The sequence below is a fragment of the Asticcacaulis sp. AC402 genome, from assembly GCF_000495835.1.
GTDB lineage: Bacteria > Pseudomonadota > Alphaproteobacteria > Caulobacterales > Caulobacteraceae > Asticcacaulis.
Window position 1 is genome coordinate 1 of the sequence record NZ_AWGC01000004.1, and the last position, 55,789, is coordinate 55,789.

The 55,789-nt window shown below is 60.0% G+C and carries 55 protein-coding genes and 1 pseudogene; 23 read left to right on the top strand and 33 right to left on the bottom strand.

From position 1 onward, the window contains the following. Window positions 1–86: 86 nt before the first annotated feature. Both ABAC402_RS22455 and ABAC402_RS22460 read right to left on the bottom strand, forming a co-directional pair. Window positions 87–575: a hypothetical protein gene (locus ABAC402_RS22455; RefSeq protein ID WP_031235053.1), complete on the bottom strand. Its 489-nt coding sequence runs from the start codon at window positions 573–575 to the stop codon at window positions 87–89. A gap of 383 nt (window positions 576–958) precedes the next feature. Next, on the bottom strand, window positions 959–1,132 hold the full coding sequence (locus ABAC402_RS22460) for a hypothetical protein (RefSeq protein WP_155847274.1): 174 nt from the start codon (window positions 1,130–1,132) through the stop codon (window positions 959–961). Window positions 1,133–1,346: 214 nt separating this feature from the next. On the opposite strand from ABAC402_RS22460, the gene hisS reads away from it, so the two are divergent. From hisS to ABAC402_RS22475, 3 genes are all read left to right on the top strand, one after another. Continuing rightward, window positions 1,347–2,819, top strand: a complete 1,473-nt coding sequence (gene hisS / locus ABAC402_RS22465; protein WP_023447880.1) for a histidine--tRNA ligase — start codon at window positions 1,347–1,349, stop codon at window positions 2,817–2,819. Between the two features lie 438 nt (window positions 2,820–3,257). Then, the gene (locus ABAC402_RS22470; RefSeq protein WP_023447882.1) at window positions 3,258–5,375 is read left to right on the top strand and encodes a M13 family metallopeptidase; all 2,118 of its coding nucleotides are present in this window, start codon (window positions 3,258–3,260) and stop codon (window positions 5,373–5,375) included. Window positions 5,376–5,441: 66 nt separating this feature from the next. Further along, the gene (locus ABAC402_RS22475; RefSeq protein WP_023447883.1) at window positions 5,442–5,669 is read left to right on the top strand and encodes a hypothetical protein; all 228 of its coding nucleotides are present in this window, start codon (window positions 5,442–5,444) and stop codon (window positions 5,667–5,669) included. Between the two features lie 223 nt (window positions 5,670–5,892). Here ABAC402_RS22475 and ABAC402_RS22480 read toward each other — a convergent pair whose 3' ends face one another. Next, window positions 5,893–6,096, bottom strand: a complete 204-nt coding sequence (locus ABAC402_RS22480; protein ID WP_023447884.1) for a hypothetical protein — start codon at window positions 6,094–6,096, stop codon at window positions 5,893–5,895. A gap of 234 nt (window positions 6,097–6,330) precedes the next feature. On the opposite strand from ABAC402_RS22480, the gene ABAC402_RS22485 reads away from it, so the two are divergent. After that, a complete protein-coding gene (locus ABAC402_RS22485; RefSeq protein ID WP_235079895.1) occupies window positions 6,331–6,969 on the top strand; it encodes a TetR/AcrR family transcriptional regulator in 639 nt (212 codons plus the stop codon). Next, window positions 6,966–7,196 (top strand): hypothetical protein, encoded by a 231-nt coding sequence (locus ABAC402_RS22490; protein WP_155847275.1) that lies wholly within the window; start codon window positions 6,966–6,968, stop codon window positions 7,194–7,196. The genes ABAC402_RS22485 and ABAC402_RS22490 overlap by 4 nt, the downstream gene beginning before the upstream one ends. A gap of 71 nt (window positions 7,197–7,267) precedes the next feature. Here the strand turns inward: ABAC402_RS22490 and ABAC402_RS22495 are convergent, their stop codons facing one another. Further along, window positions 7,268–9,382 carry a M13 family metallopeptidase gene (locus ABAC402_RS22495; protein WP_023447887.1) on the bottom strand — a complete coding sequence of 705 codons (2,115 nt, stop codon included), beginning with the start codon at window positions 9,380–9,382 and terminating at the stop codon, window positions 7,268–7,270. Between the two features lie 210 nt (window positions 9,383–9,592). Between ABAC402_RS22495 and ABAC402_RS22500 the strand changes: the two genes are divergently transcribed. After that, the gene (locus tag ABAC402_RS22500; RefSeq protein WP_235079896.1) at window positions 9,593–11,533 is read left to right on the top strand and encodes a cation:proton antiporter; all 1,941 of its coding nucleotides are present in this window, start codon (window positions 9,593–9,595) and stop codon (window positions 11,531–11,533) included. A 4-nt stretch (window positions 11,534–11,537) separates the two neighbouring features. On the opposite strand, the gene ABAC402_RS22505 is transcribed toward ABAC402_RS22500, so the two are convergent. From ABAC402_RS22505 to ABAC402_RS22520, 4 genes are all read right to left on the bottom strand, one after another. Further along, window positions 11,538–11,909: a hypothetical protein gene (locus ABAC402_RS22505; protein WP_023447889.1), complete on the bottom strand. Its 372-nt coding sequence runs from the start codon at window positions 11,907–11,909 to the stop codon at window positions 11,538–11,540. Window positions 11,910–12,023: 114 nt separating this feature from the next. Further along, the gene (locus ABAC402_RS22510) at window positions 12,024–12,788 is read right to left on the bottom strand and encodes a prephenate dehydrogenase/arogenate dehydrogenase family protein (protein ID WP_023447890.1); all 765 of its coding nucleotides are present in this window, start codon (window positions 12,786–12,788) and stop codon (window positions 12,024–12,026) included. A 180-nt stretch (window positions 12,789–12,968) separates the two neighbouring features. After that, a complete protein-coding gene (locus ABAC402_RS22515; RefSeq protein ID WP_023447891.1) occupies window positions 12,969–13,715 on the bottom strand; it encodes a hypothetical protein in 747 nt (248 codons plus the stop codon). 221 nt (window positions 13,716–13,936) lie between these two features. After that, window positions 13,937–14,140: a hypothetical protein gene (locus ABAC402_RS22520; RefSeq protein ID WP_023447892.1), complete on the bottom strand. Its 204-nt coding sequence runs from the start codon at window positions 14,138–14,140 to the stop codon at window positions 13,937–13,939. Window positions 14,141–14,359: 219 nt separating this feature from the next. Between ABAC402_RS22520 and ABAC402_RS22525 the strand changes: the two genes are divergently transcribed. Together ABAC402_RS22525 and ABAC402_RS22530 are read left to right on the top strand one after the other, a co-directional pair. Then, window positions 14,360–14,995: a hypothetical protein gene (locus tag ABAC402_RS22525; protein WP_031235056.1), complete on the top strand. Its 636-nt coding sequence runs from the start codon at window positions 14,360–14,362 to the stop codon at window positions 14,993–14,995. Window positions 14,996–14,998: 3 nt separating this feature from the next. Then, the gene (locus ABAC402_RS22530) at window positions 14,999–15,808 is read left to right on the top strand and encodes a LytTR family DNA-binding domain-containing protein (protein WP_023447894.1); all 810 of its coding nucleotides are present in this window, start codon (window positions 14,999–15,001) and stop codon (window positions 15,806–15,808) included. Here the strand turns inward: ABAC402_RS22530 and ABAC402_RS22535 are convergent, their stop codons facing one another. Continuing rightward, a complete protein-coding gene (locus ABAC402_RS22535; RefSeq protein WP_023447895.1) occupies window positions 15,809–17,113 on the bottom strand; it encodes a GAF domain-containing protein in 1,305 nt (434 codons plus the stop codon). It lies immediately after the preceding gene. Beyond that, entirely contained in the window at window positions 17,110–17,577 is a 468-nt protein-coding gene (locus tag ABAC402_RS22540; protein WP_023447896.1) for a hypothetical protein, read from the bottom strand. Before ABAC402_RS22540 ends, ABAC402_RS22535 begins: the two co-directional genes overlap by 4 nt. Window positions 17,578–17,711: 134 nt before the next feature. Between ABAC402_RS22540 and ABAC402_RS22545 the strand changes: the two genes are divergently transcribed. From ABAC402_RS22545 to ABAC402_RS22555, 3 genes are read left to right on the top strand one after another with little or no spacing between them, the layout of a single operon-like run. After that, entirely contained in the window at window positions 17,712–18,296 is a 585-nt protein-coding gene (locus ABAC402_RS22545; RefSeq protein WP_023447897.1) for a hypothetical protein, read from the top strand. Between the two features lie 13 nt (window positions 18,297–18,309). Continuing rightward, entirely contained in the window at window positions 18,310–19,932 is a 1,623-nt protein-coding gene (locus tag ABAC402_RS39065; protein WP_023447898.1) for an Ig-like domain-containing protein, read from the top strand. Between the two features lie 7 nt (window positions 19,933–19,939). After that, complete coding sequence (locus tag ABAC402_RS22555; protein WP_235079897.1) at window positions 19,940–20,473, top strand: hypothetical protein; 534 nt, start codon at window positions 19,940–19,942, stop codon at window positions 20,471–20,473. A 372-nt stretch (window positions 20,474–20,845) separates the two neighbouring features. Here the strand turns inward: ABAC402_RS22555 and ABAC402_RS22560 are convergent, their stop codons facing one another. Both ABAC402_RS22560 and ABAC402_RS22565 read right to left on the bottom strand, forming a co-directional pair. Continuing rightward, window positions 20,846–21,502 carry a response regulator transcription factor gene (locus tag ABAC402_RS22560; protein WP_023447900.1) on the bottom strand — a complete coding sequence of 219 codons (657 nt, stop codon included), beginning with the start codon at window positions 21,500–21,502 and terminating at the stop codon, window positions 20,846–20,848. Then, window positions 21,499–23,376 carry an ATP-binding protein gene (locus tag ABAC402_RS22565; protein ID WP_023447901.1) on the bottom strand — a complete coding sequence of 626 codons (1,878 nt, stop codon included), beginning with the start codon at window positions 23,374–23,376 and terminating at the stop codon, window positions 21,499–21,501. Before ABAC402_RS22565 ends, ABAC402_RS22560 begins: the two co-directional genes overlap by 4 nt. A gap of 227 nt (window positions 23,377–23,603) precedes the next feature. On the opposite strand from ABAC402_RS22565, the gene ABAC402_RS22570 reads away from it, so the two are divergent. Continuing rightward, a complete protein-coding gene (locus tag ABAC402_RS22570; protein ID WP_023447903.1) occupies window positions 23,604–24,266 on the top strand; it encodes a hypothetical protein in 663 nt (220 codons plus the stop codon). Window positions 24,267–24,412: 146 nt separating this feature from the next. Here the strand turns inward: ABAC402_RS22570 and ABAC402_RS22575 are convergent, their stop codons facing one another. The 6 genes from ABAC402_RS22575 to ABAC402_RS22595 form a co-directional block, all read right to left on the bottom strand. Further along, entirely contained in the window at window positions 24,413–24,817 is a 405-nt protein-coding gene (locus ABAC402_RS22575) for a helix-turn-helix domain-containing protein (RefSeq protein WP_023447904.1), read from the bottom strand. Between the two features lie 45 nt (window positions 24,818–24,862). Then, window positions 24,863–25,654, bottom strand: coding sequence for a response regulator (locus ABAC402_RS22580; RefSeq protein ID WP_023447905.1), 792 nt, complete (start codon window positions 25,652–25,654; stop codon window positions 24,863–24,865). A gap of 25 nt (window positions 25,655–25,679) precedes the next feature. Next, a complete protein-coding gene (locus ABAC402_RS22585) occupies window positions 25,680–26,111 on the bottom strand; it encodes a response regulator transcription factor (RefSeq protein WP_023447906.1) in 432 nt (143 codons plus the stop codon). Next, entirely contained in the window at window positions 26,108–28,579 is a 2,472-nt protein-coding gene (locus ABAC402_RS39070; RefSeq protein ID WP_023447907.1) for an ATP-binding protein, read from the bottom strand. Before ABAC402_RS39070 ends, ABAC402_RS22585 begins: the two co-directional genes overlap by 4 nt. A gap of 114 nt (window positions 28,580–28,693) precedes the next feature. Then, window positions 28,694–29,209 (bottom strand): response regulator, encoded by a 516-nt coding sequence (locus ABAC402_RS22590; RefSeq protein ID WP_023447908.1) that lies wholly within the window; start codon window positions 29,207–29,209, stop codon window positions 28,694–28,696. Window positions 29,210–29,221: 12 nt separating this feature from the next. Further along, window positions 29,222–31,123, bottom strand: coding sequence for a methyl-accepting chemotaxis protein (locus tag ABAC402_RS22595; protein ID WP_023447909.1), 1,902 nt, complete (start codon window positions 31,121–31,123; stop codon window positions 29,222–29,224). Between the two features lie 173 nt (window positions 31,124–31,296). Between ABAC402_RS22595 and ABAC402_RS22600 the strand changes: the two genes are divergently transcribed. Next, entirely contained in the window at window positions 31,297–32,034 is a 738-nt protein-coding gene (locus tag ABAC402_RS22600) for a response regulator (protein ID WP_023447910.1), read from the top strand. Between the two features lie 276 nt (window positions 32,035–32,310). On the opposite strand, the gene ABAC402_RS22605 is transcribed toward ABAC402_RS22600, so the two are convergent. Beyond that, entirely contained in the window at window positions 32,311–33,285 is a 975-nt protein-coding gene (locus ABAC402_RS22605) for an alpha/beta hydrolase (RefSeq protein WP_162148496.1), read from the bottom strand. Between the two features lie 24 nt (window positions 33,286–33,309). Further along, the gene (locus ABAC402_RS22610; RefSeq protein WP_023447912.1) at window positions 33,310–35,559 is read right to left on the bottom strand and encodes a GH92 family glycosyl hydrolase; all 2,250 of its coding nucleotides are present in this window, start codon (window positions 35,557–35,559) and stop codon (window positions 33,310–33,312) included. A gap of 180 nt (window positions 35,560–35,739) precedes the next feature. On the opposite strand from ABAC402_RS22610, the gene ABAC402_RS22615 reads away from it, so the two are divergent. From ABAC402_RS22615 to pyrC, 4 genes are all read left to right on the top strand, one after another. Next, window positions 35,740–36,546 carry an IclR family transcriptional regulator gene (locus ABAC402_RS22615; protein WP_023447913.1) on the top strand — a complete coding sequence of 269 codons (807 nt, stop codon included), beginning with the start codon at window positions 35,740–35,742 and terminating at the stop codon, window positions 36,544–36,546. A 567-nt stretch (window positions 36,547–37,113) separates the two neighbouring features. Beyond that, a complete protein-coding gene (locus ABAC402_RS22620) occupies window positions 37,114–37,326 on the top strand; it encodes a helix-turn-helix domain-containing protein (RefSeq protein WP_023447915.1) in 213 nt (70 codons plus the stop codon). Beyond that, on the top strand, window positions 37,319–39,082 hold the full coding sequence (gene ilvD / locus ABAC402_RS22625; protein WP_052025244.1) for a dihydroxy-acid dehydratase: 1,764 nt from the start codon (window positions 37,319–37,321) through the stop codon (window positions 39,080–39,082). The genes ABAC402_RS22620 and ilvD overlap by 8 nt, the downstream gene beginning before the upstream one ends. Continuing rightward, the gene (gene pyrC / locus ABAC402_RS22630; protein WP_200862119.1) at window positions 39,069–40,169 is read left to right on the top strand and encodes a dihydroorotase; all 1,101 of its coding nucleotides are present in this window, start codon (window positions 39,069–39,071) and stop codon (window positions 40,167–40,169) included. The genes ilvD and pyrC overlap by 14 nt, the downstream gene beginning before the upstream one ends. Window positions 40,170–40,279: 110 nt before the next feature. On the opposite strand, the gene ABAC402_RS22635 is transcribed toward pyrC, so the two are convergent. Further along, the gene (locus ABAC402_RS22635) at window positions 40,280–41,158 is read right to left on the bottom strand and encodes a LysR family transcriptional regulator (protein ID WP_023447918.1); all 879 of its coding nucleotides are present in this window, start codon (window positions 41,156–41,158) and stop codon (window positions 40,280–40,282) included. 106 nt (window positions 41,159–41,264) lie between these two features. Between ABAC402_RS22635 and ABAC402_RS22640 the strand changes: the two genes are divergently transcribed. The 3 genes and pseudogenes from ABAC402_RS22640 to ABAC402_RS40785 form a co-directional block, all read left to right on the top strand. Continuing rightward, window positions 41,265–42,824 carry a proton-conducting transporter membrane subunit gene (locus tag ABAC402_RS22640; RefSeq protein ID WP_023447919.1) on the top strand — a complete coding sequence of 520 codons (1,560 nt, stop codon included), beginning with the start codon at window positions 41,265–41,267 and terminating at the stop codon, window positions 42,822–42,824. Continuing rightward, on the top strand, window positions 42,766–45,321 hold the full coding sequence (locus ABAC402_RS22645) for a YbcC family protein (protein WP_200862120.1): 2,556 nt from the start codon (window positions 42,766–42,768) through the stop codon (window positions 45,319–45,321). The genes ABAC402_RS22640 and ABAC402_RS22645 overlap by 59 nt, the downstream gene beginning before the upstream one ends. Then, window positions 45,318–45,455: pseudogene (locus ABAC402_RS40785) on the top strand (sulfate adenylyltransferase small subunit); the annotation flags it as partial. The gene ABAC402_RS22645 and the pseudogene ABAC402_RS40785, both read left to right, overlap by 4 nt. A 272-nt stretch (window positions 45,456–45,727) precedes the next feature. Here ABAC402_RS40785 and groL read toward each other — a convergent pair. Next, window positions 45,728–47,377, bottom strand: a complete 1,650-nt coding sequence (gene groL / locus ABAC402_RS22650; RefSeq protein WP_023447922.1) for a chaperonin GroEL — start codon at window positions 47,375–47,377, stop codon at window positions 45,728–45,730. Between the two features lie 33 nt (window positions 47,378–47,410). Then, window positions 47,411–47,701 (bottom strand): co-chaperone GroES, encoded by a 291-nt coding sequence (gene groES / locus ABAC402_RS22655; RefSeq protein WP_023447923.1) that lies wholly within the window; start codon window positions 47,699–47,701, stop codon window positions 47,411–47,413. Window positions 47,702–47,938: 237 nt separating this feature from the next. Between groES and ABAC402_RS22660 the strand changes: the two genes are divergently transcribed. Continuing rightward, window positions 47,939–48,241: a DUF883 C-terminal domain-containing protein gene (locus ABAC402_RS22660; protein WP_023447924.1), complete on the top strand. Its 303-nt coding sequence runs from the start codon at window positions 47,939–47,941 to the stop codon at window positions 48,239–48,241. Here the strand turns inward: ABAC402_RS22660 and ABAC402_RS22665 are convergent. The 4 genes from ABAC402_RS22665 to ABAC402_RS22680 form a co-directional block, all read right to left on the bottom strand. Then, a complete protein-coding gene (locus tag ABAC402_RS22665) occupies window positions 48,238–48,720 on the bottom strand; it encodes a DUF1178 family protein (RefSeq protein WP_023447925.1) in 483 nt (160 codons plus the stop codon). The two genes, ABAC402_RS22660 and ABAC402_RS22665, sit on opposite strands and share 4 nt — an antisense overlap. Then, window positions 48,717–49,523, bottom strand: coding sequence for a carbon-nitrogen hydrolase family protein (locus ABAC402_RS22670; RefSeq protein WP_031235070.1), 807 nt, complete (start codon window positions 49,521–49,523; stop codon window positions 48,717–48,719). The genes ABAC402_RS22665 and ABAC402_RS22670 overlap by 4 nt, the downstream gene beginning before the upstream one ends. Before the next feature lie 18 nt (window positions 49,524–49,541). Further along, window positions 49,542–49,796: a glutaredoxin 3 gene (grxC, locus tag ABAC402_RS22675; RefSeq protein WP_023447927.1), complete on the bottom strand. Its 255-nt coding sequence runs from the start codon at window positions 49,794–49,796 to the stop codon at window positions 49,542–49,544. A 104-nt stretch (window positions 49,797–49,900) separates the two neighbouring features. Continuing rightward, entirely contained in the window at window positions 49,901–50,722 is an 822-nt protein-coding gene (locus ABAC402_RS22680) for a ComF family protein (RefSeq protein ID WP_023447928.1), read from the bottom strand. Between the two features lie 27 nt (window positions 50,723–50,749). Here ABAC402_RS22680 and ABAC402_RS22685 point away from each other — a divergent pair, with 27 nt between their 5' ends. Continuing rightward, complete coding sequence (locus ABAC402_RS22685) at window positions 50,750–51,652, top strand: methyltransferase domain-containing protein (protein WP_023447929.1); 903 nt, start codon at window positions 50,750–50,752, stop codon at window positions 51,650–51,652. On the opposite strand, the gene ABAC402_RS22690 is transcribed toward ABAC402_RS22685, so the two are convergent. The 3 genes from ABAC402_RS22690 to mutT form a co-directional block, all read right to left on the bottom strand. After that, window positions 51,649–51,972, bottom strand: coding sequence for a hypothetical protein (locus ABAC402_RS22690; protein WP_023447930.1), 324 nt, complete (start codon window positions 51,970–51,972; stop codon window positions 51,649–51,651). The genes ABAC402_RS22685 and ABAC402_RS22690 overlap by 4 nt on opposite strands. A gap of 92 nt (window positions 51,973–52,064) precedes the next feature. Beyond that, window positions 52,065–52,538: a hypothetical protein gene (locus tag ABAC402_RS22695; RefSeq protein WP_155847276.1), complete on the bottom strand. Its 474-nt coding sequence runs from the start codon at window positions 52,536–52,538 to the stop codon at window positions 52,065–52,067. After that, window positions 52,517–52,915 carry an 8-oxo-dGTP diphosphatase MutT gene (gene mutT / locus ABAC402_RS22700; RefSeq protein ID WP_023447932.1) on the bottom strand — a complete coding sequence of 133 codons (399 nt, stop codon included), beginning with the start codon at window positions 52,913–52,915 and terminating at the stop codon, window positions 52,517–52,519. Before mutT ends, ABAC402_RS22695 begins: the two co-directional genes overlap by 22 nt. Window positions 52,916–53,014: 99 nt before the next feature. Here mutT and ABAC402_RS22705 point away from each other — a divergent pair, with 99 nt between their 5' ends. Beyond that, a complete protein-coding gene (locus ABAC402_RS22705) occupies window positions 53,015–53,551 on the top strand; it encodes a hypothetical protein (protein ID WP_023447933.1) in 537 nt (178 codons plus the stop codon). Between the two features lie 120 nt (window positions 53,552–53,671). Here ABAC402_RS22705 and ABAC402_RS22710 read toward each other — a convergent pair whose 3' ends face one another. Genes ABAC402_RS22710 through argJ form a run of 3 tightly spaced genes read right to left on the bottom strand, consistent with a single transcriptional unit; the run spans window position 53,672 to window position 55,784 of the window. Next, window positions 53,672–54,055, bottom strand: a complete 384-nt coding sequence (locus ABAC402_RS22710; protein WP_023447934.1) for a type II toxin-antitoxin system VapC family toxin — start codon at window positions 54,053–54,055, stop codon at window positions 53,672–53,674. Continuing rightward, window positions 54,052–54,309: a type II toxin-antitoxin system Phd/YefM family antitoxin gene (locus tag ABAC402_RS22715; RefSeq protein ID WP_023447935.1), complete on the bottom strand. Its 258-nt coding sequence runs from the start codon at window positions 54,307–54,309 to the stop codon at window positions 54,052–54,054. Before ABAC402_RS22715 ends, ABAC402_RS22710 begins: the two co-directional genes overlap by 4 nt. Before the next feature lie 50 nt (window positions 54,310–54,359). After that, window positions 54,360–55,784, bottom strand: coding sequence for a bifunctional glutamate N-acetyltransferase/amino-acid acetyltransferase ArgJ (gene argJ / locus ABAC402_RS22720; RefSeq protein WP_031235073.1), 1,425 nt, complete (start codon window positions 55,782–55,784; stop codon window positions 54,360–54,362). Window positions 55,785–55,789: the final 5 nt, after the last annotated feature.

Consider the following 55,789-nt stretch of genomic DNA (forward strand, 5'->3'; position numbering starts at 1 on the left):
CCGCCATTTCTGGCAATGACGAATACTTCAGATGCGAAAATTATTCAGCCACTTCAATGCCCTGCGCGTTGTTCACGGACGACTAGTTACCCTGCGCCGAATTCGATGATGCAGTCCAAACCGGACTCCGCCGTCGCCGGGGTGACAATGACGTCGATATTGTCGCTCAGCAGCAGCGACATATCCTGATAAGCCGTCGCCAGTTCGGCTTCGTTTTTCGCCGCCAGGATGGCGTCCATCTTGATGTTGAGATCCAGTGACACCCCTTTGAGGATGCACTTCAGGTCGCTGTCGGTACCGCGCGCCTTCAAATCCAGGTGCGCCTTCATATCATCCTCGGCCAAGGCACGGATATCACGGACAAAGGCGTCGAAGCCCGGACGGGCACGAGCGTCCAGGGACGGCGCAAAGCCATCCATCTGCGCTTTCAGTTGCGCGGCGCGGGTGACAAGGCCGGCATAGAAGGGCTCACGCGATATCGCGCTGGTCGCGGGCGTTTCCGGCAAGCTGGCGCACGAAACACCTGCGACGGCGCTCATGCCGAGCAGCGCCGCCAGGAATATGGCGTGTTTCATTGTGCGCTCCTTCACCAGTTCAGAATGATTCTGAAGAGACGTATCATTCTGCTTGATGTTTTTGGGACGCCTCATGCCCAAAAGTGGCAATTCACTCTTGGGCATGAGGCTTGGGTTGGAACGCATAGTGCAAATTTCCGGCCAAGAAAGCGTTAACAAGAAAGCGTTAACACGCACCTGCTCTTCCCCCTGCGACAGGCACAGGGGTGAAAGAGGGGGATGCTGGCCGTCACCAGAGCGAAATGGGTTTTGATGGAATCAAAACATCGCTCCAGGTTTCTGTTTTGTCGCGCAATTTTTCCAAAAACGGGAGCGCCCGTGCGATGGCGTCCTTTTTATCGGATTGCGCTCCAGACGGCCACTGTCTGGCAGAAATCCGGTCGTCAGTACTGGACTTGTGTCCGCTCGGATTGTGTCCGGCACTCGATGCCGCCACTGCAGCCGCCGTTGTCGAAAGCCATGAATGCCCAGCCGACAGCACCGATCAGAGCCGTCGCACCTAACGCAGCAATCACAAAACGCGAGACACTTTCCATTGCATGGGAACGCTTGCTCATAGTTTTGCCCTCCTTTAAGGGAGCCTCATGTTTACCACCCTTTCGCCACATTTAACAGTGCGTTACCTGATTTTTTTGACATAGGTGTCAAAATACCGAACTATGATCATTTTCCCCATACAGGCGAACAATTTGCGAATAATCCCGATCATCCCCGGGCGTCGAAAAGCGGCCTTGCCTTGTCCTTTAAGGCTGCATGGGCTAAGGCGCAGACATGACAGATCAAGCTCCCCAATCCCGCCCCGAACCCCGCGCGCCGCGCGGATTCACCGATAAACGTGCCGGCCAGATTGCGCTCGAACGCCGACTGGTCGAGACCGTCACCAAGGTCTACGAAGACTTTGGTTTCGAAGCCCTGCAGACCCCGGCTTTTGAATATGCCGATGCGCTCGGCAAGTTCCTGCCCGATTCCGACCGGCCCAATGTCGGCGTCTTCGCACTTCAGGACGATGACGATCAATGGATGGCACTGCGCTACGACCTGACCGCGCCCCTGGCCCGATTCGCCGCCCAGAACTGGGACAGCCTGCCCAAGCCGTTCCGCCGCTATGCTTTCGGTCCGGTGTACCGCAACGAAAAGCCCGGTCCCGGCCGTCTGCGTGAGTTTATCCAGTGCGATGCCGACACTGTCGGCAGCGACCGGCCGGAAGCCGATGCGGAGATCATTGCGCTGGCCGTGGCAGGCTTCAAGGCGGCCGGCGTACCGGCTCTTCTGCGCGTCAACAATCGCAAACTGCTCAACGGCCTGCTCACCAGTCTGGGCGTCACCCACGCTGGCGAACAAATGGCGGTACTGCGCGCCATTGACAAACTCGATCGCCTGGGGATTGCGGGCGTCGAACTGTTGCTGGGCAAGGGCCGCAAGGACGACAGCGGCGACTTCACCAAGGGCGCCGGACTGAACGAAACTGCGATTCGTCCGGTCCTCGACTTCGTTATGGCCGCCGACGGCGGCGCAGCGCGCGCGCTGGTCTTGCAGCGCCTGGGTAATGTGCTGGCCAATTCGGCGGAAGGACAGGCCGGACTGGAAGACCTGACGCGCATCGATACCGCCCTGACGGCTTTGGGCGTGTCCGACAGTGCCGCGGTGTTCGAACCGTCGATCGTGCGCGGGTTGGAATACTATACCGGCGCCGTGTTCGAAGCCGAGCTGCTGCTGGAGACGCGTGACGAAAAAGGCGAACTGGTTCGCTTCGGCAGCGTCGGCGGCGGCGGCCGCTATGACGACCTGGTGGCGCGCTTCACCGGCGAACGCATTCCGGCGACCGGCTTCTCGTTCGGCGTGTCGCGCCTTGCCGCAGCCCTTCGCCTGGTCGAGGGCGAAAAGGCGACAGCGGCGCGCGGCCCGATCGTCATCATCAACTTTTCCGAAGCCGACATGGGCGCCTATTTCCAGATGGCCGCGGAGGTCCGCAGGGCTGGCTTGGCGGTGGAGGTTTATCTCGGCCGGTCGGGCATGAAGGCCCAGATGAAGTATGCCGACCGGCGCCTGTCGCCAGCGGCCGTAATGATCGGCGAGGACGAACTAAAAAGTGGTACCGTTACCATAAAGGACCTCGATTTAGGTCGCGATTTATCGTTGCAAATTAGTGACAATAAGGCCTGGCGCGAAGGTCGCCCAGGGCAGGTGACCTTGCCCCGGGCAGACGCTATCAACTATCTGAAAAATATCGCAAAAAACGACTGACACCGTTGTCAAATCCGGGGCGTTTTTTGACCGATTTGGTTGAGACTGATACAAGCTTGGCCAGGGTCAGAATAATTTTGACATAATGTGAGAAATCATTGTTGACACGGTAGGGAGAAATCTGGTTATTGCGGTCTCAAGAGAACGGAACTTCTCCCGCAGAGAGAAGTCGGTTCCAGCGTTTCGGGGAGGAAACGCTCGTTTAAAATAAAACAGAAAGCTCGCCGCGTGGTATCCCCCTCGGCGGGCTTTTTTTTGCGTCGAATTGTGGCGGTTTTGACGAGATTGTCAAATCTTAGAGAAAAGTTAAGTTTTTTTGCTAACGCCTCAACGCATTAAGAAAATTTCATGATACAATTGGTCTGATTTGTATCAATGTCGACGCCGGCTGTTATCCAGGCGCCGGGGACATGTGCGCCGTTTTGTGAAAGACCTTCCATGCGCATATTTCGTACCCGCCTGCTGACGTCCGCAATCGTGCTCGGCTTGCCTCTCGTGGCTGCGCCGGCCCTGGCCTATGTTTCGCCCGCGCCTCCGGAAATCTCCCACCGCCTGGTGGCCGATCCGGCGCCCGGCGCGGCCGAACCGGTCACCTCGATCGAAGCCAAGCGTTACGGCACCTGGGGCTTCGCCATCGACGGCATGGACCCGGCCGTCGAGCCCGGCGACAACTTCTTTGAATATGCCAACGGCACCGCCCTCAAGAACATGCAGATTCCAGGCGACCAGCCGGGCTATGGCAGCTTCAACATCCTCTATGACCTGTCAGAAGTGCGCCTGAACGCCCTGATCACCGGCCTGGCGGCGCGCACCGACCTGAGCGGCGAAGACCTGAAGATCGCCGACATGTACCGAAGCGTCATGAACAAGGACCTGAAGAACCAGCGCGACGTGGCGCCCTTCGCGCCCCAACTGCGGCAGATCTCGAACATAAAGACCAAGGCCGAGATGGCGGCCTATATGGGCTGGACCTCAAAGGGTTTCGGCTCGTCATTTTTTGACCTGTCGGTCTATGACGATGCCAAGAAGCCCGGCTATTACGCCGTGCAACTGACCCAGGGCGGTCTGGGTCTGCCCGACCGCGACTACTATCTGTCGGAGACCTATGCCGACAAGAAGGCGGCCTACCAGGCCTATGTCACCGACCTGCTGCGCATGGTGGCCTATCCCAATGCAGCCCAGGCGGCGGCGGACATCGTCGCCCTGGAAACTGAGATCGCCAAGGTTCACTGGACCAAGATCGAAAGCCGCGACGATACCAAGACCTATAACCCGATGGCGCTGAAGGACCTGAACACCTACGCACCGGGCTTTGGCTGGGATGGCTTCTTCAAGGCTGCCGGCGCCGCTGGGGCGCAAAAGGTCATTGTCGGCCAGAACACCGCCTTCCCCAAGATTGCCAGGATTTATGCCGACACCCCGCTGGAAACCCTGAAGGCATGGGAGACCTTTCGCGCCGCCGACCAGGCCGCTGCCTATCTGTCGGACCGCTTCTATTCGCGCCGCTTCGATTTCCGTTCCAAGGCGTTGTACGGTGTCCAGGAACAACGACCGTTGTGGAAGCGCGCCATTTCGATCACGGGCGAACGCATGGGCGAATCGCTGGGCAAGGCCTATGTCGACGACTATTTCCCAGCCGAATCCAAGGCCCAGATGGAGGCCCTGGTCGCCGACCTGCTGGCCGCCATGAAGATCCGTATCGAGAATCTGCCGTGGATGAGTGCCCCCACCAAGGCCAAGGCGCTGGAAAAGCTGGCCACCTTCGGCGTCAAGATCGGTTATCCTGACGCGTGGCGGTCGTATGAGGCGCTGGTAGTCAAGCCAGACGACCTGTACGGAAATATCGAACGCTCGTCAGTGTTCGAATGGGACTATCAAATCGCCCGGATCGACCAGCCAATCGACCCAGGCGTGTGGGAAATGTTCCCCCAGGACGTCAACGCCTATTATTCACCGACCAAGAACGAAATCGTCTTCCCGGCGGCCATCCTGCAGCCGCCCTTCTTCGATGCGAAAGCCGACCCGGCGGTCAATTACGGCGCCATCGGCGGCGTCATCGGCCATGAAATCGTCCACGGCTTTGACGATCAGGGACGCAACTATGACGCCAATGGCGTGTTGACCGACTGGTGGACCGCCGAGGATTCGGCCAAGTTCGACGCTGAGGCCAAGAAGCTGGGCGCCCAGTACGACGCTTTTGAACCGTTGCCGGGTATCCATATCCAGGGCGGTCTGACCATGGGCGAGAACATCGCCGACCTGGGCGGTATCCTGCTGGGCCTCGACGCCTACAGAATCTCACTTAAGGGCCAGCCGTCGCCGGTCCTCGACGGATTTACCGGCGAACAGCGCGTCTTCTTAGGGTTCGCCCAGGTGTGGCAGACCAAGTATCAGCCCGACTTCATCAAGTTCGTGGTGGCTTCCGACCCGCACTCGCCGGACAATTTCCGCGCCATCGGTCCGGTACGCAATGTCGACGCCTGGTACACCCTGTTCAATGTCAAGGAAAGCGACACCTACTACCTCAAGCCCGAGGATCGCGTGAAGATCTGGTAGGGGCTGCTTTGTCAACAGACCGTCCCGCCTAAGGACGGTGGCGCCCGGAGAGCCTGTTGAGGACGTGTGAAACGGTATCTGACCGTGGTCAGCCTGGTCGCCACCTTTGGCGGCCTGGCCGTGACTTTTGTGGTGTTTGCCATATTCTGCTGGCTGGCCAGCCGGAAGGATGGCCTTGAGCTGTTGCTGGACTCAGCCTGGGGCGCCGGCTTGCTGGTGGCCTTCGTGGTGAGCGTCGTCGCCGGAATTGCCGGCGTAGCGGGCCTTTTGATGGCGCAGCAAAAGTCCGGGTAGGGATACCGTTCGCTTTCCGGGTAATCTTGAACCCGCCGCGAAGCGGTTATTTAGCAAACGGAGTCCACAGATTGCACAGATTAGAAATTTTTGTAAGAAATTCGTACAATCGAATCTGTGCAATCTGTGTAATCTGTGGACCGACTTACTTGGAAAACATTCCGCTACACGGCGGGTTCCTGATGGGTGGGGAATCCGTGTCCGTCCGGGTTAAAATTCCGGCTTAAACCGGATCCATATACCGGCGGATGCGACCGGCATCCGACGCGCCATCGGTCGGCTTGTAGTTCAGCAAATTGGCCAGATCGGCCGTCAGCTTGTCGGCATTTTCTTTCAGCTTCGGGTTGGTCTCAATACCGTGAGCCATGGCCTGATAGGACGCAACGCAGGCCAGCACGGACACAACGATCAGAATCAAGCGCTTCATGGTTCCGCCTCCTGCGGAAATGTGTTGAAGGCAGGAGAGGTGAAGGTTACGTGGCCGCCCTCACCTCTCCCTGGGTAATCCCCCCAAAGCTCCCCCCGGGGTGTGAACAAATCGCTTCATCACCGGGGCTTTTGGTGATATGAACGTCGTTCACGATCCTCTTGTAGCATATTTTGAACCGCGTTCAATATAAAAATGAACGTCGTTCATAACATTTCCCAGAAGAGCCGAACCATGGCCCCAAAACCCGTCGCGAAAACCGCCACACCCACGACTGTAACCCCCACCACCCTGTCCAAGCGCCAGGCGCAACTGGAAGCGCTAATGGCCGCTGCCGAAAAGCGCATCTGCGATTCCGGCCTGCAGAGCCTGAAGGCGCGCGACCTGGCGGCCGATATCGGCATTGCCCTGGGCGGTCTCTATAATATCGTCGCCGATATGGACGCCCTGCTGCTGCTGGTGTCGTCGAAGACCCTGAGACGCCTGGGCGAGGCGGCGACCGAGCGCACCGGCCACCTGCCGAATGCGACGCGCGAAGAGGCCATCGAACGCCTGGTGGCGGTCGCGCACACCTATCTTGATTTCGCCCGCAACAACCTGCCGTTATGGCGGATGATCTTCGAACTGCGGCTGGATTCGCCCTTGCCGGAGTGGGCGGCTCAGGACCAGCTACGGCTGTTCCGCCATATTGCCGAACCTTTGAGTGTGATCATGCCAGACCTCGACGGGCGCGCGCTGGTAATCCGGGCGCGGACCCTGTTCGCGGCGGTGCATGGGATTATCTCGATCGGTCTGGAAGAGCGGCTCATTGCCGTGCCGGTACAAAAACTAAGCGACGAAATCGCCTGGCTGACCCGGGCGGCGTGCCGGTGAAACCGACGACGCTGCCGGCCTGGATGATACTGTGGTGCCTTGCCGCGATGCTGATGGCCTTCGCTGTGATGATGGCCGTTTCAGAGGGACACGTGATGTGGCTCGGCATGGGCACCTATATTGCTTTTGCCGTCTGCCAGATGGTCCTGTTGGGCGCGCCGGTGTTGGTGCTGGCTGGCGCCGTCTGGTGGACAATAGGTCTGCTCAGGCAACGCGGACGGCATTAATAAACCGGCCGATGCGGGGTTCCGCAGCGACCGGCGCTGTCAGGTTTCCGGGTGCAGGGTCCGTGACCCTGCTACCAGATGCGGACACGGTCTTCGGGCTTCAGGAAGTACTTGCCGTCAAACACCTTGAACGCGTCGTACCAGGCATCGATGTTGCGCGCGGGCCCCAGAGCGCGGAACTCGTCCGGCGAATGTGAGTCGACGGCCAGCAGTTGGATCATGGTCGCTTCGCGGCGTTTGGAACGCCACACCTGACCGGCCGCCAGAAAGACGCGCTGGTCGCCGGTAAAGCCGTCCAGCACCGGGGCTTCCTTGCCGTCCAGAGAGAGGCGGTAGGCATCCAGCGCGATCATCAGCCCTGCGAGATCCGCGATGTTCTCGCCCATGGTCAGGCCGCCCTGGACCTTATGGCCAGGCACCGGCTCAAACGCGTCGTACTGGGCGCCGAGCTTTGTCGCCTGCACTGTAAACTTGTCGGCGTCTTGCGCGGTCCACCAGTCGGTCAGCACACCGTCGCCGTCATAGTTGCGGCCCTGGTCATCGAAGCCATGGCTGATTTCGTGACCGATAACCGAACCGATGCCGCCGTAATTGACCGCCGCGTCGGCTTCCGGGTCGAAGAAGGGCGGCTGCAGGATGGCGGCCGGAAAGACGATCTCGTTCTGGGTCGGCGAATAGTAGGCGTTGACAGTCTGTGGTGTCATTCCCCATTCCAGCCTGTCAACGGGCTGGTCGACCTTGGACACCTGGAAGGCCCAATTGAAGGCGCTGGTGCGCTCCTGATTGCCGTAGAGGTCGCCGGCCTCGATGGTCAGGCCGGAATAGTCGCGCCACTTGTCGGGATAGCCGATCTTGACGACGAACTTGGAGAGCTTTTCCTGCGCCTTGGCCTTGGTGTCCGGCGACATCCAGGTCAGGTTATCGATGCGGATCTTCATGGCGCTCAGCAGGTCGTCGACCAGGGCCTTCATCTTGGCCTTGGATTCGGCCGGGAAGTACTCGGCGACATAGGTACGCCCCAGGGCTTCACCCAGGGAGCCTTCGACCGCCGAGATGGCGCGCTTCCACCGCGGGCGTTGTTGCTTCTGGCCACCAAGCTCTTTCGAGCGGAAGGTCCAGGCGGTGCGCACGAAGCGTTCTGACAGATAGGGTGCCGCCTCATCGACGACGCGGAAGGTTTCCCACGCTTTGAGCGTTTCCAGCGGCGTGTCGGCGAAGACCTGGGCGATCTTCGGGAAGGCCGTGTTTTCACCGACCACCACCTTCGAAGCCTTGTCGAGCTGGGCGCCCTTGAAAAAGGCCGCCCAGTCGAAGCCCGGCGCATACTTGGCCAGTTCGGCGCGAGAGAATGGATTGTACGTTTTCGTCGAGTCGCGGCGCTCGATGCGTGTCCACGACACTTCGGCGATCTTCGTCTCCATGGCGACGATGTCCTTCGCCGCCTGGGCGGCGTTGGGATAACCCACCAGGCGCAGCATGTCGGCGACGTAGATCTCGTACTTGGCCTTCTTGTCGGCGAAGTTTTCCTTCAGGTAATAGTCGCGATCAGGCAGGCCCAGGCCGGACTGAACCATGTTGACGACATTGACGCGCGGGTTCTTTTCGTCGGCGGCGACATAGGCGCCGAAGAAGGACGAACCGAAGGTGCCTGAGCTCCTGCCCATCCACGCGGCCATCTCGGACCTGGTCTTGATACTCCGCACCGAAGCCAGCAGGGGTGCCAGGGGGGCGGCGTCGCGCGCCTCGATGATCTGAGTATCCATCATGGACCTGTACATGGCCGCGATCTTGGCATCGTCGCCGGTCAGGTCGTTGCGCGCGGCCAGTTTTTCGATGATGGCCTGGGAGCGCGCCTCCGAAAGGTCCAGCAGCTTGTAGGCGACGCCGTAGGAGGTCTTGTCGGCCGGGATTTCCATGCCGTCCAGCGCCTTGCCGTTAACATAGCGGAAGAAGCTGTCGCCCGGCTTGACCGATGTGTCCATGCCCTCGAGATCGACGCCCCAGGTGCCAAAGCGGGCCGCTGTTGTCAGATCGCCGCCATCGGCCTTGTCAGCAGCCAGATAGGCTTCCAGCCCGTGCAGGCTGTGCTGGGTCCGCTCTGTGGCCAGGCCGTTGTCGGCCGCCAGCACGGGGGATGTGACCAGGGCCAGAGCCGTCGTCAGGGTGAGGAGTTTGAGAAGACGCATGGTAAGCCCCTTGTCCGGATGCGGAGTTCCGGTTGGAATTAAGTCTTTCCGCCACACTATCGCCTTTATGCGCGGGGGCAACGTGAAATTTCGTTCATGTAATGCTGAACGTAGGGCATGGTTTTTCAATTTTCGCCACTTTTGGGGTTACATTCTCGCCTGCCTTCCCGCATAGTTTGTAAATCCACGGAAATCTTGAATGGAATGCGCATGATCTCGTCTGCCCCCGGCCTGCCCGCCCCGGACTTTCCCGCCCCAGACTTTCCCACCCCAGACTTGCCCGCCCCTGACTTAAGTGTCGTGGCCATGCACGTGGTGCAGACGCCCGGCCATGGGGCGGGAGATGGCAATGGCGCCTATCTTTTCATCATTGTTTTCCTGCTGGCGTCCGCGGTCATCGTGCCGATCTTCCAGCGCTACAAGATTTCGTCCGTGCTCGGATTCTTGCTGGTCGGGGTGATGCTGGGACCAGACGTCTTCGGGCGCATCTCCAGCCACATGTCGTGGCTCGACGATTTTTCCGTGATGCAGTCCAGCGCGGTACATCAACTGGCCGAACTGGGCGTCGTCTTCCTTCTGTTTTCCATCGGGTTGGAACTGACGTTCGAGCGTCTGAAGTCGATGCGGCGGCTGATCTTCGGCCTGGGCGGTTCCCAGCTGGTGCTGTCGGCGATCGTGCTGACTTGCCTGTTCGCCACTCTCGGCCAAAGCTGGACCGCCGCCGCCATGCTCGGCATGGCCCTGGCGCTGTCGTCAACGGCCGTGGTCATTCCCGTCCTCGCAGACCGCAAGGCACTGCGCACCACGGCAGGACGCTCAGTTTTTGCCGTCCTGCTGGCCCAGGACCTGAGTGTGGCGCCGATCCTTATCACGGTCACCATGCTGGCCGGTGCCGCCAACGGCACATCCCAGGGGCTGAGCGGGCTGCTGGCCCTGATCCCCGCCCTGATCGGCATGGCGATTCTGGTCATCGGCGGCCGCTGGCTGCTAAGGCCACTGTTCAACACCGCCGCGGTGTCGAACAGTCGCGAACTGTTCATGGCAGCCTGTCTTCTGGTCGTCGTGTTGTCGGGTCAGATTTCTGTCATGGCCGGCATGAGCATGGCGCTGGGGGCCTTCGTCGCCGGCGTGCTGCTGGCCGAGACTGAGTATCGCCGCGAGATCGAAGTGATGATCGAGCCGTTCAAGGGTCTGCTGCTGGGCCTGTTCTTCGTGACCGTCGGGGCACGGCTGGAATTCGCCACCTTCCTGGCCAGTCCGGGCCTGGTCCTGGGGCTGGCGGTGGGTTTGATTGCCATCAAGGCGGCCCTGATCTATCCGCTTGCCCGGTCGTTCGGCCTGTCGCCCCGCAGCGCGGTGGAAACCGCTGCCGTACTGGGGCCAGCGGGAGAATTTGCCTTTGTCATAATCGACGAGGCCATCGGCCATAGGGTGATGAGCGCCGGCTTCGGCCAGGCGGTCATCCTGGCGGCCATTCTGTCGATGTTCAGCATTCCGTTCCTTGCGGCGATCGCCAGCCGTATTGGCAAGCAGGTCCAACCGCAGAAGACGACGGAAGCGCCCGAGATATCGCCCGAAGCCGAAGCGGTCGCCAAGGTCATTGTTGTCGGCTTCGGCCGCGTCGGCGCCCTGGTCGCCGACATGCTGGGCCAGCACAGCATTCCGTTCACCGTGGTCGATTTCAATCCGCAGGTCGTTCAACGCGCACGCGCCGCCGGGCTGGAGGCCTGGTACGGCAATGCTTCTGTGGCCGATTTTTTGCTGCGGATGGGGATCGAAAAGGCGCGTGCGGTCGTGGTGACGGCGTCCAATCCGACCTTTACTGACCAGTGCGTCAAATGCATCCGCTCGGTACGCGACGACGTCCACGTCATTGTCCGCGCCCGCGACGCCGAACATGCCCAGCGCCTGTACCAGATGGGTGCGACCGATGCCGTCCCGGAAACCATCGAGGCCTCGCTGCAACTGGCGGAAAACACCCTGATCGACCTGGGCGTGCCGATGGGGCTGGTCCTGGCCTCGGTACACGAACGCCGCGACGTCTTCCGTGAGATGTTTGGCATCCGCGGCACCAGCAGTTCGGAGATATTGCGGGCCGCGCAATCGCGGGTCGCCGGAAAAGATGCGGCGGTGGTGGAGCCAGCACCCTGAAGGTTCAGGCGCAATACTGGGCCAGCAGGTCGTCAATTTCCTGCGACTGCTGCTGAATCTCGGACTGAAGCCCGTTGAGCTCAGTGACTTGTGCCTCGCGGTCGCCGGCGCTCAGCGTGTTGTCATCGACAACGACCTGGCGATACCGGTCGAGCAATCCGACAGTGACCGCCAGTTCCTCGCCGGCTTTTTTCAGGTGTGGACAGGTACCGGGCATATTGCCGGCAGTGACTTCGGCCGAAGCCTGGCCCAGCGCGACATTGCTGGCTTCCAGGTGCGCAATGGTTTGCGCTTCCAGCGAAGCTTTGCTATCGGCGGCCACGGCCGTCGTGGCAAACAGGGCCAGTGAAAAGGTCAGGATCGCTAAATGCCGCATGGTGGCCTCCTTTTTCCTGGGAGGCTAACACCGAACAGGTGTCTGTAAGAGTTACAATCTCTGTAAGCCTGGAGCCCAATCCGACAATATGTGCAGCACTTTGCCGATTGCGCTCTAGTTACCGCTGCCGTCGTGGGCTTCCAGGCGGTTGCGCAGCGAATCGATCTCGTGGAAAAAACGCCGCCGGACCTCGGCTGCGAACGGATTGTCGCGCTCGATACTGAGGAACAGTTCGTCGGAATCCGCGGCAACCAGGCCGATACCCTGCATCAGAAAGTCGTACGACCGCGTCGTGTGCACGGTAGGCAGGGGCTCCAGACCCGACATGACCTTGGCAATCAGGTGGGTCAGGCCCTGGACAGCGGCCAGGGCCTTGTCATGTTGTTCCGGTGTCGCCACCGAAACCTTCAGGTCAAGGGTTTCGCGGAAGAAGCGCAGGATCGGGTCCAGCCGGCGGATCCGCACAGGGCAGACGACGATTTCCAGGTCATGGATGCCCTTTCGCGCCGACTGCGGCCCGAACAGAGGATGGGTGCACAGGATATAGGTGCTTTTGGGCAGGGTGGCTTCCAGCCACATCGCCGGCTTCATCTTGACCGATCCGACGTCGATGACCATGGCGCGCGGATGGACCAGGGGCGCAATCTTTTCGGCAACGGCCTTCATGGCGCGGATCGGGACCGCCAGGACGACGATGCGACAGGCGGCAGCCTCTTCCAGACTGACCATGTGAACATTGTGCCGCCGGGCGAAGGCGCGGGCCTGAGAACTCGGGTCATAGGCGTAGATGTCGAAATAGGGCGACAGGTGCTTGACGATCAGGCGGCCGAACGCACCTAACCCGAACAGTCCCAGCTTCTCGACCCGTTTTGTGAGCACCGCCCCGCCTCATATCGTTTTTGAATGGGCGCCCTTATCATACGGCCAGGGGTGTGGCGAGACAAAACGCGCACGGCTGGCGCGATGTCGGCACGTTTTTTGCGCAATTTTCAGCTCGAGTGTGAAGACGTGCCTCATCGGCGACGTGATCAGGGAATAGAATTGCAAGCCTGCGTCACCCTACTCCGCCGAGCGATCGTCGCCGCGGTAGATACGTTTTTTCTTGTTCTTGTTAGGCTTTCCATCGTGCGGGGCCTCGGCGGCCACCTGGGCCGGCGTTTTGGTCAGTTCCTCGAGTGCTATGCCGCCGTCGCCATTGGCGTCAAGGATCGAAAAGCGCTGTTCGCTGGCGGCAACCCATTCGACGTCGGACACCTTGAAGTCGAGGTTGGAATCAGCGGCACGTACCGGTTGCGGCTCGTCGATCAGGCTGTATTGTGACGCGCCCTGAACCGTCTTGACGTAGCGGTTTTGCGCCGCGCCGCGGTCAATGTCCATGGTCGGATCGGACTTGCGGACGAAGACCTTGGGCTGGCGGATACGCGGGTCGACACGGGTGATTTCCGGCGCCACCTGGGTTTCGTAGCGGGTGTTTTCCGGGCTGTTGATGACCGTATCCTTGTTCTGGTCCAGCAGGATGAAAAAGGCCATGCTGTCGATCAGGAATTCTTCGTGGCTGATCTTACCGTCCTTGTCGCGGTCGGCCTGGGTGAACCAGGCATCCTTGGGATAGGGATCTGAGGACTTGGCGCGGAAAGGTTGACCCGCCGGCGAAAAAAAGACGTTCAGGCCGGCCGGAACCAGCGGCGCCTGCGCCGCAGCAACGCCGGCTGTGGCCAGAAAGATCGGGGCCAGAAAGATCGGGGCCAGAAAGATCGGGGCCAGAAAGATCGGGGCCAAAGCGAGGGTAGCGGCGAAAAGGCGCATTTGCAGCTCACATAGACGGAGACGATGGAAAAGGTCTAGGTAGGCTTTATGGTCAATTTCAGGCGCACCCGCAACCATGCTGTCGCAAAGCCCCGGGTCGTCCGACGACTTGACGGTCTGTTTAAAACTCCTGGCGACGATTTGGGCAGTGTTTCGGGCGCAGGCGTGTGCCCGGCAAACCAGGCTGGCGCGGCAAGGTATTCAGCGATTTAGAGGGGATATCAGATCTTTCCGTCAAAGAACTCGCGCTTCACGGATGCCCAGATGTATTCGAGCACCAGGAAATAGAAGGCGGTTCGGACATAGCGGCTTGTGTCGAATACGGTGTAATATTCAATGACAATGGCAAAAACCAAAACCAGGCTCATGATGCAGCCGGCAATGATCAGGCGCTTCGGCTTCACGAGTTTTTCGACAAGGGTCATCTACGCGAACTCAGCTATTTGACAAAATTGACATAAGGAAAAGCCTAACACGGCATCCTTGCCGGGCCGTTAACACGCCGCTCTTGACTATGGCACCCTATGCCCTGTGGCCGAATCCGCCAGTCCTGCTTATCATTTTTTTGCCCAGCCCCGCCCTTCGTCCCCGGCATCGGGCGCTCGTCCCGAGGTGGTGGCGAACTGCACCGCAGGGTCTAGTCTATGCGGATGCACAGTCTAAACACTCTCGTTCATATCATCTGCGGCGTCCTGGCGCTGATCCTGGGCCTCGTTCCCCTGCTGTCGCCCAAGGGTCGCGGCGTCCATCGCATTTTCGGCTGGCTGTTCGTGGCGGCCGGGACCGGCGTCCTGGGCGCCGCGGTGGCCGGGGTGCTGTTCTGGCCGCAGCCCGGGCCGTTGATCATCGCGACCCTGGCGGCCGGCTATCAGTTTATCGGAGCCTTGCGCGCCCTGCCGCGTTTCAGGGAGACGCCAGGTCCTCTCGACGCCGTTTTCTCCGTCGGCGCTCTGGCGGCCTGCGGATGGCTGGTGGCCAACATGGGCCGCGGTACGGCTGCGTGGCCGCCTGTGGTCGGCTATAGTGCTCTGGGTTTCCTGGCGACGGTAGCGCTCTATGACCTCAGCCGCCACCTGTGGACCAGGGCCTGGCGGGTCCATGTGCGCGAGATCGACCACGGCCTGAAGATGACCGGCGCCTATTTCGCCATGATGTCGGCCGGCGCGGGAAACCTGCTGCGCGACGGCCATCCGTGGAGCCAGATCCTGCCGCAAATAATCGGGATGCTTGTGATGATCCTGTTTTTGGTGCTCCATATTCGCAAAGCACGACAGGGATGATTCATGAAGCTGCGGCACTGGCCGGTCTGGATGGGTGTCGTGTTCTGTCTCACGACCATCGCCTTTGCATCCATGGCGATCATTGCCATCCGGCGCCAGTCGGGTGTCGATCTGCCGTGGAGCCAAGCTGTGCTGTGGCAGGGCCTGATCTACGGTAGCTGGTGGCCCTTTGCCTGGATTGTCGCGCGCATCGTCGCCCGGTTGGATCTGAAGCCGATCCTGATCGCGGCGCTTTATCCCGCCTGGGCGGTCTATGTCTTCGGCCATGCGCTGCTGGCGGCCTGGATCGACTATAGCTTCGGTGCGTCGGGCACGGTATGGCGGGGGTGGTTGCATCGCCTGCCGATCGATGTTCTTATCGCCACGGCGATTACCGCCATGGTGATCGCGGTGGCCGCCTGGCGCCTGGCCCAGGTTGAGGCCGCCCGAGCCGCCGAGCTGAACCGGGCCCTCGACGCCGCGCGCGCTGCAGCACCTCACGGCGAAACGCCGCTTCTGGTCTCGGCCGGAAGCAAACGCGTACCGGTTGCGGTCGTCGAGGTCGAGTGGTTCGGAGCCGCCGCCAACTACGTCGTGGTCAACTGGAATGGCCGTGAGGGCCTTGTGCGCGAGACCCTGACGGCACTGCTTGAACGGCTGGATCCCGTGGTCTTTGCCCGGGCGCACCGTTCGGCTGTGGTCAATCTGGCGCGGGTGGCGTCGGCGCGCGCCCTGGTCGACGGGAGCTGGGTCCTGACCATGGCCAGCGGCGCCGAGATCGTGGTCAGCCGCACCTATCGCGACGACATCCTGAAGCGGCTGGGGCGGCCCTGATCACACCACCTCGATCTGCGGCCGGCCGGCAACCGTCAGCCTCAGCCGTCCGCGATCCAGCCGCTCCAGCCGGATCGGCGCCGCCTTCTCGTCCAGACGCTTTTTCAGCAGGATCAGTCGCGTTTCCAGATTGTCCTTCCATTCCGGCAGTTTCAGCGTCGGATCGCGGCGGATTTCGCGGTTGGAAAAGACGTCCTGGCCGGTGCCCAGATAGGCCGACACGAAACTGTGCAGCAACCGCCCCGGCACACCGCGCACGACATAGGCATCGTCGATAAAGACGCTGTCGTCATAGCCATGGTATTTCACCTGGATCACCGGTCCCTCGCTGGGGACGGCCGGCCCGGCCGGGGTGGCCACCGTCTGCCGCGCCTGGTGGTCGCTCAAGCGCAGCGCCGCCGCCAGTTGCGCCGCAAGGATCGATAGGGCGCTTTCGTCCTCGTGGCGGAAGGCAAAGGCCGTGTCCGATTCGACAAATACAACGCCGGCCAGCTGCCCCTGGCAGATCATCGGCGCCGCCATCTGGCTGAGGGCGTTGTCGAGGCCGGGCAGGGGGATATGGCGCGGATCGGCGCGATGCGCCGCCGCCACCGCTGAGGCGTAACGTTGGGAGCGGCGCAGGTCGCTAATGCGAAGCGACTGTCGCGTCGACGCGGCCAGGCCGATCAGGCCGTCACCAAAGGCCACCTCGGCGCCGACACCCTCGCGGCCGTAGCCACGGTGGGCGATAGCGCTCAATGTTCCGTCATTGTCCGGCGTCAGGATCAGCGCCTGGGCAATGCCGAACACCTGCTCAAGCCCGTCCAGCGCGGCTTCCAGCAGGGCGTCGGCATCGTCAAGCCCGGCCAGGTCCTGACAAACGGAGGCGACACGCGCCAGGTCGGCGCGCGGCGGCAGTCGCGGCGGCGTCGCCGTCAGTGGCAAGAGCGCTTCGATGGGCGTCAGGCCGAGCACGCGGTAGATATCGGCGCTGCGCAGCTTCATCATGGCGTGGCCGTCATTCACCTTCAGCAGGGCCGCCATGCGCTCGAACAGCGGACCCGCGTCCTCGGCGCGGACATAGGCGATGTCTAGTACGTGCTGCCGACCGCTGCGGCCATCGACCACCATCAGTTGGGCCGCGTTGAGACGCCGGATGTTGCGGGATGTCTTCGAGAAAAACTGGTTGGAAAGGGCGACGTGGCCTTCGTCGACATAGTGGACGTGAGAGAGGTACGACACATTGGGCATGCCGTTTTCGTCCAGCGTGGCGATGACCGACGGGACCAGTCCCTCCAGACTGCTGCGGATATCAACCAAACTCATGTTTCGGAATCCGTCACAGCGCTGCCGGCCTTGGGTCCCGGCGTTTGGACGAACACGGCCTGCGGCCGGTAGCGGACGCATACCAGGCCGGCCAACGGAAAGGTCTGCGAAAGCTGTTCACGGCTGACGCCCAGGCCTGTCATCACCATTAGCATGGTGTCGACATAGAGGCTGGCCCTGGCCTCGTCTTGCGGACCCGCCGGCGCGACGGAGATGACCTGTCCCTTGATCTGGTAGGAACGGTAGTCAGCCGGCGCTGTAAAGGTGGCGGCGATCATCCCGCCCGTTTCTACGGCATCGACTGCGGTGGACCATTGCCGGCTGATCAGCAGTTCGACATCGCCGTTGTCGCTGCATCGTGCGCCGGCGGAGCGGGCAATGGCGGTGGCGTCCCCCCGGCGCACGGCGGCGATGATCATCACCTGGCCTTCGACGTGGCGGACGATATCGGATGTCAGCTGCAAGAGATCACCTCGTACCGGCCGCAACCATAGAACGCCGCTCCCGGATTCGGTAGTGGTCGCGCTTAGGAAAATTTTAGGAAGCTTAAGGATCCCCGCCGCCGTAGAGCCGCCGCCTGAAACCAAGGAGACGATCTATGAACGACTTAAGACTGGAAGCGGGTCTGTGCGACCTGAACGGCCGCCACGACCTGTATGGCTTTATCCATAAAGGCCTGCGCAAGGCCCAGGCCGAGATGCTGGTGCGGCTGGGCAATGAAGACATGATCACTGCGTCGGGCCGCCAGACGCTGGCCGACCTGCGCCGTCTGCTGGCCCTGGCCGCGCTGCATATCCAACACGAAGAGACCTTTGTCCACCCGCACATGGAGGACGCCGCGCTGCTGGAACGCCAGCACGACCATCACCGCGATACATTTCAACGCCTGGAAAACCTGATCCGCGGCATCGAAGGCGCGCCGTCAGCCCTGGTGCCTGCCCATGCCCGGCGCCTGTATCTCGCCTTCGGCCACTATGTGGCGCAGGACCTCCTGCATATGTACGAGGAAGAAACCGTGGCCCAGCCGCATCTGTGGGCCGCCATGACCGACGCCCAGATCGGCGCCATCGAAGGCGCCATCATGAGCTCGATCAGCCCGCAGAATATGGCCGCGTTCATGGATCTGATCGTGCCAGCCCTGAGCCCGGCCGAGCGCGCCACCCTGCCGGTTGCGAAGATCTAAAGAGGACAAGACCATGATACTTTGGGGAACCGGAGGCCATGATCGCCTCGATGGAAGCCGCGACAGCGACCAGATTCTCGGCGCTGCCGGCCACGATACACTGAACGGCGGCGGTGCTGATGACACGCTCGACGGTGGCACGGGCAATGATGTCCTGAGCGGCGGCGATGGCCACGATGCCATGGAGGGCGGCGCCGGCCATGACCGGATGGACGGTGGCGGCGGCACCGATGTCCTGATCGGCAGTACCGGCAACGACACTTTGAACGGCGGTGATGGCGAAGACTATCTCTGCGCCGGCTTTGAAGGCGACCGTGTCATGACCAACTGGGGCGCCGATCAACTGGATGGTGGCGATGGGCTGGATACCGCCATTCTGTTCCGCGGCGCGGCAACAGCGTCCATCCGCTTCGACCTGCGCGATACGTCGGTGACGCAGTATCTCGATAACGGCACCGGCGTCGTCCGTGTCGAATCGGTGTCGCTGTTCAGCGGTCGCGGCGCCGATAAGCTGACTGGCGGGGTGCGCAGCGACACCTTCTTTGGTGGCGCCGGTAACGACACGCTCGATGGCTGGCAGGGGGACGACCTGCTGATTGGCGAGGCCGGCAACGACGTGATCCACGGTGGCAACGGCGACGACCGCCTGGCCGGCGGCCTGGGCCATGACAGCCTCACTGGCGGCACGCTGAATGACACCCTCAGCGGCGATACCGGCGAGGATGTGCTGACCGGTAGCGCGGGCGACGACGTGATCGACGGCGGCTCCGGACTCGATACCGCCGTCTACAGCGGCAACAAGGCCGATTACGACATCTTCCGCATCGATGACGGTGTCGTGCTGCGCGACCTTCGCCCGAATGGCGACGGTACCGACACCCTGGTTCTGGTCGACCGGCTGGCCTTTGCCGACGGCACGGTGACCATGGCGCACATGCTGTCGCGTGGCCGCGCCCCCGTGGCTCAGCGCGACGTCGTGACGGTATCCGAAGACGGCGTCGGCAAGGTCAATGTCCTGGCCAATGACCGCGATGATGACGGTGATACCCTGTCCGTGGTCTCGGTCACCTCGGCCAACCCCAACCTGTCCCTGGCCTTCACCAGGACGGGTCAGGTCACGGTGACGCCCGGCGCGGCCTATCAGGCTCTGGGTGCCGGCCAAAGCGTCGTCACCGCCGCCGAGGTTGTGGTCCGCGATCCCTATGGCAATACCAGCCACTCGACCCTGTCGGTCACCGTCACCGGTGCCAATGACGCGCCGACCGCGGTCAATGACGTCTTCACCCTTGCCGAGGACGGTGTGCTGACGGGCATTGATGTCACCCTCAACGATCACGACCCGGATGCCAATGCCCACCTGTTCGTTTTCGGGCTTAACCTTGGTTCCACCCTCGGCACGGTAACGATCCATGACGACGGTACCCTGTCCTACGATCCCGGTCGTGCCTTTCAGTACCTGGCAGCGGGGGAGACAGCGACCGACAGCTTCACCTACGAACTCAGTGACGGTTTCGGTGGCCATTCCACAGCCTCGATAACGGTCAACATCGTCGGGGCTGACGAAACAGTCATCGCGCTGGACCAACCCTTCATGGCAGCCTACGCGGCCGGCTGGGACATGTTCGTTTATGGATAAAGTGAAAATGCTTATGAAACCCGGCCGCCGTGCGGCCCTGGCAGCTGCCGTGATGGTGGCTCTGGCGCCTGTTGCCGTGCAGGCTCAGGACAATAGTGCGGCCATGACCAAGGTCGTGCGCCAGCTGCGTGAAACGGCGACCAAGATGGAAGGTCAGCTCCCACCCGAGGACATTGCTGAGATGCGCCGTTCGGCCGACGAAATGGAGCAGCAGATCAAGGCCGGCGCGTTCAACACCGTGGCGTCTGCTGAAGATCCCAAGGATGTCACCAGCCGTCTGATGCGCGAGCACGGCGGTATTGTCGACTGGCTGGAGAGCGAGACGGCCTGCGCCGGCTACAGCTGGGAAACCTGGAAGACCTACCGCCTGGACACGGGCGACCGTGATGCCGAGCGCGATGTGCTGTGCCAGAAGGCCTATGCCCATTATGAGCGCTATTTCTACCTGGCGCGCGATGGCAAATCGGCACCAGCGCACGTCGAACTGGAAGCTTATGACACCGCGGCCCATGCCGCTGTGGACTTCTACGAGAGGCACTGAACAAGACGTCCCGTGAATCGAGGCGTGGGCAAAGAGGTTTAATACCAACCCTCAAAAAGACTGACACCTCCTGCCGGATAGGGTGGAGTTGGTATTCGCTTTTTTTAGCTCAAGCGCCCCAGGGCTCCTCGCAAAAACTCGGGCGGGCAGGCGCCCTTGCCAATCCACGATGAGTCAAGGTCATCGTGGAAGGCCTCCCTTGAACAGCTGACGACGGTTGGGAGCCGTCGGGCTAGAGCGGGATGAGTTTTGATGGAATCAAAACTCATCCCGCTCTAAGTTTTTGTTTTGTCGCGCAATCTTTCCGAAAACGGGAGCGCCCGTGCGGTGGTGTCCACTTTATCGGATTGCGCTCCAGCGTCCAGGACATGGTTATGGCCCCGTCAGCCCCATACGCTGGGCGCGAATCGCGGCCTCGGCACGGGAGGAAATCCCCAGCTTGGAATAGATCGACTTGATGTGGCTGGCGACGGTACTCTCCATAAGGCCCAGGGATTGCGCGGCGTCGGCATTGCGCAAACCTCGGGAGATAAGACCGAGCACATCAAGTTCGCGGGCGGTGAGAACCGCTTCCGGCTGATGCACAACGGCAGTTGAGCGGAAATGATCGACGATCCGGCGGGCAACCGATGGCGACAGGGCTGGAATGCCCTGCCCCAGCTGTTCCAGTTGCCGGGCAAACAGATCGGCGGGCGAGTCTTTCAGAAGATAGCCATGCGCTCCGGCCGACAGGGCAGCGATAATGGAGGCATCATCGCCCATCACAGTGGCGACAATGACCAGGGCGTCCGGCTGGTTGTCGCGAAAAGCGGTGATGACACTGGTACCGCTGCCATCGGGAAGCCCGAGATCAATGATCGCCAGATCAAAGCCTCCGCCTTTGGCGGCGTGAATTCCGCTGCGCATGTCCGAGGCCTCGCGAACCTCGCATCCCGGAAAGGCCGTAGTGACCGCGCGACGCAGCCATTCCCGGGTCTCGCCTAGATCCTCGACGATCAGGATCTGTTTCAAGGGCAGTATCTGATTCATGACAGTGTCTCCTCCTGATGAAACGGAATTCGGGCGGCCAGGCGGGTGCCGGCTCCCGCGCTGGTTAACGAAAATGACCCGCCCAGGCTCTCGGCACGCGCCTTCATATTGTCGAGACCATGTCCCAGCAGGACGGTATCAGCTGAAAAACCATTGCCGTCGTCTTCGACCAGCAACGACATGCCGGTCTCGTCCAGTCTGATCTCCACGGTCATGGTGCTGGCCCCGGCATGCTTGATCGTGTTGCTGGTGGCTTCACGCACAAGAGACCTCAGAGCATGCACCCTCGCGGGTTTGAGCGGCACGTCGGACAGGGCCTCCACCCTCCACACCAAGGCGACGCCGTGCGGGCTCAGCCGGTCGGCGGTTTCGGCACGCAGGTCGGCCAGGATCAGTCCCGGCGGCAGAGTCGGGCTTTGGGCGTTGTTGATGACATCGCGCAGATCGGCCAGTGTGTCGCGAATCATCGCATCCTTGCGCTCGGCCGCCCCCGAGTGCAGGGCGCGGAGCAGTTGTGCTCCGATATTGTCATGAATGTCCCGCGCGATGCGCGTGCGCTCCTCACTGACGCCCCGGTCATAGGCACCGCGGCTTTCCTCGGCGTGACGCATCAAGGCCACGATCTGCTCCGCCACGGCCAGGTCGCGCGGCGTGAACAGGGCCCGGCCGGCGTGAGGATATCGCAAGATGAGGGCGGGCGCATTGGCCAAGGCCGGCAAATGGAGGGTCAGGCCTTCAGCTTCGATCAGGGGGACCTCGACGGCGACAGGTGCGGCCGCCAGTTCCAGGGGGCGATAAAGATCCTGAAGCAGCTTCTCCCAGCTTTGGGCACGTTGTGTCCCGTTGGGCTTGAGCGCGGTTTCAATCACGCTACGAAAAAGCTCGGCCTCGTCCGACTTGCGGCTCCGCGTTAGCCGTCGCCACGCATATTCGCGCAAAGGCAGATAGAGGAAGGCCATGACAAACAACGACAGCCCCAGGGCAGTCCCCGGCGCCAGCGACAACATACCGATCAGAAAGCCATCGACGGCCAGGATGAAGAAGCCGACGCAAGCGTGAAAGATCAACTGAAACGCCCATCCGCCCAGTTCGAAAAGACGATACCGCACCAGTCCCACGGCCAGGCCGGCGTAGATCAAAAGAAACGAAGCGAAGGCGTAGTTCGGACTTACGAGGGGCGCAAGGCCGAAGGTTAGCGGTATCGAGACCAGCGCAATGAACGCGCCTGCGCCGAGCAGCACCGACGCCCCCAGCCACAGGGCGATGGCGCGCTGACGCGGATCCTTGCGGGCCAGCCATATCTGCCCAAGTCCCAGCAGGATGATTCCCACCATCTCGGTGAAGGTGATGGGTTGCACAGAGCCGAAATGCTGAAACGGCCCAAAGGTACGGATCAGCGTCCACAGACCGAAGACCACCACGGCTGCGACCATGCCGGATCGCCAGTGGGGCATACGGTTCGGGTAGATCAGAAACAGGCATATCATCACGATGCCGAAGCCCGAGGCCGCAAGCGTGTTGGTGATTTGAAACGCCAGGAGCAGCGAGTCCGCCAAGGGGGCGGCCACCAGGGTCCGGACGGAGGCGAAGGTGAACAGAAGTGTCATCAGGCCACTGGCCGCGAACAGGCCGGTAGCAGGATCGAGCGGCTTTAGCGCCCAGATCCAGGTCGAGATCACGTAGGCGCCGAACCCTGTCGCAAGCGATACCCATAGGGCGGGGTGAAGGCTGAGAGGCCGCCAGGCCATGATATTCAAAGTCGGCCCCGTCGCGGGCTGTATCGCCCAGCCGAGGGCAAGCGTCAAGGCGATCAAACCCAGACTGGTCAGGATCCAAAGGCGTGCCGACGGTGTGTTTATCCCAGTGAAGCGCATCAACAATCCTGTTCGTCGCGCGTAAACGCTAACCCAGCCGCCCCTTAAGCGTCCACCCCCGAACCGGGGAGAAAGCCGGCGTCCATGCCGGACAGACGCCGTTGGACAGGTTTCACCATCGCCCTCATCTGTTCAGGGGATGTCACAAAAGACGGCAAGGCGATAACTTTCTCGAGCCCCTTCGCAAATGGGCTTTGTTTCATAACACAGCAGCCGTGAGGATAGTCATGACTCAATCCGTTCTTCATCGACGCAACGTGATCCTCTCAGCTTTTGCCGGTGCGGCCTCGCTGCCACTGGCCCTGTCGGCGAAAGCGGAAGCGACGACACAGGCATCCGTTATGTCCGATTGGATGTCTTGGCAGGGCGGAGTCGATCTGGTCGGATTGACCAATGCCGGACTCAGCCAGCCCAATCTTATCGTCCACCTGGCGCGCGTCGTCCATACACCTGTCGGATCAGCCCCGGCGGGCATGGTGCTTTACCAGCCCGAAGCGACCCAGCCGCCGCTGGTCATGGGCTTTGTATCTTCCGACCCCAAGGTGGGCGCCTATTTCGGTCCCCATATCTTCAAGGGCACGCCTTTCGAGGCGGCGCCGGTGCTGAAAGCCAGAATCGCAATCGACGAAAGCGCCGCCCCCGGGCGCGTCAGTTCGAAAATCTCGGTCGGCAAACACGTCTTCGAGGTCACCCTGGAGGGCCTTTCCGACCTGAGCCTGGTTGACCGTCCGGTTGGTGCCCTGCCCTTTGTCCAGCAGGGGCTGGAGTCTGTGGCAAGCCAGGTGAGCTTGAAAATCGACGGCAAGACCGTCTCCGTCATTGTTCCTCCCCAAGGTATGTCGGGCGGTCCCGCCGCCGTCTGGTCCCCTACCGGCCTGTATGCGCGATAAGTCAGCCTGCGCCGGCCGACCAAGGGTCTGAAGCGGGACGCGTTTTAATGGACGCAATATCCCGCTCTAAGTTTTTGTTTTGTCGCGCAATTTATCCGAAAACGGGGACGCCCGTGCGGATGCTGCACACTTTATCGGATTGCGCTCTAGGCATCAGCGATCGTACGGACCAGATCGAGAATGCGCCGCCGGGTCTTGGCTGACTTCAAGCGCGGAAAGACCTGCGCAAGCTCAAGCCCCTCGCCGGTAACCAGGAAGGCGTGCGTGCTTACTTCCGCGGCGCTCAGCGGGGCATCCTCCGAAGACCGATCATCAAGGCCATCAAAAAAATAGGCGATTGGGGCATCCAGGAACTGAGCGATTTCGAACAGTTTTGACGCGCTGATGCGATTTGCACCGCGCTCATATTTTTGGACCTGTTGAAAGGTCAGATGTATAGCCTCGGCCAGCACGGTCTGGCTCAGGCCAAGCTGCTTGCGCCGCAACCGCACCTTGCTTCCGACATGGAGATCGACGGGGTGACCGCCTTCACCTGGGTTGTCATTACTCATAATTGCTAACCTTCTTCTTGGATCTCACTCATAGGGCAGGCGTACTCAGTCAATATATTCGGCAACGGCGTCACCTTTCAGGCCAAGATCGATTACGTCCAGCAAGGCCTTGGTACTGAAGGGCTTGCTGATCTGGCCGTCGGCGCCCAGGTCGCGTGCGGCGGACAAGGCCTCAGCGTCGCTGATGTAGTTTTGGACACCGGCTGACATCGCGATTATCTTTATGTGCGGCCAGATCTTCTTGATGTGTCGCATGCCCTTAAGGCCGCCCATGCCCGGCATGAACACGTCACATAAGGCCAAGTCGACATGGGCGATGTCCGGATCCCCAATCGCCTCTTCCATGCTGGCGGCAACGGAGACGCTATATCCGGCGGCCTCAAGAGCCGTCCCGGCGAATTTGCGAACCGTGCTGCTGTCGTCCACGATAAGGATGTGATTGCGCGACGTCCTGGCCTCCCCCGCGCAAAATGCAGCCTGAAAAATCTGCCTGACCTGCGCTTGATCGAAGGGCTTGCGGAGGACATAGTCAGCCCTGGCCTGGCGAGCGCTCTCCAGGGTTGTTTCGATATCTTCATTTGCCGACCCCGCCGTCATGACGATGAGAGGGGCATCGGGCGCCATGCGCCGGAATCTCGGCAGCAAGCCGATCGTGTTGTGACGACCGACAAACACGTCAATGAACAGCGCCTGGACGCTGATTGTCTTGAGAACGTCGATCGCTTCGTTGACAGTCAGGCAATGGACGGTGCTCCACCCCTGCGCTTCAATCAGGCCGGTGATAATGTTTGCCTGGGTGCGGCTGTCTTCGAGCATCAATGCCGTATTGAGTGTCATGGCTTTACACCTTCACAAGCCCTTTTCACCACTTGACTTCGGTGCTGCGATTGGCGGCAACGGGAGCCTTGGGCAACAATCGGGCAATGCTCGCCAACAGCTTGTCATTGTCGAAAGGCTTGGTGATGTAATTATCCGCCCCCAGTTCAATGGCGGCCATGACATCCTTGTTGCGGTCACGCGCCGTAACACAGATCACGGGTATATCGCGAAACTCCAGGAATTTGGCGCGCCGCTTCAGAAAAGCCAAACCGTCCATGTCCGGCATAGCCATATCGAGCAGGATCAATTCGGGTATCCAGCGGCTCATGGCGTCGAGCGCGGTTAACCCGCTATCGGCGCACAGGACGTCATAGCCATTTTGGACGAGGATAAACTTAATCAAGGATTGGATGTCCTCGTCGTCTTCAACGACCAGGATCTTGCGGCCTTGCGGTTTCGCAGGGGATATTTTCATGAGATACACCTTGAAGTCGGAGACAACGCCTGGTTCGACAGAGATGCCAGAACAGAATGAAATTTTTGCGGATCGATCGGTTTTGCCAGGACCTGATCAAAGAGACTCGCTGAATAGTTCGCCGGCAATTGGCTCCCGGCAATGGCGGTCAGGGCGACAATCGGCGTCGTCGTGTTCAAGGGGCATGCCGACCGAATTGACCTTGTCGCTTCGACGCCACCAATATTGGGCATCTGAATGTCCATGAAGACAAGGTCGAAACGCGTTTCCCGGCATCTCGCAATGGCCTCGGCGCCATCTACGGCTTCCGTTACCTCAGCGGCAAAGGGCAGGATCAAGGCCTTGATCATCTGGCGGTTTACAGCGTGATCATCCACCAGCAGGACCTTGCGATCCCTGATGTCATAGTCGGTCAAATGGCGTGCCTCGTTGTCGAGGCGTAGCGGTGCAGCCGGGGTCAAGGGTATTTCGAACCAGAAGGTGCTGCCCTTGGTGACGTCTGACTCAACGCCAATATGCCCACCCATCAGGTTGATGAGCTCGCGACAAATGGCGAGGCCCAGGCCACTGCCACCATGTTTGCGGTTGATGCCGGCGTCGAGTTGCTGAAACCTCCTGAACAGCCGACCCATTTGCTCCCTGGTGAGGCCAGGACCGGGATCGGAAATTTCAACGTTCAAGCGCGGGCCCGACTCGTCGTCCACCGCCGTCATAACAATGGAAAGATCGCCGTTTGCCGTGAACTTGCACGCATTGCTGATCAGGTTGTTCAGCACCTGGCTCAGACGGGTGGCATCGACAAACTGCCAATCCGGCAAGGCGTCGTCAAACGAGAAGGTGAGATTGAGGTCGGCTGCGGCGGCCGGCACATAGAACTGGTCAACAATATCCTGGGTCAGTTCGCGGACATTAGCTGCCTGTGGATTGAGCTTGACCTCTCCCGCTTCAAGACGAGACACATCCAGAACGTCATTCACCAGGCCGAGAAGCGTTCGACCCGCCTTGCCGATGCGCTTGATGAAGGACGCGGTTTCCTCGGACAAGTTATCCTTGCTGCTCAAAAGGCTGGCATATCCGAGAATGGTGGTCAGCGGTGTCCTGATCTCATGGCTCATCGTCGCCAGGAACTGGGCTTTGATCTCCAGTGCGGCCTCGGCCTGCTCGCGCGCTTCGATCAGTTTGGCATTGCTGTCGCAGAGCGCCAGCTCTTTCATTTTCAGGTTGGTAATGTCGGTCGCAAGGACAAAGAAACCTCGAACTTCGCCGTTGTCGGAGAAGTCGGGCAGGTATTGCGTCAGGGTAAAGCCGACAGCGCCGTTTGATTTCGTGATCGCGCGCTCAAACGTCTGCTTTTTGCCGGACAGAGCGCCACGAATGTAGGGCCAGTTCAGGGCAAACAATTCCTCACCCAGCAGAGTCTTGACGTGAACACCTTGCAGGTCTTCCGGCTTCCATTTGAACCATTCCAAATAGGCATTGTTGGCAAAACGGCAGGTCAGGTTGTGATCCCAGTAACCCAGCAAGCCCGGGATGTTCTCTGCAAGGAGCCGGTACCAGGCTTCGCTTTGACGGGACTGCTCGATGGCCGCGCGGTATTCAGTCACATCCTGAAACACACCCGTCAGGGATTCGACGCTTCCATCCGGCCCGCGCAGACTTACGGCCTTGGCGACGACATTGCGCAGGGCACCATCAGGCCGGCGAATGCGGGCCTCCAGCGCATAGCCTTCGCCCGTTTTCGCGGCACGGTCGACGAGCTCGGCCAGGACGCGCGCATCATCTTCGTGGTAGAGCGCCAGAACCTCGGCGTAATCAGGCGCTGCATCGGCAACGGGCAATCCGTGTATGCGGAAAACCTGGTCGGACCACCCGACGCACCCGGTTTTGAGATCGAAAGACCATTGGCCAACGTTGGCGATGTCTTCCACGAGCTCCAGCGTCCTGTGCGCCTGCTCCCTCGACCTTATCAGGGCCAGATTTTCCAGGGCGTTCTTGCGCATGCTCAGAACCGACGACACGGCGGCAGCCAGCTTTGCGAGTTGGCGCGCCTGCTCTGGCCCAAAGTCAGGCCGCGGCTCACGATCGATGACGCAGAGCGTACCGATCAGAACCTCGCCAAAGCGAACCGGTGCGCCGGCGTAAAATCGAATGTGTGGCGCCCCCGTCACCAGGCCGTTGTCCGAAAAACGGGGATCCGTGGCAGCGTCGCTTACGATCATCACCGCATCGTTGCGAATGGCGATGTCGCAAAACGCCAGGTCACGCGGTGTGCTGTCAACATCCAGGCCTATGCAGGACTTGAACCATTGTCGTTCCCTGTCGATGAGCGAGATCAAGGCAATGGGAACGTGAAACAGTTCCCTGGCGAGGTCGGTCAGTTGATCAAAGGCCGGCTCAGGGGGCGTATCCAGAATTTCCAGGCTGAAAAGCGCGGCTAGTCTTTGGGATTCAAGATCGGAAGTGGTCACGGCAAACTGTACCTAACTTTACTCAACTGACAGTGTAGTATGGAACGCTTAATTGTCCAGAAATCAATTGTCACGCGAATGTCGCAATCCGGCGCGCCTGCCCGAAGAAGTCCATCAGATGAACCCGTCGCTGGTGCGACGATACGGACCCGCATACTGGCTATCTGACCTGCGCCTGCGGTCAGGTCCGAAGTAACCGACACATTTGATATATGGGCGAGCACGCATGACGACGTTCACAACGCGATCCAGCAGAGCCTTGGCATTGAGCGGCTTTACCAGGAACTCGTTGACGCCGGCATCACGGGCGGCGACGATTCTTGACCGCTCACTATGGCCGGAGACCATGATAATCGGCAGGTAAGGGTTCATGCTGTCAGCCGCCCTGCGCTGCATCAGCGTGAACTCGATACCGTCGACCGGTGTCATGTTGTAATCAACGATGGCCATGTCGATGGGATACTGCCGCATCAGGTCCAGCGCCTCGGCGCCATCGCGCGCTTGACGAAGCCGGGAAACACCGACGCTCTTTAGCACAGCGCCCAATATGGTGCACATGTGGCGATTGTCGTCGACAATCAACATATGCAGCGGCGCGAGATTTACCGTCTGGGTAACCTGAATTGGCATGCTCAAGCCGCCTTACGCCGAACGAATGCCGGAAAGAAAGCTGAGCGCGGTCTCTTTCAGGCCGATCGATTGCGCGGCAAGGCTGCGGGCCTCCTCAAGCGCCGTTTTCGCCCGTGTCCCGGTAAGGTTTGCCGTTTTGTTGACTTCCATGACCGAGTCACTGATCTCGGAGGTTGACGTCGCCACCTCAGCGGTTGAGCGTGAAATCTCTCCGACCGCCGCTGTCTGCTGCGCTACCGACTCGGAAATCGCCGTCGAAATATCGCGCAGGGCCCAAACTGCCGCGGCGATCGACGTGATGGACTGCGCCGCGTGGGCGGTCGCCAGTTGGACGCCCTTGACCTGCAGGCTGATCTCCTCGGTTGCCTTGGCGGTTTGCTGCGCCAGGGCCTTGACTTCGGAGGCAACGATCGAGAACCCACGTCCGGCTTCGCCGGCCCGTGCCGCCTCGATGGTGGCGTTCAGCGCCAGCAGGTTGGTTTGCGAGGTGATCTGGCTGATCATCTGGATGGCACTGCCAATACGTTCGGCCGCCGCGTTCATGTCCTGGACAACCTGGGTCGTCTCGTTAGCCTGCGCCGCGGCATTGTCGGCCGCTACCACTGCAAGCTCAGCCTGATCAGCGATGGCATGGGAGGACGCCGCCATCTCTTCGGTGGCACCGGCAACCGACTGGATGTTGACGCTGGTTGTTTCCATGGAATGAGCGACAAGCTGGCTGCGCTCGGAGGTCGACGAGGCGTCCACGGTCAAGTCCTGGGCCGATTGCCCTAGCGATTGGGCCGACTGTCCGACCGAGTCGACAATGCCCATGATGGAGCGTTCAAATTCATCGGCGAGGCAAAGCAGGATTTGATGTCTGGAAATTACGCTCTCCTCTTCCAGCTTGTGTTGCAACAGCCGCATCTCTTCGGCCTGGTGCAGATTAGCCTTGAATGCCGCCAGGGTCGCGACGATGACGCCTGTCTCATTGCGATCTTTCCCGTAAGGCAGGTTGCCAACCTCTTCGCCCTTGACCAGCTTTTGCATGATGTCGGTCAGCACGGTGAGGCGACGGCTCAGCCCGTGACCGATCAGGTAGGTTAAACCCAAGGCAACAGCGAGGATGGCAAAACACACGCCCAACTCCGCCGCGGTTTCCGTCCAGTGCAATCGGATGCGCGCATGAAGCAGGGATTGCAAATTCGCATTACCCGGGTGGAACAAGGCGTCCGCCGTGTCGAGAAACGCCGAATAGGCTGCAGGGTTCGGTGACGCCGCAAAGGTTTCACCTGCGGCCAGATACGACGCAAGGGCTGCCTCCAGGTCGGCGGGAAGGGCCTTGGCCGCCGAAAACTGGCCGGCCTTCAGATAGTCGTTTTTGACGGCCTCGAGTCGATTGGAGAAGGTTGTCCGGCTTAGGATCAGCTGGGCGTCGTCCGCGACCAGACCGCTTTTTGCGCTCAGGTCGTGGGCCGCGGTGATCGTCGCCGGCAATTGCACGACGGTTGCGCTCATCAGATAAAAGCTGTCGAGGTCGGGGTCCAGAATGAGACCCGAGTGATCGGTAACACTGTCAAGCATCGCCTTGGCGCGAGTCACCCGTTGCGAAGGTTGCGCATCGGCGAGACCGGGGACCTCTGTCTTGTCTAAAACGGAAGTCTTCGCCGTCGCCTGCGCATTGAGATCTTGCGACGAGGCTGCCGAAAGCGGTGTACCGGCGGCACCTGACAGGACGGCCGGCCAAAGCGCCCGAATATCGTTCGACCCGGATATCTCGCGAGTTGTATAGTCAACGACGGTCTTGTGGGTTGTAAAGAGAAAGAAGCAGGCAATGATGACCGGCGCAACCATAATGACACTCAGTAGGCGCATGCGCCAGAATATGCTCACGCGTGCATTTACAACGTCCAGCAGGTCAACAATATTGGCCATTCTCGCTCCGGAAGATAGTGGATCCTCAAGACGACGCTACAGGCTTTAGTTTAAGTCCCGTCTAAAAAACTGCGACGTCTGTGTCGCAATTCATATTTGCATTGCTTTGGCCTAGCATTGCCGGGTAAATCGTGAGTCCCCTCAGGTCATGAACATCGGACCCGCTAATTTGCATGCAACACAGCCTCGCCAAACGAAAGATCCTGGTGGTCGATGACACCCTTGACATGCTTGAGCTGATTTCTGTCGTTCTTGAGGGGCATGGCTTTGAGGTCATTACAGCCTGTGGCGGTGCCGAGATGGATGTGGAGATGCAACGCCACAAGTTTGATCTCATCATTCTTGATACCATGATGCCGGTCGAGGACGGTTTTTCTATCTGCAAACGCCTTAGCCAGCGCGCCGCTCCCCCGATCATCATGCTGAGCGCAAAGAGTATGGACGTAGATCGAATCAAGGGACTGAACCTGGGTGCCGAGGACTATATCGCCAAGCCCTTTCATCCCGACGAACTTGTGGCGCGCATAGGGGTGGCTTTGCGTCGGTCGCAGCCATCGGGCGTATCGGCCAAACCGGGGCTGGACCGGTTCTATGGTTGGACACTCGATCCGGTAACACGCAAGATCACCAGTCCTGACACCTTGTCGTATACTCTGTCAGCTGCGGAATTTGCCGTGATCCGGGTGATCCTGGATCATCCGGATCGCCCGCTCAAACGCGAGTTCATGCTGGCCAAGATGGCGGAGTTGCATGAAGATTCCAATCCCCGGGCCCTCGATACGATCGTGTCGCGCCTGCGAAGAAAGCTGGGGGAAATTCATCCGACCGCCGGGCCGGATGACGAACTGATCCGGACAGTGTACGGCGTGGGGTACATGTTGCGACCGCCACTTGCCAAGGGCGCAATCTGAGACCGCTGTGTCACATCAACAAGCCTGGAGCGGGGTTTTGATGGACTCAAAAGCCCGCTCTAACTTTTTGTTTTGTCGCGCAATTTTTCCGAAAAGTGGCGTCCACTTTATCGGATTGCGCTCTAGATTTTTGTCTTGTCGCGCAGTTTATCCGAAAACGGGAGCGCCCGTGCGGGTGCGTCACACTTTATTGGATTGCGCTATTGCGCGCAGGTCTCAGACGCACTGCCAAATGTCGCGACGGGTTACATCGGTGTGACACAGTCACCAAGGTCATCACGGGCCGTTGTTTTTGCTTGGGTCACAACAGTTTCCCGGAGACAACAGGAACATCAAAGGTACCCCAAGACGTTTCGCCCAGGCGTTTTCTGAATGGTTTTCTCCCGGGAAGATTTCGGATTTGAACTGACCAGCAGCTGTCCAGCCCTTTGAACGCAAGACCGCCTCGAGTCCTTGATTGTAAGGCCTGTAATAGGAGTCCAGCGCCTCGGTTCCTTGATCGATGTAGAAGCGATTACTGCCAGGTGACGCCCCCGAAGCGTCCAGGTACGATGAGAAGGCTTCGATGATTTTGACGGCGTAACGGTTGGCGTCATCCGCACTATGGCGTGGATCCATAAGCGGTAAATGAATTGAGAGAGACGCGGAAGCGCCAAATACTTCCGGATATTCGGTCTGGGCGTAAAACGAAATCAGGCCTCCCATGCTTGACCCCATGACAAACGTGTTGTCACGGTCGGGCTTGGTATGAAAATTCTTATCGATAAATGGCTTTAATTCGGTGACCATGAACTGCAGATAGTCGTCTGACACCGGCGGTCCGCCCCAGCTGTTCTGGATCGTTGTCTTCATATCTTCCGGCAGGCGTTCGTAGACCTTTTGCGGTAAATAGTCCCTGCCCCTCTGTTTTGAGCTCGCTATGCCGACAACAATGACCGGCGGAACCTTGCCTTCTCGGATGAGGCGCATCAGCGTCACATCGACACCCCAATCCGCATGACTCAAAGAGCGGCTGGGCTCGTAGAGGTTTTCACCGTCTTGCATATACAGCACGGGCAAGGGTGACCCTTGGGGATCGTAGCCATCCGGGAGCCAGACGGTAACCTCTCGCGCCGTAATCGAGCGAGAGGCAAAGTCGGGGTAATGCAGCAGGGTCCCCCCCGCGCTTGAAGCCGAAGCCGCTCCTGGAAAAACGGAAAAAAGCGCAATCAAAACAACCGCGATACAGGCTCTCGAAACCTTAAAAAACATCAGCCTCTCCATCTTGAAGCAAGGTTAAATCACCGACTGGCTTTTGCCAAACATGTCATCACGGGCCAGGCCGGAAGGCGGAATGACGCCCGTGACAATTGACAGCGTTCTGGAATTCAACAAATCCAGATGCGATATGGCTTTGTGAACGCGGTCTCCGCTGTTGACAGAGGCACCGACCGCGTAGGAGTCCTTTTGCCGAGGCGGTCGGCTGACAATATCGAACTGCGCGGCGCCAGGCACGCGGATGGACGCCTGTGAAGTTTGCGGTGCGCCAATGACATAGGTGCCGGCGGCAGGTTCAAGCGGGTAAAGGCCCAGAGTTGCCAGCACATACCAGGCACTCATCTGGCCGCAATCGTCATTTCCGATAATGCCGGAGGGCGTGCTGTTATAGAAGCTGGTGCAGATTTGGCGCGTGATCTGCTGTCCGCGCCACGGACGATCCGTCAGGGCATACAACCATGCCGCATGATGACCAGGCTCGTTACCATGGGCATATTGGCCAATAATCGCCTCTTGACCCAGAAATTTTTCGTTCGCTTGCGACGACGTCAGGCTGAAGAAGGTATCCAGCATCTCGCCCATGCCGCGAGGACCATCATAGAGTTCGATAAGCCCGTGAGGATCGTGCATGGCCGGCGTCAGGCTGTACTGCCAGGCATTCGCCTCGGTATAATCACCAGGATTATTCAAAGGGGACGTTGCCTTGAGGGGGTCGAAAGGGGTGCGCCACTGCCCCTGAGAGTCCTTGCCGCGCATGAGCCGTGATTGCGGATCAAAAAGCTGCTTGTACGCTTTGGATCTTGCCGAAAACCGCGCGGCGATCTCATGTTGATCAAGCGACCTGGCGACCCGCGCCACAGCATCGTCGCCAATACAGGCTTCCAGGGTTCGTGACACAGCCTCGTTATCGACCTTGTCATAGGGGTAGTAGCCATACCGGTCGTAGAGCGACCAATCTGAGTGGATGTGATCCCGCGTAGAGGTTTCGACCATGGCAGCCAGAGCTTGCGCCGGATCGAAACCTGTAAATCCCTTAGCCATTGCATCGGCGATGATCGGTAAGGCCGGATTGCCGATCATGCAGTTGGTTTCCTGCCCCCACACCGTCCAGATAGGCAAATACCCCATCTCGGCATGGTGCGCCAACATACTGGCTATGAACGGCTCAATCCGCTCGGGGACGAGAAGTGTGAAAAGGGGATGTGCAGCGCGGAAAATATCCCAGAGTGAAAATGTTGAAAAATAGCCGCCTTTGGGCGCAATGCCGATTTTTCCCGTCGGGCCGCGGTAACGCCCATCTACATCCGAAATGACGCTCGGATGCAGGCAGGCGTGGTAAAGTGCCGTATAGAATATCGACGTCTTATCTTTGTCGGAATCGATCGTAATACGCTGCAAAATGTCTTCCCAGGCAAGATTGCAAAGCCCGCGCGCCGCGTCAAAGCTCACGGGCTCGTCCGCCGCCAAATTGCGCTTCGCGCCGTCTACATCGACCGTGGACACAGCTGCGCGGGCCTCAAGAACCGAGCCTGCGCCCAAGTCAAAACTCAGAGCCAGACGCGGCGCTGCATCATTGGGCCGCGGCACAAGATACCGGATATCGGAAATCGGATGATTGAAGCGGACGATAAACGCGACATCGCGCTCAGCCCAGTTGCGCGATTTGACCTGCCCGAAGAGGCTATCGGAGCTCGATTCAAATGTGCAGCTGAGAACAGGCTGGCCGGAGACAAACTGCAATCTGTGTTGCAGATCGACGAGAACTTCAATCCGCCCAGCCCTGGCAAAGGTATAGCGGTGGTAGGCAACGCGCGTCGTCGCTGTCAATTCTACCCGGACCCCGTTGTCGACCAGTTGAACCGCGTAGTAGCCGGGCGCGGCGGTTTCGGTCGTTTTGTCATAGCGGCTCGCAAAGACTTCGCCGTCGAGTCGGCAAGTCGGCTGCAGCAGTATGTCGCCCATCTCCGGCAAGCCGGCGCCGCTGATATGGGTTTGCGAAAAGCCCAGTATATTGGGTGCCGAATACTGATAGCCGCTGGTGTAATCCCAGCCAGAATCAGCATTGTCAGGCCCGGGCTGCACCATGCCAAACGGCATCGAAGGCCCCGGGAAGCAATGACCTGTTCCCTCTGTGCCGATAAACGGATTGACATAATCGGTCAGTCTGTCCCGGCGATCACGCCCGGGGATTTGGGCGGACACAGCGCCGGCAAGGGTTGCCAAAGCGGCGGTTGAAGTGGCGCAAAAGGCACGGCGGGATAGGGTCATGTCAAAGGCCTCTTGATGGGTACAGGCGAACCACCACCACGCCAAACGGGGGCAAGTTCAATGTGCTGTTTGAAGTTTGAACCTTGGCGCCCGTTAAAAGGTCTTTTCCATACAAGTCCACTATACGGACATTGTAGTTTATTATATGGACTTACCAGAAGAATTGGGGTTGAGCAAGACATGGACGATCTGACGGACCGCGGCGGCCAAACGGACACGATCGACAAGGAAAATTCCGTATATAAGGCTCTGAAAATCCTGAGCACGTTGGGAGAGTTGAGTTTTCAGGCGAACGGTGAGGCCCGGCTCTCCGAACTCGTCGGACGCACGGGTTACGCCCGCCCCACCGTTCACAGACTTTTGACCACCATGAAACAGTGCGGTTTTGTCTCACAAACCGCATCGGGGCCGTATCGGTTCGGGCCGGAATTCATGCTGGTGGCGCAGCAGGCCTTTGGCAAAGCCGACATTCGAAGGATGGCCCTGCCCTCAATGGCGAACCTGAGCCATCAATCTGGCTATACGGTGCACCTCGGTGTTCGCGATGGTTCTGAAGTCGTGTATATCGACAAGCGCGAACCGCCCCAGGGGCTGCACATAAGTTCGGCAATAGGCCAGCGTCGACCCTTGCAATTTACGGCCCTGGGAAAAGCCATACTCGCCTGGGCGCCCATCGAGACCAGTCGCGAGTGTCTGGCCAAACCGTGGCAACAAAGAACAAAAAACTCCCTGCCCTCGGCTGAGGCCGTAATCGCCCAGTTTTCGGACATTCGTCAGCGCGGCTATGCCATCGACAATGAAGAAAGCGATCTCGGCTTTCGCTGCGTGGCGGCGCCCCTTTTGACCCACGGCCATGTGCCGGTCGCAGCGATAAGTCTGACCACCCTCAGTGCCCAGGTCTCAGACACAGAACTCGAAGGGATGGGGCAAAAGATTGCCCGAACGGCCCGCGAAATTTCCAACTCCCTTGGAGGCGGTTCGCAATAGCGACCAAGACCGAACGCCTGCGCCTGCCGGGAGGAAGCCGGGTAGTTCAGTTTAGCATAAACGGGTTTCGTCCGGCGGGCATCTTTGCCCGGCATCATAACCTGTCAGCACAGTTCTTGCGGTTTATCCTTGCCAACAATCTTTTCAAAGATCCGGCCGCCGAGCAGGGCGTGAATGAATCAAAGAATTCAAGTCCAGAACGACATCATTTTCCGTAATTGCTCACGCCCCCCCCCCCCGGGTTCCAGCCTGACCGGTTTGGGATTGTTGCGTTCGAGCCGTCCGGCAGGCATCGGTAAGCGGCAGCCGGCCCCGGTAGCGCGGAAGCCGTTGAACAGCCTTTTTACGAACGGGCCTGGGCAAATCCGATGATCCAGTTGACAAAAGAGTTTTGTCTCTCAGACGTGGCTCAAAACATAAACTACCAGGCAGCGGCGCTGTTCGAGGCAAAAACACTTACGTTGTTGTCAATCATCCCCTAGCATTGCTATATGATCCTTATTGTCGCTATTTGGCTCCGCGGATCGCGACAAGTTGGTGAAAGCCACCGGGGGAAGGGTCCCGAACATGCTCCGCAAACCGCTGCTGACTCTTCAGGAGACCGCCGACCTTTTGAAGCTGAGCGAAGCCACCCTGAGGGGCCTCATCAAAGCGGGTGACGTGCGCGCCATTCGGATCGGGCGCGAGTGGCGGATCGCTGTGCGTGATCTCGAAGACTTCCTTGACGCCCACGCCAATCGCGCACCTGCAGCGCCCTTATCGGAGTCCGGCCATGAGTGATAAATCCAGCGGTCCTGTTCCGAATTTAGAAGGGGAATCACACCGGCTCGACAAGTCCCGGCTGCCAAGCCGCCATACGACGGTTGGCCCCGAACGCGCGCCGCACCGGTCATTCCTCTATGCCATGGGTCTCTCCGGCCAGGAGATCGCCCAACCCTTCGTCGGTGTGGTAACGACCTGGAACGAGGCCGCCCCCTGCAATATCACGCTGTCGAGACAGGCTCAGGCCGCAAAGCGTGGCGTAACAGCGGCCGGCGGCACGCCGAGGGAATTCACAACCATCACCGTTACCGACGGCATCGCCATGGGCCATGCCGGGATGAAGGCGTCTCTGGTCAGCCGGGAGGTCATCGCCGACTCTGTGGAACTTTCGGTTCGCGGCCACTGCTACGACGCGCTTGTTGGTCTCGCAGGCTGCGACAAGACTCTTCCGGGTCTTATGATGGCAATGCTGCGCCTCAATGTGCCTTCCGTCTTTCTTTATGGTGGTTCTATCCTTCCAGGCCGGTATCGCGGGAAGGATGTCACTGTACTTGATGTCTTCGAGGCCGTTGGCGCCCACGCAGCCGGGACGATCTCTGACGCGGATCTGGCCGAGTTGGAGACAGTTGCGTGTCCATCAGCAGGATCATGCGGCGGACAGTATACCGCCAACAGCATGGCCTATGTCTCCGAGGCGATCGGTCTGGCCCTTCCTGGCTCGGCTGGAACACCGGCGCCCTACGAATCTCGCGACCGATACGCCGAGGCCGCAGGCCGCACGGTCATGGAACTCTTGAGGAGCGGCATCCGGCCGCGAGATATCGTAACCCGAAAATCTCTTGAAAACGCCGCTGCCGTCGTCGCTGCGACAGGAGGCTCAACGAACGCTGCATTGCACCTACCCGCCATGGCGCATGAAGCAGGAATAGACTTCGATCTTTTCGACGTAGCGGAGGTCTTCAAGCGAACACCTTTGATCGCTGATCTAAAGCCCGGCGGGCGTTACCTCGCAAAAGACGTGTACGATATTGGCGGCGTCCCCGTTGTGCTGAAGGCCCTGCTTGATGGAGGTTTCCTGCACGGCGACTGCCTCACCGTAACCGGCCGGACCCTGGCAGAAAACCTCTCAGAGGTTCGCATCCCCGATGATCAGACCGTGGTCTTTGCGACCACCCGCGCCATTTCACCTACGGGTGGGTTGACTGGACTGAGCGGCAACCTCGCGCCCGACGGCGCAATTGTGAAGATCGCTGGGCTTCACAGGTTGACGTTCAGCGGACCTGCCCGTGTTTTTGACAGAGAGGAAGACGCCTTTGCGGCAGTCATGGCGCGCCGTTACGCAGCTGGCGACGTTATTGTCATTCGGTATGAAGGCCCGCGCGGGGGACCTGGGATGCGCGAAATGCTCGCCACAACTTCCGCCATCTATGGTCAGGGCATGGGTGAACAGGTGGCGATGATCACTGATGGCCGGTTCTCGGGAGCAACCAGGGGCCTGTGCATTGGCCATGTCGGACCGGAGGCCGCGACCGGCGGCCCCATCGCCCTCATACAAGACGGCGACATAATTGATATCGACGCCGAAGCCGGTAGTCTGTCGATACGCCTTGACGAGACCACACTTGCCGCAAGGCGTGCAAAATGGTCGCCGCGCAGACATGGCTTTCAGTCCGGCACAATCTGGAAATACGCCCAGACAGTTGGCTCTGCCCGGCATGGTGCTGTGACCCATCCGGGTGCTGCGGCTGAGGACCACGTTTATGCCGACATCTAACGGGGAGTTGTTACCCGAAAGCGGCGCGCGCACGTTGATGAACCTGACGCTGCGACGGCCCGATGATTGGCATGTCCACTTTCGCGACGGGCCGATGCTCGCCACCATCGTCAACTACACGGCACGGCAGTTCGCGCGCGCCATTGTAATGCCGAACCTCAATCCGCCGATCACGACCATTGCAGCGGCGAAGGCTTACCGAGATCGAATCCGCGCTGCACTTGAGCCAGGACGGGCGTTCGAACCGCTTATGACCTGCTATCTGACCGACACACTTGATTCAGGCGAAATCAAACGCGGCTTTGCCGAAGGTGTATTTACTGCCTGCAAACTCTACCCCGCGCACGCGACGACAAATGCCGGACACGGCGTCACCGACATCCGAAAGATCCATGGTGTGCTTGACGTTATGCAGCGGATAGGTATGCCGTTGCTTATCCATGGCGAGGTCACAGATCGTCATGTTGACGTCTTTGATCGCGAGGCGGTCTTTATCGAGCGTATCCTCGCCAGGCTGATCCTGGATTTTCCTGCGCTCAAGGTCGTCTTCGAACACATTACCACGGCCAACGCGGTGGAATTCGTTGCCGAAAGCGGGCCAAATGTCGCGGCGACCATTACACCCCACCATCTTTCGATCAATCGCAACGCCATGTTTGATGGGGGAATCCGCCCGCACTTCTATTGTTTGCCGATCGCCAAACGCGAGAGTCACAGGCTCGCCTTGCGCAAGGCCGCGACCTCAGGGTCACCGAAGTTCTTTTTGGGAACCGACTCCGCCCCCCATCCGGTAGGCGCCAAGGAATCGTCCTGTGGATGCGCGGGCATCTTCAACGCGCCTTTCGCTCTGGAGACCTATGCGACCGTGTTTGAAGAAGAAGGCGCGCTGAGCCAACTCGAAGCCTTCGCTTCGGAGAATGGCGCGCGTTTCTATGGGCTTCCGCTAAACGAGAGCCGCATTGAGTTGGAGAGACGCCAACATAGTGTCCCCAACCGGATAAACCTTGAAACGTCCCAGGTCGTTCCATTCCACGCTGGGGAAACTCTCTCTTGGGCTGTAAAACAAGAAATTTTCAGCACCGAGTAGAGAGGATGTGCTTTAATCGAATCAAAACCCCGCTCCACCGCTGTGTCATCACGCGAAACTCACTCAATCTGCTGAGGCCGACAACCTCCCGAAACTGGCGCTGCGCTCTCTCAATGTGTCGGTGGAAGCAAGTCCTTCAAAAGACGATTTGGGAAACGACGTTTCTGAACAATCGCATAGAATCGTTCCGTAACATCCGGGATGCGACAGTATTCTACAAGTCTCCCTGACATCAGTTCGTCGCGCACGACGATGGGCGGTACCAGCGTGACGCCTTCGCGTTCACGGGCCAGCAGCCTGAGCATGGCCATGTCATCAACCTCGGCCACAATGATCGGTCTGATGCCGGCCAGTTCCAGAACCCGATCGAACGCCACACGAAAGTCGCTATCCAGACTTGGCAGTAGCAACGGCTCGGTGCGCAGGTCGTCAGGGAAGCGGAAGGTATGTCCGTCTGTCCGGGGACGCCCGACCAGACTGACCGGCTGTTCATTGAGCAGATGATTGCGCAACTGTGTGCGTGCGTCCTGCGGGGCTGAAATGTTCGCGAGGACGACATCCAGTGCGTGGGCTTCCAGTTGCGCCAACAAGTCGCGGATATTGCCCGACCGAACGATAAGCTCAACGTCAGAACGACCCACCAGAGGCCGTAGAAACTCCAACTGGAAGTTTCGCGACAGCGTCGTGAGCGCTCCGACCCTTAAAACCTGGCGATCGGCCAGGCCGCGTCCCTGCAACGTGCTCATCAGTTCGTCGCCAGACTTGAAGATGGTGTCGGCATAGTCGAGGGCGATCTGGCCGGCCTCTGTCAAAACGAGTTTCTTGCCTAGCCGCTCAAACAGGGCATGGCCCATTTGATGCTCGAGCTTCTGGATCTGGACTGATAGCGCGGACTGCGACAGGTTCATGTGTTCGGCCGCCCGCGTGAGGCTTCTTTCATGCGCGACGGCCCAAAAATAGCGGAGATGGTTGTAGTTGAGCTTTGCCATATCGTTCGATAATAGCGAACAATGTATCCATTTCAATGAATTTTTATTGCCAAAAAGGCTCCCGTAAAAGGCCTTCAACGAAACTGCACATTGAAAGGGCCACTCAATGTCAATCTATGTCTTAACTCTGCTGGCGCCCGTTCCGCTGCTCGTTGCAGGGGCGGTCTGCTTCTTGAACACCGGCCCCAGGCCCTTCTTCGTCCCCAAAACGGCGGAGCTTGCTGCACTCGCGGCGTTTTTTGGCGCTTTAGCGTCTTTTGCCTTACTGCTGATCTTCGGGCCTGGTGTAAGCCCCGTGATTGGGATTCAAGGCGCGGGCTTTTCGTCCCGGCTCGATGTCATCAGCGCCGTAATGCTGCTTCTGGTCACCTTTATCGGATGGATCGTCGTGCGTTACGCCGGGACTTATCTTGATGGAGAAGCCCGTCAAGGGCCGTTCACGGGCTGGCTCTGCTTTACACTCGCCAGCGTCCTTTTATTGGTTACGGCGGGCAATCTGGTCCAGCTTGTCTTGAGCTGGATCGCCACAAGCCTTTTTCTACATCGACTTCTTTTGTTCTATCCCAAACGCGTGGCAGGCCAGCGTGCTGCCCGCAAAAAATTCATCACCGCGCGACTCAGCGATGTAGCCGTTGTCTGTTCCGCGATATTGCTGGCGACGGCCTATGGCACCACCGATATTGGTTCGATCCTTCACTCAGCCCGATCAGGAAGCGGCGGACATCTTGCCATCGCTGCAGCCGGCCTGCTGGCATTCGCAGCGATACTCAAGTCGGCGCAATTTCCAACCCACACATGGTTGACCGAGGTCATGGAGACGCCCACCCCGGTTTCGGCACTGCTTCATGCCGGAGTGATCAATGCGGGCGGGTTCCTCCTTATCCGCTTCGCCGATGTCATGCTTTTGGCTCCGGGGGTTCTCGCCGCCCTTGTCATGATTGGTGGCTTCACGGCACTGTTTGGCAGCCTCGTCATGCTCACCCAACCGGCGGTCAAGACGTCGCTGGCCTGGTCAACTGTGGCCCAGATGGGTTTCATGATTTTGCAGTGTGGCCTGGCACTATTCCCACTGGCATTGTTGCATATCGTCGCCCATTCCCTTTACAAGGCGCACTCATTCTTGGCGTCCGGCGGCGCAGTTGAACGGGTCGCGAGTGCGCGCAGGCCGGGGCCGGTCGCCATCCCCAATGCAAGCGCTGTTGGCAGAGCTTTTCTCTCAGCGATGCTCATCTATGTCGTCGTGGGTTTGGTATTCGATCTCACGCATAAATCACCGCAGGCCATCGCGCTCGGGGCTATCCTGATCTTTGGCGTGGCCTATATACTGGCCCAGGGCTTCGCAGATGCGGCGCCAAAGGCGCTCACTCGGCGCACCGCCATCTACGCCCTGGCGACATCGGTTGGCTATTTCGCGCTTCAAACGGCGACGACAGTCCTCACAGCGGATACGCTACCGTCCACCCCATCGCCCGGTCCGCTGGAGTGGGGGCTTATAATTCTTGCCGTCGTATCCTTTGGCCTCGTGGCCATAGTCCAAGCCATGTTCCCCCTGTGGGCCTACCACCCGGCCGCGGCTGGACTTCGTGTCCATTTGTCAAACGGCTTCTATGTCAACGCTGTCTTCGATCGGATCGTCGGCGGTTGGACTATCCGCAAACCTTTCTAATCCGTTTGGAGCTTCGATCATGACCCCTTCATATCTGGCTGCGAACGGCGATCCTGGGCTTTTAGGAGCCATAGTGGATCGTTCGGCTCGCGCTATTCCACCTTTGTGGCCTCTGGCCTCGAGTGTCGCTGTCAATCCTTTTCTGGGGCAGACGGCTGAAGGCCTTGCCCAGACTGCCGCGCGCCTCGCTCGCGTCGCTGGCATCTCGATAACTATGCCGCGTTCCTGGTATCACGAGAAGATTTCGGCCGGAGCCATTTCCGACCAAGATTTGCTCGAGGCACTGGCGGCGACGCCTGCAGTCCCCGGACATGTAGATCTGGCCAGCGTAAAAGCAGCGGCGGCTCGAAATGTGTCGAAGTCACGCGCGTTGGCCACCGTTGCGGACCTTGCCGCTGATGCCTCAGGCATTGACTGGCCGGGCTTGATCGCAGAGCGATTTAGTGCGTGGGCGGCCGGTTATTTCGACGAAGGTCAGGCGCTGTGGGCCGCGCCGCGCGGCAAAGGCGGATACGCCGCCTGGCGCGCCATAGCCACGCATGACTTGACTCCTGAAATTGCGGGTCTTCCAGGTTTTGCCTTGCATGTGGCAAACACACCCGAGCGTTCAATTGATGCCATCGCCCATGTTGCAAAGAAGCTCAGTCTCAGTGACGCAGCTATGGAGACCTATTTCCATCAGATGCTGATGACGCTCGGCGGTTGGTCGCAGTTTGCACGCTACAAGCTTTGGCAAGCGGAACTTGGTGGCGGCTCCGATCAGACACTTACGGATTTCATCGCTATCCGCCTGGTCTGGGAAGAGGCCTTGTATCTTCACTATCAAGCACAGATCAATGAAGCGTGGTCAGCCGTGCGAACAGAGCACTCAGCGCCCGTTAGTGCGACGCCAGAGCTCGTCATCGATACCATTCTTCAGGCCGCTGCGGAACGATCGGCTCAGCGCGCACTGGCATCTACACTCGCGATGCCTGCACGAGAGACAATCGACAAAAGGCCCATTCTACAGGCTGCGTTCTGCATTGATGTGCGCTCAGAAGTCTTTCGCCGCGCGTTGGAGAGCCTGAACCCGCAGATCCAGACCTTAGGTTTTGCCGGCTTCTTTGGATTGACGACCTCCCATCGTCGATTTGCTTCCGACGTCGAGGAACTGCGCTTACCCGTATTGCTCAATCCAGCCTTCAGGTCTTGTTCTGGCGGCGTGAACGTCGCAGACGCGGACCTGTCACACCGCTTTAAAGCCCGAGCAAAGCGTGCCTGGGGCCGATTCAAGCTGGCAGCCGTATCCTCCTTTGCGTTTGTAGAGGCGACAGGCCCGATCTACATTGCCAAGCTCGTGAGTGACGCCCTGGGACTGCACAGGACGCCGGCGCCCAATGATCCCGCGCCCCTTTTCGATCCCGCGCTCGGTCTTGATACCCGAATCAAGTCCGCTGAGACGGTCTTGCGCGCCATGTCATTGACGCAGGGATTCGCCAGGCTCGTCCTGCTTGCCGGGCATGGCGCCAATGTCGTCAACAATCCCCATGCCAGCGGACTTCATTGCGGCGCATGTGGCGGCTACTCTGGAGAGGTAAATTCACGCCTGCTTGTTTCGCTGCTGAACGATCCGGGCGTCAGGTCAGGCCTTGCTTCAAGCGGCATTGTCATTCCGACAGATACGCTTTTTTTGGCCGCGCTTCATGACACGACTACGGATGGAGTGACCCTGTATGAGGATCATGCCTGCGACACCCATCGAGATGATGTGAATCAGGCCAAAACCTGGCTTGCCACTGCGGGAAAGCTTTCCCGGGGCGAGCGCGCTCTTCGATTGCCCCGGGCGTTGAATGAAGGCGCAGTCCCCAAACGGAGTACCGACTGGTCCGAGACAAGGCCCGAGTGGGCACTGGCGGGTTGCAAGGCGTTTATTGCGGCACCTCGGACTCGCACCGCAGGCAAAAGCCTGGAGGGACGGGCATTTCTGCATGACTACGACTGGAAACAGGACAAGGGGTTTGGCGTTCTTGAACTCATCCTGACCGCGCCTGTAGTGGTCGCGAGCTGGATCAGCCTGCAGTATTACGGTTCAACAGTCGCCCCGGAGGTTTTCGGAGCTGGTAACAAACTGCTGCACAATGTTACGGGCGGTATCGGCGTCGTCGAAGGCAATGGCGGCTTGTTGCGGGCCGGATTGCCCTGGCAATCGGTTCATGATGGCGAAAATTATGTTCACGAACCCTTGAGATTGTCAGTTTGCCTAGAGGCGCCGTGCGAAGCTATGACAGATGTCCTGCGCCGCCACGACAATGTTCGCGCGCTCTTCGACAACGGCTGGCTCCACCTTTTTGGCCTCGATGAGCAGGGCTGTATGGCCTGGCGCTATGTCGGTAATCTCCAATGGGACAAGATCGAGACCATGGATGCGACCGGTCGCCGGCTCACTGGAACGGCGCCACTTCACGACGAAACAGCGCAAGGGGACAGGATGGTTCCAAATCGGGAGCTCGCACAATGAGCCGTGGCTTAACCCATCTGGCGAAACTGGAAGCCCAGACCATCCACGTTATCCGCGAATCCGTAGCTGAAGCCCGCAATCCCGTTATGTTATTTTCGGCAGGAAAAGACTCAACGGTCATGGCGCAGCTGGCTAACGACGAATCAAACAGCCGATGTTGAACGATGTGGCAGCTGTAACCCCTGAGCCGCCCCCTCGTTCGGGAAGCGCTTTGATGGAATCAAAACCCCGCTCTAAGTTTTTGTTTTTTCGCGCAATTTTTCCGAAAACCGGAACGCCCGTGCGGTGGCCCCCACTTTATCGGTTTGCGCTGTAGCTATTGGCGATCCCAGACGGCCTGCCAACAAAAAAGAGCGGGCCTTGCGACCCGCTCTTTCCATGTTCAGACAGGTGTCTGAGGGCTGGATCAGAAATCCATGCCACCCATACCGCCCATGCCGCCGCCGCCCATTTGTTGGGGCGCGCCGGACTCTTTCTTGGGGGCTTCCGCCACAGCCGCTTCGGTCGTGATCAGGATGCCCGCGACCGAAGCCGCGTCCTGGAGGGCCGTGCGCACGACCTTGGCCGGGTCGATAACGCCGTCGGCAACCAGGTCAACGTACTTTTCGGTCTGGGCGTTGAAGCCGAAGTTGGCGTCAGCATTGGCCAGGACCTTGTTCACGACGACCGAGCCTTCGACGCCCGAGTTTTCGGCGATCTGGCGCAGCGGTGCCTGGATGGCCTTGCGAACAATCGCGATGCCGGCGTTCTGGTCGGCATTGGTGCCCTTCAGATTGATGAGGGCCTTGGAAGCCTTCAGCAGAGCCGTGCCGCCGCCCGGAACGATGCCTTCTTCGACGGCCGCGCGGGTCGCGTTGAGGGCGTCGTCGACGCGGTCCTTCTTTTCCTTGACTTCGATTTCGGTCGAGCCGCCAACGCGGATGACGGCAACGCCGCCGGCCAGCTTGGCCAGACGTTCCTGCAGCTTTTCCTTGTCGTAGTCCGACGTGGTCTCTTCGATCTGCTTCTTGATCTGGCCAATGCGGGCTTCGATCTCGGACTTTTCACCGGTGCCATCGACGATGGTCGTGTTTTCCTTGGTGATCGTGACCTTCTTGGCGCGGCCCAGCATGTCGAGGGATACGGTTTCGAGCTTGATGCCCAGGTCTTCGCTGATGACCTGGCCGGCGGTCAGCACGGCAATGTCTTCCAGCATGGCCTTGCGGCGGTCACCAAAGCCCGGCGCCTTGACGGCGGCGACGCGCAGACCGCCACGCAGGCGGTTGACGACCAGCGTAGCCAGGGCTTCGCCTTCGACGTCTTCAGCGATGATCAGCAGCGGACGGCCCGACTGAACCACGGCTTCGAGGATCGGCAGCATGGGCTGCAGCGACGAAATCTTCTTGTCGAACACCAGGATGTACGGGTCTTCGAGGACCGCTTCCATCTTGTCCGGGTTGGTGATGAAGTAGGGCGACAGGTAGCCGCGGTCGAACTGCATGCCTTCGACGACGTCCAGCTCGGTTTCGGCGGTCTTGGCTTCTTCGACGGTGATGACACCTTCGTTGCCGACCTTTTCCATCGCCTTGGCGATCATTTCACCGACTTCGGTGTCGCCATTGGCCGAGATGGTGCCGACCTGGGCGATCTCTTCGTTGCTGGTGACCTTCTTGGACGACAGCTTGATCTGCTCGACAACGACGGTGACCGCCTTGTCGATGCCGCGCTTCAGGTCCATCGGGTTCATTCCGGCGGCAACGGCCTTGAGGCCTTCCTGAACGATGGCCTGGGCCAGAACGGTCGCCGTCGTGGTGCCGTCACCGGCCTTGTCATTGGTCTTGGACGCGACTTCGCGGATCATCTGCGCGCCCATGTTTTCGTAGCGGTCTTCGAGCTCGATTTCCTTGGCGACGGAGACGCCGTCCTTTGTCGAGCGCGGCGCGCCGAACGACTTTTCGAGCACGACGTGACGGCCCTTGGGGCCCAGGGTGACCTTCACCGCGTTGGCGAGGATGTTGACGCCGCGCAGCATCTTGTCACGCGCGTCGGAGCCGAAATAAACGAGTTTAGCAGCCATTGTGGATGTTCCTTTTGGTTGCGATAGAGTGGATTAGCGTGCGAGAACGCCGAAGATGTCGGATTCTTTCAGGATCAGCAGGTCGTCACCATCGATCTTGACTTCCGTGCCGCCCCACTTGCCGAACAGGACGCGGTCACCGGCCTTGACGTCGAGGGCGACTTGTTCACCCTTTTCATTGCGGGCGCCCGGGCCAACGGCGACGATTTCGCCTTCCTGGGGCTTTTCCTTGGCGGTGTCGGGGATGATGATGCCGCCCTTGGTCTTGGCTTCTTCTTCGACGCGCTTGACCAGAACACGGTCGCCTAACGGGCGAAAGCTCATGGATGTCTCTCCAGATTGTTTTTGGCAATATGTCTGTTAGCACTCGACATCTGCGAGTGCTAACGACAGCTGGCAGATAGGCGCGAGGGCACAGGGTGTCAAGGGCGGGCCTTGCAGATTTTTTCCCTCTCAAGAGCATAAAATGGGTGGATTCTGTCGCCTCTGCGGCAATGCGCGCATCAAAAATTTATAAGACATGCGCTATAGTGGGGGTCTAATCCGCTAAGGGAGATCTTCATGTTGTCCGAAAAAGCCCAGGCCGCCGCCGCCAAGATCACGTCGTTGAACGAAGTTGACCTAAAGTCGCTGTCCGAGTCGATCCGTCATGAGGTCGAACATGCGACCCATGTTCTGGGCGAACGCGCCAAGGAAGCTGAGATCAAGGTTCGTCAGTTCGCCGACACGGCGGGTGAGGACTTTAGCCGCATGGGCCGCGACGCCCGCCGCACGGTCGAAGAGCATCCGGTACCGACCGCACTGATCGCGCTGGGCGTCGGCTTTGCCGTCGGACTGCTGATCGCGGGCACCAGCCGCCGCTAATTCAGCTTCCGGGTGAGCGGCGCCGCTCCGACCTGCCCCGGCGGCAGAGGCTTGGCGGCACCGCCATCCGTTTGCGGCGAAAACACCGGCAGCGCCGCGACGTGGACGCCATCCTCGACCAGCGATTTGACCTCCTGGGGCGTGGCCTCGCCATAGATCGGCCTGTCAGGCGCCAGGCCCTCGTGGATATCGCGCGCCTCGGTGGCGAATGCGTTACCGACATAGTCGTGGGTGGTCTCGACATGCTGGCGCAACTTGAACATCGCTTCGGCCACGGCCTTCTGGGCTTCGGCCAGACCGGCATCGGCGGCTTTGGAAGTGCGCACCTGCGGCGCCATGATGGCCTTGGTGACGTTCCGGGTGCCGCAAAGCGGGCATTGCACCAGCCCCTGGCGTACCTGTTCGTCATAACCGTCCGACGAGGCAAACCACGCCTCGAACCCGTGATCGACTTCACATTTCAACGCATACCTGATCATACTGACCCTATAGCACGATCATGGTGGAGTTGGGGAAGAGCCTGACGCGCCCGTGTCACCTCCGCCAGATCCAGGGTCGCCGTCAGCACGGCCGGCCGGTCGTGATCCAGCCGGGCAATGACCTCGCCCCACGGATTGACCACCAGCGAATGGCCCCAGGTATGGCGGCCGTCTTCGTGGGCACCGCCCTGGGCCGGAGCCAGGATAAAGGCGCCGGTCTCAATCGCCCGTGCCCGCAGCATGACCTCCCAATGGGCGCGACCGGTCGGCACCGTAAAGGCCGCCGGCACAGCGATCATGTCGACCCCGGCCTTGGCCAGGGCGCGGTAGAGGTAAGCAAAGCGGACATCATAGCAGATGCTTAAGCCCAGCCGGCCCCAAGGCGTGTTCGTCACCACCGCCTGGTTGCCCGGGCACATGGTGGCGCTTTCGCGGTAGGACTTGCCGTCCGGCGTATCGGCGTCGAACAGGTGGATCTTGTCGTAGCGCGCCTGAACTTCGCCGTCTGGCCCGATCAGCAGGGTGCGATTGGCGGCGCGATGATCCCGCCCCGAGGCGACGATCACCGAGCCGATCAGTACGGACACCGACAGTTCCTTCGCCAAGGCGCGGACGCCGAGGACGAAGACATCCTCGTCTTCGCTCGCCACCTTGCCGGTTTTGAACTCGCGGCGCTGCTCGACCAGGTTGGCGCATTCCGGCAGCAGGATCAACTTCGCCCCGGTGGCAGCGGCTTCGCGGACCAGCGGCGCGGCATGGTCCAGCGCCGCCGGCGCATCGGCGGGCGTGGTCAGTTGGACCATAGCAATATCGAGGGTCACCTACGCCGCCAGCAGCGGATCTAGACCGCCGCGCGAGTCCAACGCCACCAGGTCGTCGCAGCCGCCGACATGCAGGCCATCGATGAAGATCTGGGGATATGTGAAGCGGCCGGAGCGGCTGTTCATCTCGGCGCGCAGGTCAGGATCGCCGGATGCGACGATCTCCATGAACTCAGCGCCCTTGTCTTCGAGCAGCGCCTTGGCGCGCTCGCAATAGGGGCAGTAGGGCTTGGTATAGATTTCGATCTTGGCCATGCAAAACTCACAAACACAAAGACATACCTGACAGTGTCACGGGTACCGTCAAGACAATATAGGAAATTCGTTGCCGAACTTAAAGCCTACGCTCATTCGGCGAACTACGCCCTCTCCTGTACCGCTCGCGCCAGCACGGCGATATCGACCTGTGCCGCACCGGCCTTGAGTAACTCGCGCGTACAGGCTTTCAGAGTTGCGCCGGTCGTAAACACATCGTCGATCAGTACCACCCGCTTTCCGGCTATGACGTTTGCGCCGGTCGGAGAAACCGCGAACGCTTTGCGGACATTGTCCCATCGCATCTGCGCCGAGGCATGGCCCTGGGCCTTGGTCATTTCGACCCGCTTGAGACCGTCAGGAAGATAGGTCTTTCCGAACCGTCGCGCCAGGGGCCGGGCAAGTTCGGCCGCCTGATTGTAGCGCCGCTCCAGCAGCCTTAATGGATGCAGCGGCACCGGCACCACCAAATCTGTTTCACTCAGTACATCCGTCGCCGCCCGCTCCAGCCAGCGTGTCAACATCGGCGCCGCATCCAGCCGGTCGCCGTGCTTGAAACCCAGGATCACACCTTTCGAGGCTTCCGAATAGAGACAGGCCGCCCGGGTGCGAACAAACGGAAACGGATCGTCCTCGCAAACCGTGCACCGCCCGCCGGCGCCCAGATGCAGGCCGCCTTCGAACGGCCGGGCGCACATGTCACAGCCGTCGCGGTCGAGAAAGCGGATGCGCGACCAACGGCCGGCCTCCATACCGACCCCGCCTGTGCCGCTGTCTTCAGTTGCTTCACCTTGACCATGCGGCGGAAAGACCATGTCTATCATCTGTCCGGCGGCGCCGCGCAGATAGGCCCAACTCAAATGATCTTCGCCAAAGGCCTTAACCTCGGACGCGATCTGACCTACATAGCTGGACAGCTTCCGCAACCCCGCCCCCTTAAATCCTGTTGATCCATGTCAGATTCCCCGCCCCATCTGTTCGATCGCCGGTTGCTGGTCGCACGTAGAAATCGCGCCGCCCGCGGTTTCGCGCAAGCCCATTTTTTGCGTCAACGCGCGATCGAAGACACTTTGATGACCTTGTCGGCGATCAACCGGCAATTCGACCTGGCCCTGGAGCTCGGTGCCGGGGATGGCGGTTTCGGGCGCGCCCTGGCGGACATGCCGGTCGCCGCCAAGGTCGGACTGCTGATCGAAAGCGACCTGTCGCCGCGGTTGTCAGCCCAGCAATCCGGCCCCGCGCGTGTGATCCTGGACGAAGAACAGCTGCCCTTCGGCGACGACAGGCTGAACCTGGTCGTCTCGACCCTGGCCCTGCATACCGTCAACGACCTGCCGGGTGTTCTGGTCCAGATTCGCCGCGCGCTCAAACCCGACGGTCTGTTTATAGGAACGCTTTTCGGTGGCGAGACGCTGAAAGAACTGCGCGGCTGTTTGATGGAGGCCGAGATCGAGATTCGCGGCGGCTACGGCCCGCGCATCGCCCCCTTTGCCGAGGGCGCTGACCTGATTGACCTGTTGAAACGGACGGCTTTCCAGATGCCGGTCGTCGATTCCGACCGCGTAACCGTATCGTATGAACATCCGCTGCGGCTGATGGCCGACCTGCGCGCCATGGCCGAGAGCAACATCCTGTACGACCGGCCGCGCAAGGGCCTGAACAGGGCGTTGCTGCAAAAGACGACCGAGCTCTATTTTGAGCGTTTCGCCGACGATGAGGGCCGCATCAATGCGACCTTCGAGATAATCACCCTGTCGGGATGGAAGGCGCACGAGTCGCAGCAAAAGCCGCTGCGGCCGGGCTCGGCGAAAACCCGCCTGGCCGATGCTTTAGGGGTCAAGGAAGGCAAGCTTTAGCTGAGCCCTTCGCAGCCGCCGTTTTCGTTGAACCTGCCGTCAGCCCAAAAGTTGGTGTCGCCGGTGCGTGGCCGACCCAGGTGATGGGCGACGGCACACCCTGTGCCCATGACGATGTTGAGCAAGCTTTGCAGCGTGCCATTTTGCGCCCAGACCATGAAGGCAATGGCCGTGACAGCCAGGAAAATCAGGCGGGACAGGCCGCCTTTCTTGCGCACCCGGACCGCCTGATCACCGCGATGGCGGCCATGTTTGCGAAGGGCGCGATAGTCGTCGATATCCGGGCTATGGCCGGACCGGTATTCTGGACCGTGAAGCATAGGGCAATCTCCCTGAACACGGTTATATTGCCAGAGCCGAACTAACAGAACGTGACGACATGGGGTTAATGTTAACCAACCTTAATTGACGCTTAATCCTCAAGCGGTGGCAACCTTATCAAGCGTGCCTTGGCCAGGTCCTTGGGTCGGCCGAAGGATTCGAAAATATCGGCTTGTTCGGCAAGCGACGGGATATAGACAATACCCGTCGCCGTTGGAACCGCGACGCGCGTCTTAACCGTCAGGGGCTGCCAGCCGCCGGTATTAAGGTGCAGGTCGCCCATCATTTCGATCGCAAGGCCTCCGGCGACGGCGACCCTTACGAAGGGCGTCGATCGGAACAGGTCGCTGCCCGAACCCGCGATAACGCCACCACCCAGATTGTGAACAAAAGCTTCGATGGTGTCGCGTGAACCCAACACATCGACATCCTCAGGTTCGAGGTCGATTCCCGACAGTCTGGCTGCTACGCTGCCGATCAGCCACCAGTCGTCCACGTCAGGCGCCGCAGCGACGATCCTGCCCAGCGAAACGTCCAGCGGCGTCATATGAAGTCGCATAGCCATGCCACCAGCGGCACATCGGCCGGGGGCATGGGATAGTCACGCATCTGAACCGGACGAACCCATTTCAGCGCCTTGTGTTCGCGACTTTCCGGTTCGCCTTCCCAGCGCCGGATCAGGAACAACGGCATCAGCAAGTGGAAGTCATCATAGGTGTGAGAGGCAAAGACGAACGGCGCCAGGCAGGCCTGTTTGACAGTGATACCCAGTTCCTCGTCCAGTTCGCGGATCAGGGCAGCTTCCGGAGTCTCGCCGGGTTCGACCTTGCCGCCGGGAAACTCCCACTGTCCGGCCAGTTGCTTACCCTCAGGACGCTGGGCGATCAACACCCGGCCTTCCGAATCGACCAGGGCGGCGGCAACGACAAGAACGGTTTTCATGGCATCTGATCCCGGAATGATATCCCGGCCTTAGCATGGGGTTGCCGCCTGGCGGAAGGGCTTGCAAGCCATCGGCGCCATCTTCATAGTATAGCGGTCATGCCAGCACCTATCCATCTTTCCGACCTTGGCGCGCGCATCGCCATCATTGGTCCTTCCAGTTCGGGCAAGTCGACCCTGGCCACAGCGCTGGGTGCGCATCTGGGCTGCAAGGTCGTCCATCTCGACCTGCTGGCCCACTATCCGGACACGCAATGGCGTCCCCGGCCCAAGCCGGAACTGGTGGCGTTGCATGACGCCGAATTGGCGGACCCGGCCTGGGTCATCGAAGGCAATTATGGCGTCGCCATGCCGCAAAGATTTGCTCGCGCCACCGGCGTTATCTGGCTGGATTTCGATCGCTGGGGCTGTCTCTGGCGCTACGTCCGACGCTGCTTTCAGCCGGCCTCACAGCGCAGGGGCACGCTGCCGGGGGCCATCGAACGGCTTAACTGGCGCATGGTTCAATATATTCTTGTCGAGGCTCCTGCAAAACAGGCGCGCTACGAGCAAATGATTGCGCAGTCGGGCCGACCTTTGCTTCGCTTGGAATCTCTTGAGGCGCTCAAGGTGTTTTATCGGAGCGCCGGGATTTAAAGCGCAATCCGATAAAGTGGCCACCACTTTTCGGAGAAATTGCGCGACAAAACAAAAACTTAGAGCGGATTTTTGATTCCATCAAAACTCATCTCGCTCTAGCGTCCTTGGTTTGAGCATCTACAGAACGCCTTGAATATCCGTCTGGCTGAAGTCGTTGCCGATGAACAGGAGCGGACAGTTGTGCGCCTTGGCGACGGCGTAGGAAAAACAGTCCATGATGTTCAATCCCGCGGGGTGTCGCCCCTTGCCCCACACAACGTAGGCCTGCACGGCGTGGCGCGCCATGATTTCATCGACGGGAACAATTTCAACATCCAGCGCGTCAAGGAGCGTTTGAAGTTCCGACCTGACGTTATAACGTCCCGCCACCAACATGACTTCGGTCAGGATCGCAGCCGACAAAATGCAGTGGTCCGCAACTTGCAGCGCATCATCGCATGTGTCACCCATGGCTTCATTGAGTACAACAGCAAGCAAGGCCGAACTGTCGACGGCGATCATTTCGGCAGACCGAACTCATCATACAGGTCATCGGCCGCATGAGCAGCATCCGGCGCGGGAATGGCGTTCCTTCTGGCGGACTCGCGCAACTCCCGGATAATCCGGCTCTTCTCTTCCGGACTCAGCTTTGGCTTTACGGGTACCAGCCGCACCGCCGCATGACCATGACGCGTCAGGACAACTTCGTCCCCAGCCTCGGCGCGGCGAACAAGATCCGTCAATTGCGCCTTGGCGTCAGATACAGATATGTACATGAGCGTCACTCCTTAGATCAAAATATAGACCATTATCTGGTCCAAATCAATCAGGAGCGATAATCCCCGTTGATGGTGATATACCCATGCGTCAGATCACACGTATAAACGTGCGCTGTCGCACGGCCGACGCCGACATCGACGCTGATCTCCAGCTCGGCGTTCTTCATATAGGCACTCATCGCGGCCTCGGAATAGTTCAGTGCCACGGCGCCGTGTTCGGCCGCAACCAGGTCTCCGAACCGAATGCCTAAGCGATCACGGTCGACCGGCTCCTCGGTCTTGCCGACCGCCATAACGATGCGGCCCCAGTTGGCGTCTTCACCGGCGATGGCGGTCTTGACCAGCGGGCTTTCGGCGATCGACTTGGCGATCTTGCGCGCCGAGGCCGGGTTGGCCGCACCGGTGACATTGACCTTAACGAACTTGGTGGCGCCCTCGCCATCGCGGATCAACTGGGTGGCCAGCGAATGCATGACGGCTTCCAGCTTGGCCTTGAAGTCGGCCAGCCGCTTGTCGCCGGCACGCGCGATACGCGGCGCGCCGGCCGCACCGGTGGCAAACAGCAGGCAGGTGTCGTTGGTCGACGTGTCGCCGTCGACCGTCACGGAATTGAAGGTGGTTCGCGTAAACAGGGCCAGCAGGCTTTGCAACACGCCGGGCGCCAGGGTGGCATCGGTGGCGATAAAGGCCAGCATGGTCGCCATGTCGGGCGCGATCATGCCCGAGCCCTTGGCAATGCCATTGATGCGCACCTTGACGCCGTCGATCTCGGCCACGGCGCTGGCGCCCTTGGGGAAGGTGTCGGTGGTCATGATGGTCTGGGCAGCCTCATGCCAGGCATCGGCGCGCAGGTTTTTTTCCAGATCATAGAGCCGTGCCGCGATCCTGGCGTCGTCCAGCACCATGCCGATGACCCCGGTCGAGGCCAGCATGATGTCGCGCTGGCGGCAGTCGATCCGCCGCGCCAGGGCCGAGGCCGTCCGTCGCGCGGCATCGGCCCCCAGCTTGCCGGTAAAGGCGTTGGCGCAGCCGGCATTGCACACCAGGGCGCGCACGTCTTCGCCGTCATTGGCGTCGAGTTGCTTCTTGCACCAGTCGACCGGCGCCGAGCCGATGGTATGGCGGGTGAAGACGCCGGCACAGGTCGTGCCCTCGGCGAACTTCATCAGCAGCACATCCTTGCGATCGTGTTTGTAGAAGCCGGCGCGGTCGGTGGCGATCTGGACGCCGCCCACCGGCGGCATCTCCGGCAGGGGCACAGCGAGGGGCGAAACAGCCAGACCGGGTTTGCCTGGAGCTGCGGCCGGCTTGGCGGGCTCGGAGCCGTGAACCAGGTTAGACGTCAGTTCAGCGCCTTTTTGTACGGCGCGCGAAATGGCGGTGGTAAATGGGTCGAGCGCACGCTCCAGACCCTGCGCCGCCAGGCTGGCCATCGGGTGGGATGGAGAAGTTGACACTGGCGGCTTAGTCATGACGC

Coding starts and splice junctions, on each gene's coding strand:
- ABAC402_RS22580 (WP_023447905.1), bottom strand. CDS start 25,654: ATGACACTCAATACGGCATTGATGCTCGAAGACAGCCGCACCCAGGCA.
- ABAC402_RS22570 (WP_023447903.1), top strand. CDS start 23,604: ATGACTCAATCCGTTCTTCATCGACGCAACGTGATCCTCTCAGCTTTT.
- ABAC402_RS22600 (WP_023447910.1), top strand. CDS start 31,297: ATGCAACACAGCCTCGCCAAACGAAAGATCCTGGTGGTCGATGACACC.
- groL (WP_023447922.1), bottom strand. CDS start 47,377: ATGGCTGCTAAACTCGTTTATTTCGGCTCCGACGCGCGTGACAAGATG.
- ABAC402_RS22565 (WP_023447901.1), bottom strand. CDS start 23,376: ATGCGCTTCACTGGGATAAACACACCGTCGGCACGCCTTTGGATCCTG.
- ABAC402_RS22665 (WP_023447925.1), bottom strand. CDS start 48,720: ATGATCAGGTATGCGTTGAAATGTGAAGTCGATCACGGGTTCGAGGCG.
- ABAC402_RS22690 (WP_023447930.1), bottom strand. CDS start 51,972: ATGCTTCACGGTCCAGAATACCGGTCCGGCCATAGCCCGGATATCGAC.
- ABAC402_RS22615 (WP_023447913.1), top strand. CDS start 35,740: ATGGACGATCTGACGGACCGCGGCGGCCAAACGGACACGATCGACAAG.
- ABAC402_RS22555 (WP_235079897.1), top strand. CDS start 19,940: ATGCTTATGAAACCCGGCCGCCGTGCGGCCCTGGCAGCTGCCGTGATG.
- ABAC402_RS22585 (WP_023447906.1), bottom strand. CDS start 26,111: ATGAAAATATCCCCTGCGAAACCGCAAGGCCGCAAGATCCTGGTCGTT.
- ABAC402_RS22460 (WP_155847274.1), bottom strand. CDS start 1,132: ATGAGCAAGCGTTCCCATGCAATGGAAAGTGTCTCGCGTTTTGTGATT.
- ABAC402_RS22575 (WP_023447904.1), bottom strand. CDS start 24,817: ATGAGTAATGACAACCCAGGTGAAGGCGGTCACCCCGTCGATCTCCAT.
- ABAC402_RS22480 (WP_023447884.1), bottom strand. CDS start 6,096: ATGAAGCGCTTGATTCTGATCGTTGTGTCCGTGCTGGCCTGCGTTGCG.
- ABAC402_RS22590 (WP_023447908.1), bottom strand. CDS start 29,209: ATGCCAATTCAGGTTACCCAGACGGTAAATCTCGCGCCGCTGCATATG.
- grxC (WP_023447927.1), bottom strand. CDS start 49,796: ATGGCCAAGATCGAAATCTATACCAAGCCCTACTGCCCCTATTGCGAG.
- ABAC402_RS22620 (WP_023447915.1), top strand. CDS start 37,114: ATGCTCCGCAAACCGCTGCTGACTCTTCAGGAGACCGCCGACCTTTTG.
- ABAC402_RS22635 (WP_023447918.1), bottom strand. CDS start 41,158: ATGGCAAAGCTCAACTACAACCATCTCCGCTATTTTTGGGCCGTCGCG.
- ABAC402_RS22685 (WP_023447929.1), top strand. CDS start 50,750: ATGTCAGATTCCCCGCCCCATCTGTTCGATCGCCGGTTGCTGGTCGCA.
- ABAC402_RS22505 (WP_023447889.1), bottom strand. CDS start 11,909: ATGCGGCATTTAGCGATCCTGACCTTTTCACTGGCCCTGTTTGCCACG.
- ABAC402_RS22645 (WP_200862120.1), top strand. CDS start 42,766: ATGTCAACGCTGTCTTCGATCGGATCGTCGGCGGTTGGACTATCCGCA.
- ABAC402_RS22605 (WP_162148496.1), bottom strand. CDS start 33,285: ATGTTTTTTAAGGTTTCGAGAGCCTGTATCGCGGTTGTTTTGATTGCG.
- ABAC402_RS22515 (WP_023447891.1), bottom strand. CDS start 13,715: ATGCGCCTTTTCGCCGCTACCCTCGCTTTGGCCCCGATCTTTCTGGCC.
- pyrC (WP_200862119.1), top strand. CDS start 39,069: ATGCCGACATCTAACGGGGAGTTGTTACCCGAAAGCGGCGCGCGCACG.
- hisS (WP_023447880.1), top strand. CDS start 1,347: ATGACAGATCAAGCTCCCCAATCCCGCCCCGAACCCCGCGCGCCGCGC.
- ABAC402_RS22660 (WP_023447924.1), top strand. CDS start 47,939: ATGTTGTCCGAAAAAGCCCAGGCCGCCGCCGCCAAGATCACGTCGTTG.
- groES (WP_023447923.1), bottom strand. CDS start 47,701: ATGAGCTTTCGCCCGTTAGGCGACCGTGTTCTGGTCAAGCGCGTCGAA.
- ABAC402_RS22595 (WP_023447909.1), bottom strand. CDS start 31,123: ATGGCCAATATTGTTGACCTGCTGGACGTTGTAAATGCACGCGTGAGC.
- ABAC402_RS22500 (WP_235079896.1), top strand. CDS start 9,593: ATGATCTCGTCTGCCCCCGGCCTGCCCGCCCCGGACTTTCCCGCCCCA.
- ABAC402_RS39065 (WP_023447898.1), top strand. CDS start 18,310: ATGATACTTTGGGGAACCGGAGGCCATGATCGCCTCGATGGAAGCCGC.
- argJ (WP_031235073.1), bottom strand. CDS start 55,784: ATGACTAAGCCGCCAGTGTCAACTTCTCCATCCCACCCGATGGCCAGC.
- ABAC402_RS22495 (WP_023447887.1), bottom strand. CDS start 9,382: ATGCGTCTTCTCAAACTCCTCACCCTGACGACGGCTCTGGCCCTGGTC.
- ABAC402_RS22535 (WP_023447895.1), bottom strand. CDS start 17,113: ATGAGTTTGGTTGATATCCGCAGCAGTCTGGAGGGACTGGTCCCGTCG.
- ABAC402_RS22485 (WP_235079895.1), top strand. CDS start 6,331: ATGGCCCCAAAACCCGTCGCGAAAACCGCCACACCCACGACTGTAACC.
- ABAC402_RS22560 (WP_023447900.1), bottom strand. CDS start 21,502: ATGAATCAGATACTGCCCTTGAAACAGATCCTGATCGTCGAGGATCTA.
- ABAC402_RS22705 (WP_023447933.1), top strand. CDS start 53,015: ATGCCAGCACCTATCCATCTTTCCGACCTTGGCGCGCGCATCGCCATC.
- ABAC402_RS22715 (WP_023447935.1), bottom strand. CDS start 54,309: ATGTACATATCTGTATCTGACGCCAAGGCGCAATTGACGGATCTTGTT.
- ABAC402_RS22640 (WP_023447919.1), top strand. CDS start 41,265: ATGTCAATCTATGTCTTAACTCTGCTGGCGCCCGTTCCGCTGCTCGTT.
- ABAC402_RS22545 (WP_023447897.1), top strand. CDS start 17,712: ATGAACGACTTAAGACTGGAAGCGGGTCTGTGCGACCTGAACGGCCGC.
- ABAC402_RS22695 (WP_155847276.1), bottom strand. CDS start 52,538: ATGGCTATGCGACTTCATATGACGCCGCTGGACGTTTCGCTGGGCAGG.
- ABAC402_RS22610 (WP_023447912.1), bottom strand. CDS start 35,559: ATGACCCTATCCCGCCGTGCCTTTTGCGCCACTTCAACCGCCGCTTTG.
- mutT (WP_023447932.1), bottom strand. CDS start 52,915: ATGAAAACCGTTCTTGTCGTTGCCGCCGCCCTGGTCGATTCGGAAGGC.
- ABAC402_RS22670 (WP_031235070.1), bottom strand. CDS start 49,523: ATGGTCCAACTGACCACGCCCGCCGATGCGCCGGCGGCGCTGGACCAT.
- ilvD (WP_052025244.1), top strand. CDS start 37,319: ATGAGTGATAAATCCAGCGGTCCTGTTCCGAATTTAGAAGGGGAATCA.
- ABAC402_RS22455 (WP_031235053.1), bottom strand. CDS start 575: ATGAAACACGCCATATTCCTGGCGGCGCTGCTCGGCATGAGCGCCGTC.
- ABAC402_RS22530 (WP_023447894.1), top strand. CDS start 14,999: ATGAAGCTGCGGCACTGGCCGGTCTGGATGGGTGTCGTGTTCTGTCTC.
- ABAC402_RS22710 (WP_023447934.1), bottom strand. CDS start 54,055: ATGATCGCCGTCGACAGTTCGGCCTTGCTTGCTGTTGTACTCAATGAA.
- ABAC402_RS22520 (WP_023447892.1), bottom strand. CDS start 14,140: ATGACCCTTGTCGAAAAACTCGTGAAGCCGAAGCGCCTGATCATTGCC.
- ABAC402_RS22525 (WP_031235056.1), top strand. CDS start 14,360: ATGCGGATGCACAGTCTAAACACTCTCGTTCATATCATCTGCGGCGTC.
- ABAC402_RS22470 (WP_023447882.1), top strand. CDS start 3,258: ATGCGCATATTTCGTACCCGCCTGCTGACGTCCGCAATCGTGCTCGGC.